56 protein-coding genes and 3 tRNA genes (2 of these 59 only partly in view) are annotated in these 56,821 nt (G+C 59.8%); 53 read left to right on the forward strand and 6 right to left on the reverse strand.

All coding sequences use genetic code 11. The features are described 5' to 3' along the window. The 3 genes from OZX73_RS04075 to OZX73_RS04085 all read left to right on the forward strand — a co-directional run. Positions 1-15, forward strand: partial view of a GntR family transcriptional regulator gene (locus OZX73_RS04075; protein WP_277147794.1) — the end only. 363 nt of this gene lie to the left of the window's left edge; only the last 15 of its 378 coding nucleotides appear in the window; the start codon falls outside the window, past its left edge; its stop codon occupies positions 13-15. Positions 16-219: 204 nt separating this feature from the next. Then, positions 220-1,113 (forward strand): ABC transporter ATP-binding protein, encoded by an 894-nt coding sequence (locus tag OZX73_RS04080; protein WP_277150923.1) that lies wholly within the window; start codon positions 220-222, stop codon positions 1,111-1,113. After that, positions 1,110-1,820 carry an ABC-2 transporter permease gene (locus OZX73_RS04085; protein WP_277147796.1) on the forward strand — a complete coding sequence of 237 codons (711 nt, stop codon included), beginning with the start codon at positions 1,110-1,112 and terminating at the stop codon, positions 1,818-1,820. The genes OZX73_RS04080 and OZX73_RS04085 overlap by 4 nt, the downstream gene beginning before the upstream one ends. A gap of 79 nt (positions 1,821-1,899) precedes the next feature. On the opposite strand, the gene thrC is transcribed toward OZX73_RS04085, so the two are convergent. Then, a complete protein-coding gene (gene thrC, locus OZX73_RS04090; RefSeq protein ID WP_277147798.1) occupies positions 1,900-3,390 on the reverse strand; it encodes a threonine synthase in 1,491 nt (496 codons plus the stop codon). A gap of 216 nt (positions 3,391-3,606) precedes the next feature. Here thrC and OZX73_RS04095 point away from each other — a divergent pair, with 216 nt between their 5' ends. The 11 genes from OZX73_RS04095 (at position 3,607) to OZX73_RS04145 (ending at position 12,867) form a co-directional block, all read left to right on the forward strand. Beyond that, positions 3,607-4,923 (forward strand): glutamate-5-semialdehyde dehydrogenase, encoded by a 1,317-nt coding sequence (locus OZX73_RS04095; protein WP_277147801.1) that lies wholly within the window; start codon positions 3,607-3,609, stop codon positions 4,921-4,923. A 213-nt stretch (positions 4,924-5,136) separates the two neighbouring features. Next, on the forward strand, positions 5,137-5,718 hold the full coding sequence (locus tag OZX73_RS04100; protein WP_277150924.1) for a phosphoribosylglycinamide synthetase: 582 nt from the start codon (positions 5,137-5,139) through the stop codon (positions 5,716-5,718). Continuing rightward, positions 5,715-6,524 carry a nicotinate-nucleotide adenylyltransferase gene (nadD, locus tag OZX73_RS04105; RefSeq protein WP_277147803.1) on the forward strand — a complete coding sequence of 270 codons (810 nt, stop codon included), beginning with the start codon at positions 5,715-5,717 and terminating at the stop codon, positions 6,522-6,524. Before OZX73_RS04100 ends, nadD begins: the two co-directional genes overlap by 4 nt. A gap of 69 nt (positions 6,525-6,593) precedes the next feature. Continuing rightward, positions 6,594-6,842 carry a hypothetical protein gene (locus OZX73_RS04110; RefSeq protein WP_277147806.1) on the forward strand — a complete coding sequence of 83 codons (249 nt, stop codon included), beginning with the start codon at positions 6,594-6,596 and terminating at the stop codon, positions 6,840-6,842. 46 nt (positions 6,843-6,888) lie between these two features. Beyond that, positions 6,889-7,911 (forward strand): ribose-phosphate diphosphokinase, encoded by a 1,023-nt coding sequence (locus OZX73_RS04115; RefSeq protein WP_277147808.1) that lies wholly within the window; start codon positions 6,889-6,891, stop codon positions 7,909-7,911. A 133-nt stretch (positions 7,912-8,044) separates the two neighbouring features. Continuing rightward, a tRNA-Gln gene (locus OZX73_RS04120) sits at positions 8,045-8,115 on the forward strand. Positions 8,116-8,211: 96 nt separating this feature from the next. Further along, on the forward strand, positions 8,212-9,594 hold the full coding sequence (gene glmU / locus OZX73_RS04125) for a bifunctional UDP-N-acetylglucosamine diphosphorylase/glucosamine-1-phosphate N-acetyltransferase GlmU (protein WP_277147810.1): 1,383 nt from the start codon (positions 8,212-8,214) through the stop codon (positions 9,592-9,594). 3 nt (positions 9,595-9,597) lie between these two features. Then, positions 9,598-10,014 carry a ribosome silencing factor gene (gene rsfS, locus OZX73_RS04130; protein ID WP_277147812.1) on the forward strand — a complete coding sequence of 139 codons (417 nt, stop codon included), beginning with the start codon at positions 9,598-9,600 and terminating at the stop codon, positions 10,012-10,014. A gap of 59 nt (positions 10,015-10,073) precedes the next feature. Beyond that, positions 10,074-10,799, forward strand: coding sequence for a histidine phosphatase family protein (locus OZX73_RS04135; protein ID WP_277147814.1), 726 nt, complete (start codon positions 10,074-10,076; stop codon positions 10,797-10,799). A 205-nt stretch (positions 10,800-11,004) separates the two neighbouring features. Beyond that, a complete protein-coding gene (locus tag OZX73_RS04140) occupies positions 11,005-11,265 on the forward strand; it encodes a hypothetical protein (RefSeq protein WP_277147816.1) in 261 nt (86 codons plus the stop codon). Between the two features lie 318 nt (positions 11,266-11,583). Beyond that, the gene (locus OZX73_RS04145; RefSeq protein ID WP_277147818.1) at positions 11,584-12,867 is read left to right on the forward strand and encodes an alpha-amylase family protein; all 1,284 of its coding nucleotides are present in this window, start codon (positions 11,584-11,586) and stop codon (positions 12,865-12,867) included. Positions 12,868-13,015: 148 nt separating this feature from the next. Here OZX73_RS04145 and OZX73_RS04150 read toward each other — a convergent pair whose 3' ends face one another. Together OZX73_RS04150 and OZX73_RS04155 are read right to left on the reverse strand one after the other, a co-directional pair. Continuing rightward, positions 13,016-13,708 (reverse strand): SOS response-associated peptidase family protein, encoded by a 693-nt coding sequence (locus OZX73_RS04150; RefSeq protein WP_277147820.1) that lies wholly within the window; start codon positions 13,706-13,708, stop codon positions 13,016-13,018. 221 nt (positions 13,709-13,929) lie between these two features. Continuing rightward, positions 13,930-14,334, reverse strand: coding sequence for a pyridoxamine 5'-phosphate oxidase family protein (locus OZX73_RS04155; RefSeq protein ID WP_277147822.1), 405 nt, complete (start codon positions 14,332-14,334; stop codon positions 13,930-13,932). A 432-nt stretch (positions 14,335-14,766) separates the two neighbouring features. On the opposite strand from OZX73_RS04155, the gene OZX73_RS04160 reads away from it, so the two are divergent. The 16 genes from OZX73_RS04160 (at position 14,767) to OZX73_RS04235 (ending at position 32,904) form a co-directional block, all read left to right on the forward strand. Then, the gene (locus OZX73_RS04160) at positions 14,767-15,828 is read left to right on the forward strand and encodes a DMT family transporter (RefSeq protein ID WP_277147824.1); all 1,062 of its coding nucleotides are present in this window, start codon (positions 14,767-14,769) and stop codon (positions 15,826-15,828) included. A gap of 155 nt (positions 15,829-15,983) precedes the next feature. After that, a complete protein-coding gene (locus OZX73_RS04165; protein WP_277147827.1) occupies positions 15,984-17,222 on the forward strand; it encodes a hypothetical protein in 1,239 nt (412 codons plus the stop codon). Positions 17,223-17,311: 89 nt separating this feature from the next. Continuing rightward, positions 17,312-17,384, forward strand: a tRNA-Ala gene (locus OZX73_RS04170). A gap of 127 nt (positions 17,385-17,511) precedes the next feature. Next, on the forward strand, positions 17,512-18,690 hold the full coding sequence (locus OZX73_RS04175; RefSeq protein ID WP_277147829.1) for a YdcF family protein: 1,179 nt from the start codon (positions 17,512-17,514) through the stop codon (positions 18,688-18,690). A gap of 113 nt (positions 18,691-18,803) precedes the next feature. Continuing rightward, positions 18,804-19,643 carry a histidine phosphatase family protein gene (locus tag OZX73_RS04180; RefSeq protein ID WP_277147831.1) on the forward strand — a complete coding sequence of 280 codons (840 nt, stop codon included), beginning with the start codon at positions 18,804-18,806 and terminating at the stop codon, positions 19,641-19,643. Positions 19,644-19,944: 301 nt separating this feature from the next. Next, positions 19,945-20,913, forward strand: a complete 969-nt coding sequence (locus OZX73_RS04185) for a magnesium transporter CorA family protein (protein ID WP_277147833.1) — start codon at positions 19,945-19,947, stop codon at positions 20,911-20,913. Between the two features lie 9 nt (positions 20,914-20,922). Next, positions 20,923-21,873: a transporter substrate-binding domain-containing protein gene (locus OZX73_RS04190; protein ID WP_277147835.1), complete on the forward strand. Its 951-nt coding sequence runs from the start codon at positions 20,923-20,925 to the stop codon at positions 21,871-21,873. A gap of 247 nt (positions 21,874-22,120) precedes the next feature. Next, positions 22,121-25,099, forward strand: a complete 2,979-nt coding sequence (gene leuS / locus OZX73_RS04195) for a leucine--tRNA ligase (protein WP_277147837.1) — start codon at positions 22,121-22,123, stop codon at positions 25,097-25,099. A gap of 344 nt (positions 25,100-25,443) precedes the next feature. Next, complete coding sequence (locus OZX73_RS04200; RefSeq protein ID WP_277147839.1) at positions 25,444-26,292, forward strand: helix-hairpin-helix domain-containing protein; 849 nt, start codon at positions 25,444-25,446, stop codon at positions 26,290-26,292. Then, positions 26,289-28,301, forward strand: a complete 2,013-nt coding sequence (locus OZX73_RS04205; protein ID WP_277147841.1) for a ComEC/Rec2 family competence protein — start codon at positions 26,289-26,291, stop codon at positions 28,299-28,301. Before OZX73_RS04200 ends, OZX73_RS04205 begins: the two co-directional genes overlap by 4 nt. An 86-nt stretch (positions 28,302-28,387) precedes the next feature. Continuing rightward, complete coding sequence (gene holA / locus OZX73_RS04210; protein ID WP_277147843.1) at positions 28,388-29,377, forward strand: DNA polymerase III subunit delta; 990 nt, start codon at positions 28,388-28,390, stop codon at positions 29,375-29,377. After that, the gene (tsaE, locus tag OZX73_RS04215) at positions 29,374-29,970 is read left to right on the forward strand and encodes a tRNA (adenosine(37)-N6)-threonylcarbamoyltransferase complex ATPase subunit type 1 TsaE (protein ID WP_277147845.1); all 597 of its coding nucleotides are present in this window, start codon (positions 29,374-29,376) and stop codon (positions 29,968-29,970) included. The genes holA and tsaE overlap by 4 nt, the downstream gene beginning before the upstream one ends. Before the next feature lie 181 nt (positions 29,971-30,151). Further along, complete coding sequence (tsaB, locus tag OZX73_RS04220) at positions 30,152-31,078, forward strand: tRNA (adenosine(37)-N6)-threonylcarbamoyltransferase complex dimerization subunit type 1 TsaB (RefSeq protein ID WP_277147847.1); 927 nt, start codon at positions 30,152-30,154, stop codon at positions 31,076-31,078. Positions 31,079-31,086: 8 nt separating this feature from the next. Further along, on the forward strand, positions 31,087-31,662 hold the full coding sequence (locus tag OZX73_RS04225; RefSeq protein ID WP_277147849.1) for a GNAT family N-acetyltransferase: 576 nt from the start codon (positions 31,087-31,089) through the stop codon (positions 31,660-31,662). Between the two features lie 5 nt (positions 31,663-31,667). Continuing rightward, positions 31,668-32,711, forward strand: a complete 1,044-nt coding sequence (gene tsaD, locus OZX73_RS04230) for a tRNA (adenosine(37)-N6)-threonylcarbamoyltransferase complex transferase subunit TsaD (RefSeq protein WP_277147851.1) — start codon at positions 31,668-31,670, stop codon at positions 32,709-32,711. Positions 32,712-32,831: 120 nt separating this feature from the next. Then, positions 32,832-32,904: transfer RNA gene (locus OZX73_RS04235), tRNA-Asn, on the forward strand. Positions 32,905-33,025: 121 nt separating this feature from the next. On the opposite strand, the gene OZX73_RS04240 is transcribed toward OZX73_RS04235, so the two are convergent. Continuing rightward, positions 33,026-33,664, reverse strand: coding sequence for a DNA-3-methyladenine glycosylase I (locus OZX73_RS04240; protein WP_277147853.1), 639 nt, complete (start codon positions 33,662-33,664; stop codon positions 33,026-33,028). Positions 33,665-33,954: 290 nt separating this feature from the next. Here OZX73_RS04240 and OZX73_RS04245 point away from each other — a divergent pair, with 290 nt between their 5' ends. After that, positions 33,955-34,623 (forward strand): peptidoglycan DD-metalloendopeptidase family protein, encoded by a 669-nt coding sequence (locus tag OZX73_RS04245; RefSeq protein WP_277147855.1) that lies wholly within the window; start codon positions 33,955-33,957, stop codon positions 34,621-34,623. A gap of 108 nt (positions 34,624-34,731) precedes the next feature. On the opposite strand, the gene OZX73_RS04250 is transcribed toward OZX73_RS04245, so the two are convergent. Then, the gene (locus OZX73_RS04250; protein WP_277147857.1) at positions 34,732-36,348 is read right to left on the reverse strand and encodes a hypothetical protein; all 1,617 of its coding nucleotides are present in this window, start codon (positions 36,346-36,348) and stop codon (positions 34,732-34,734) included. A gap of 122 nt (positions 36,349-36,470) precedes the next feature. Next, positions 36,471-37,694 carry an NADP-dependent isocitrate dehydrogenase gene (locus OZX73_RS04255; protein WP_277147859.1) on the reverse strand — a complete coding sequence of 408 codons (1,224 nt, stop codon included), beginning with the start codon at positions 37,692-37,694 and terminating at the stop codon, positions 36,471-36,473. A gap of 145 nt (positions 37,695-37,839) precedes the next feature. Here OZX73_RS04255 and OZX73_RS04260 point away from each other — a divergent pair, with 145 nt between their 5' ends. From OZX73_RS04260 to OZX73_RS04365, 22 genes are all read left to right on the forward strand, one after another. Next, positions 37,840-38,964 carry a GuaB3 family IMP dehydrogenase-related protein gene (locus OZX73_RS04260; protein WP_277147861.1) on the forward strand — a complete coding sequence of 375 codons (1,125 nt, stop codon included), beginning with the start codon at positions 37,840-37,842 and terminating at the stop codon, positions 38,962-38,964. A 218-nt stretch (positions 38,965-39,182) separates the two neighbouring features. Beyond that, positions 39,183-39,686 (forward strand): Rv3235 family protein, encoded by a 504-nt coding sequence (locus tag OZX73_RS04265; protein ID WP_277147863.1) that lies wholly within the window; start codon positions 39,183-39,185, stop codon positions 39,684-39,686. 74 nt (positions 39,687-39,760) lie between these two features. After that, on the forward strand, positions 39,761-41,806 hold the full coding sequence (locus tag OZX73_RS04270) for an AMP-dependent synthetase/ligase (RefSeq protein WP_277147865.1): 2,046 nt from the start codon (positions 39,761-39,763) through the stop codon (positions 41,804-41,806). Between the two features lie 31 nt (positions 41,807-41,837). Then, positions 41,838-42,320, forward strand: a complete 483-nt coding sequence (def, locus tag OZX73_RS04275; protein ID WP_277147867.1) for a peptide deformylase — start codon at positions 41,838-41,840, stop codon at positions 42,318-42,320. Between the two features lie 397 nt (positions 42,321-42,717). Beyond that, a complete protein-coding gene (gene rpsB, locus OZX73_RS04280; RefSeq protein WP_277147869.1) occupies positions 42,718-43,575 on the forward strand; it encodes a 30S ribosomal protein S2 in 858 nt (285 codons plus the stop codon). 96 nt (positions 43,576-43,671) lie between these two features. Further along, the gene (gene tsf / locus OZX73_RS04285; protein ID WP_277147871.1) at positions 43,672-44,523 is read left to right on the forward strand and encodes a translation elongation factor Ts; all 852 of its coding nucleotides are present in this window, start codon (positions 43,672-43,674) and stop codon (positions 44,521-44,523) included. A 281-nt stretch (positions 44,524-44,804) separates the two neighbouring features. Beyond that, positions 44,805-45,554: a UMP kinase gene (gene pyrH / locus OZX73_RS04290; protein ID WP_277147873.1), complete on the forward strand. Its 750-nt coding sequence runs from the start codon at positions 44,805-44,807 to the stop codon at positions 45,552-45,554. 106 nt (positions 45,555-45,660) lie between these two features. Continuing rightward, on the forward strand, positions 45,661-46,215 hold the full coding sequence (gene frr, locus OZX73_RS04295) for a ribosome recycling factor (protein ID WP_277147875.1): 555 nt from the start codon (positions 45,661-45,663) through the stop codon (positions 46,213-46,215). A gap of 81 nt (positions 46,216-46,296) precedes the next feature. Beyond that, complete coding sequence (locus tag OZX73_RS04300) at positions 46,297-47,283, forward strand: phosphatidate cytidylyltransferase (RefSeq protein ID WP_277147877.1); 987 nt, start codon at positions 46,297-46,299, stop codon at positions 47,281-47,283. Between the two features lie 107 nt (positions 47,284-47,390). Further along, the gene (gene rlmN / locus OZX73_RS04305; protein WP_277147879.1) at positions 47,391-48,617 is read left to right on the forward strand and encodes a 23S rRNA (adenine(2503)-C(2))-methyltransferase RlmN; all 1,227 of its coding nucleotides are present in this window, start codon (positions 47,391-47,393) and stop codon (positions 48,615-48,617) included. 181 nt (positions 48,618-48,798) lie between these two features. Beyond that, complete coding sequence (gene hisF, locus OZX73_RS04310; RefSeq protein WP_277147881.1) at positions 48,799-49,587, forward strand: imidazole glycerol phosphate synthase subunit HisF; 789 nt, start codon at positions 48,799-48,801, stop codon at positions 49,585-49,587. 132 nt (positions 49,588-49,719) lie between these two features. After that, positions 49,720-50,139 (forward strand): phosphoribosyl-AMP cyclohydrolase, encoded by a 420-nt coding sequence (gene hisI / locus OZX73_RS04315; protein ID WP_277147883.1) that lies wholly within the window; start codon positions 49,720-49,722, stop codon positions 50,137-50,139. 106 nt (positions 50,140-50,245) lie between these two features. Continuing rightward, the gene (gene lgt / locus OZX73_RS04320; RefSeq protein ID WP_277150925.1) at positions 50,246-51,214 is read left to right on the forward strand and encodes a prolipoprotein diacylglyceryl transferase; all 969 of its coding nucleotides are present in this window, start codon (positions 50,246-50,248) and stop codon (positions 51,212-51,214) included. A 145-nt stretch (positions 51,215-51,359) separates the two neighbouring features. Then, the gene (gene rpe / locus OZX73_RS04325; protein WP_277147885.1) at positions 51,360-52,025 is read left to right on the forward strand and encodes a ribulose-phosphate 3-epimerase; all 666 of its coding nucleotides are present in this window, start codon (positions 51,360-51,362) and stop codon (positions 52,023-52,025) included. Positions 52,026-52,072: 47 nt separating this feature from the next. Next, on the forward strand, positions 52,073-52,336 hold the full coding sequence (locus tag OZX73_RS04330; protein WP_277150926.1) for a phosphoribosyl-ATP diphosphatase: 264 nt from the start codon (positions 52,073-52,075) through the stop codon (positions 52,334-52,336). 72 nt (positions 52,337-52,408) lie between these two features. After that, positions 52,409-53,260: an ATP phosphoribosyltransferase gene (gene hisG, locus OZX73_RS04335; RefSeq protein WP_277147887.1), complete on the forward strand. Its 852-nt coding sequence runs from the start codon at positions 52,409-52,411 to the stop codon at positions 53,258-53,260. A gap of 9 nt (positions 53,261-53,269) precedes the next feature. Further along, the gene (locus OZX73_RS04340; RefSeq protein WP_277147889.1) at positions 53,270-53,878 is read left to right on the forward strand and encodes a CDP-alcohol phosphatidyltransferase family protein; all 609 of its coding nucleotides are present in this window, start codon (positions 53,270-53,272) and stop codon (positions 53,876-53,878) included. Positions 53,879-53,910: 32 nt separating this feature from the next. After that, positions 53,911-54,858: a DUF881 domain-containing protein gene (locus tag OZX73_RS04345; RefSeq protein ID WP_348519448.1), complete on the forward strand. Its 948-nt coding sequence runs from the start codon at positions 53,911-53,913 to the stop codon at positions 54,856-54,858. Next, the gene (locus OZX73_RS04350; RefSeq protein WP_277144945.1) at positions 54,858-55,190 is read left to right on the forward strand and encodes a small basic family protein; all 333 of its coding nucleotides are present in this window, start codon (positions 54,858-54,860) and stop codon (positions 55,188-55,190) included. The genes OZX73_RS04345 and OZX73_RS04350 overlap by 1 nt, the downstream gene beginning before the upstream one ends. A 6-nt stretch (positions 55,191-55,196) precedes the next feature. Then, complete coding sequence (locus OZX73_RS04355) at positions 55,197-56,012, forward strand: DUF881 domain-containing protein (RefSeq protein WP_277147893.1); 816 nt, start codon at positions 55,197-55,199, stop codon at positions 56,010-56,012. A gap of 4 nt (positions 56,013-56,016) precedes the next feature. Continuing rightward, the gene (locus OZX73_RS04360) at positions 56,017-56,457 is read left to right on the forward strand and encodes an FHA domain-containing protein (protein ID WP_277147895.1); all 441 of its coding nucleotides are present in this window, start codon (positions 56,017-56,019) and stop codon (positions 56,455-56,457) included. Between the two features lie 64 nt (positions 56,458-56,521). Further along, positions 56,522-56,821, forward strand: the 5' end (the start) of a protein-coding gene (locus tag OZX73_RS04365) for a MerR family transcriptional regulator (protein WP_277147897.1). The gene runs 384 nt beyond the window's last position; 300 of the gene's 684 nt are visible here — the first part of the coding sequence; it begins with the start codon at positions 56,522-56,524; the stop codon falls past the right edge of the window.

Below are 56,821 nucleotides of genomic sequence, written 5' to 3' on the forward strand. Positions count from 1 at the left end.
AAGAAAGCCAAGTGAGATTCGCTGGCAGGAATGAAATGTGTGGACGCACTGATACTGCAGGACGTTTGCCAATCATCTCTCATTCAATTGCCAATGAAGGTTTCTGAAACTGTATCGGTTCATCGGTGAACAGGAAAGGAAACGATGATGGCACAGTCATCACCTACAACAATCAGACGGGGCGACGAGAACGTCAGTGTCGGCGGTGACACCCAGCCCATGGCGTTGAGCGTCACTGACGTGGCGAAACGCTACGGTTCCGGTTTCGGCTTGGGTCCAGTGACGTTTGACCTGCCGATGGGCTACATCATGGGTCTCATCGGACCCAACGGCGCCGGCAAATCGACGCTCATCAAGCTCATCCTCAATATGATCCACTGCGATGACGGTTCGATCAGCGTGCTCGGCGTCGACAACATTACCGACGAGGTAAAGGTCAAGGAACAGCTCGGAGTTGTGTTCGATTCCAGCTACTTTTCGACGTACTGGACGGTCAAAATGGCCGAGGAATCCATGGCCGCGGCGTATCCGACATGGAATCACGCGTTGTTCGCGGACTATCTCGAGCAGTTCGGCATCGATACGAAAAAGAAGGTCAAGGATCTTTCCCATGGCATGCAGATGAAGCTCATGCTCGCTGCGGCCCTGAGCCATGACGCCAAATTGCTGATTTTGGACGAGCCGACCAGCGGTCTCGATGTATTGGCGCGCGATGACCTGATGGACATCCTGCAACGCTACATTGAGGACGGGCAGCACAGCGTGCTGTTCAGCACGCATATCACCAGTGATCTCGAGCATGCCGCCGACCTGATCACCTATATCACGCAGGGCAAGCTGTATTTCACCGGTTCCAAAGACGAGTTCGACGACGCCTTCAGGCTGGTCAAGGGAGGTCCGGACGAGCTTGATGCTGTCAGCTCCGTAGCCGTGGGCGTCCGCAGCTATCTCACAGGTTTCGACGCTTTGGTGCATGCGGAGCAAATCGCGGGTCTGGTGCAAGCCAATCCCGGTCTGCATGTCGAGCCGGTAAGCATCGATGACATCATCCGATTGACCAACGGCCGTGCCGCTGGTCCTCGGCGTCGCGGAGAAGGGAGCAGCGCGCGATGAAGAGCATGGATACCAAACAAATCAAACGATCGATGCGTCTCGATTACCTGCGCCTGGCGGCTTCCGGAGAAGGGTCGGTATGGATTCTGGCACTGGTTCCGTTGGCGTTTACTCTTATCGGTTTCATTGTCGATGATGAAGCCATAACCTTTGGAGCGGCTGGAGCAGTGACTGCTATTTGCGCCTTGTACGCCGCTTTCTCCTCCATGATGGTGTTCAGCAATGAGGAGACAACGGGCAATACCAGCATGAATGGCATTGTGCCCGTATCAAGGCTCAATCAGGTTTTTGCACGGTTTGCCCTGAGCTTTGTGGCTGATGCCATCACTGCCATTGAGGGCGTGCTCTGCCTGCTCATCTTGTTCCATCATGATGAGCCTTCTGTGTCGTTGTTCGCTGGATTGGGATTGGGCGTGTTCGGCGTTGCTCTATTCCTTGGCAGTGTGGTGATTCCGATTTTCTACAAGTTTGCGGTCACCAAGGCCATGGGCTGGAGTTTTGCGATACTGGGCTTGCTGTTCTTCGCGGTATTCCTCATTGGGAAAATCATGTCGGATGACATGCGCACTCGCATGCTGAAATGGATGATGACGGCGAAACTTGGTATTGTGCCCTGGGCCGCGATTATCGCCATTCTGGTCGCCATCGTGGTCTGCGTCTGCTCGTTCCTGCTTTCCGTTCGTGTCTACGAGCATAAGGAATTGTAAATCGTCGAACACCGAAGAAGGGGCTTACGATGACCGGATAAGTCATCTGCAAGCCCCTTCTCATTTCAATCCCAAAACCTCAGAGTTGTTGTGATGCGTTCCTGGCATAGCCGGGCATCTCGTCGATGGAGATGACATCGGTGAAACGTTCGGCGGCGTGCTCCAAGCCACGCAGGTTCTTGGGAGCAGTGGTGCCGGTGGCTTCAGAGAGCCGGTCCATGCAATCGAAGTCGGTGCCGGTGGTGTCGAGGCCAAGCGCCTTGCCGACCACGCGTGGGAACTTGTAGGGGCTGGCGGTGCTTAGCAGCACTCGGGGCGTCACGGTTTCGCGAGGCATCTGCGCCAGCGCATGGTAGCCGCAAGCGGTGTGCGGGTCGATGACGTAGTGGTTGGCGTTCCAGCAATCGGTGATGGCCTGGCTGACTTGGTCCTCATCAGCCCAGCCGCAGGAGAAGAGTCCGCGGATCCGTTTCAGAAGAGCTTCGGGAATTGTAAACGAGCCCTTGTCCTGCAAATCGTCCATCAGACCGCGAATAAGCTTGGTATCGCCGTCAGACATGTAATACAACATGCGTTCGAGATTCGAGGAAACGAGGATGTCCATGGACGGTGAGGTGGTCTCGTAGAAGGGGCGCTCGCGGTTGTAGGTGCCGGTGGTCAGGAAGTCGAAGAGCACGTTGTTGCGGTCGCTGGCCACGGTGAGCCCGCCGACCGGCAGCCCGAGCTTCTTGGCGTAGTAGCCGGCGAGGATGTCGCCGAAATTGCCGGTGGGAACGATGAACCCGACCTCGTCGCCGATCTTGATGACACCGCGTTCGACCAATTGCGTGTAAGCCGAGAAGTAATAGACGACCTGCGGCACGAGCCGTCCGACGTTGATGGAATTGGCGGAGGAGAGTGAGACGCTGTTGCCGGCTTCAAGTTTCGTGGCCAGATCCTTGTCGCCGAAGATGCGTTTGACGGCGGTTTGCGCGTCGTCGAAATTGCCCTTGACCGCGCAGACATTGACGTTCGAGCCGGTCTGGGTGGTCATCTGCAGGCGCTGGATCTCACTGACCTTGCCTTCGGGGTAGAATACGGTGATGCCGGTTCCGGGGGTGTCGGCGAACCCCGCGAGCGCCGCTTTGCCAGTGTCGCCGGAAGTGGCGGTGAGCACCATCACCTTTTCATTCGTTGAGGATTCGGCAGAGCTAGTACGTGCCATGAATTGCGGGAGGATCTGCAACGCCACGTCCTTGAAGGCGCTGGTCGGGCCGTTGAAGAGCTCGAGGATGTAATCGTCGCCCAACGGTTTCAGTGGGGTGATGGCGCTGTCGAGCCACTGGGAGCCATAAGCGGCGCTTACGCATTCGTCAAGTTCGGAAGCCGAAAAGTCTGGCAGCAGAGCGCCCAAGACCGTGCGTGCCATATCCTGATAGGATTTGCCGACCAAAGTGGCGACATCGACCTTTTGTTTGCCGAGGTCGTCGGTGACGAACAGCCCGCCATCGTCGGCAAGCCCCTGGCGGATGGCCTGACGGCTGGTCAATTGTTCGGAGGTGCCTCTGGTGCTGTGGAAAGTGGTATTCATCACAAATGCCTCGTTTGTCATGGCAGGTTACATAATTTCGCTGATACACCAGTCTAACGGAACGCAAGGCCCAACGCCGACGGTGTCCAAATCAATCAGATCGGATCCGTTTTGGACGAGGCAAGGCTTACAATCGTTGGCAACAGAACGGTGATTTCCGCTTGATAATCTCGGAAATATACCGGTTTTAAAAAAGATTTGAATGTAGGAGCACCCATGATCGCAAGCAACAGCCAGGATTCACCGGTTCTCGATCCCGATGTGTTCCGTCAGGTCTGCGCCATGGGTGATGCCGCGGCCAAGGCGCAAGGAGTGCTGGCGCTCGCCAACACCGAGCAGAAGAACACGTTGCTTGATGCCATCGCGGACGAGCTTGAATCAGGCGCTGCCGCCATCGCTGATGCCAACAGGCCTGACATGGATGCCGCCAGGCAGGCCGGTATGAGTGCCGGAAAGCTTGACCGTCTGCTTTTCGACGAGGCACGGGTAAGGGCCGCTGCAGACGGAGTCCGCCATGTCGCCACGCTTCCCGATCCGGTCGGTGAGATCGTGCGTGGCTCGACATTGCCGAATGGCTTGAGGCTCAACGAAGTACGTGTGCCGATCGGCGTGTTTGGCATGATCTATGAGGCCCGTCCCAATGTCACGGTAGATGTCGCCTCGCTGTGTCTCAAATCAGGCAATGCCGTCCTGTTGCGTGGTGGCCACGAGGCGCAGCATACCAACGAAGCGACGCTCGCCATCATCCAGAAAACGTTGCAGGAACAAGGTTTTGACGCCGCGTTGGTCGCTTCCGTCGACAGGTTCAGTCGTATGGGTGCCACGGCGATGATGGAGGCGCGAAGCCATATCGACGTGCTGGTGCCGCGTGGGGGAGCAGGACTCATCCAGGCCGTCGTGCGCAACTCCAAGGTGCCGGTCATCGAGACAGGTGCGGGCAACGTCCATATCTACGTCGACAGGGCGGCGGATTTCGCCAAGGCCATCCCGGTCATCCTGAACGCCAAAACGCAGCGGGTCGGGGTGTGCAACGCGGCGGAAAAGCTCATCGTCCACCGCGATGTGGCCAAGGACTTCCTGCCGCTTGCCGCCCGTGCGCTCGCGGAAGCCGGAGTGGAGCTCCATGCCGACGACGAGGCATACGGGATCATCGACCAAAGCGGTATTGAAAACCTCAATCTAGTGCACGCCACACGCGAGGATTGGGACACGGAATACCTTGCACTGAAAATGGGTGTCAAGGTCGTGAGCTCTTTGGACAAGGCGATCGAGCATATCAACGCCCATTCCACCGGACACACCGAATGCATCATCTCCGAGGACTACACCGCCATCGAACGCTTCACCAAACGTATCGATTCGGCGGTGGTCATGGCCAACGCCTCCTCAAGGTTCACGGATGGCGGTATGTTCGGATTTGGAGCTGAATTGGGCATCTCGACGCAGAAACTGCATGCCCGCGGACCGATGGGGCTCACGGAGATGACCACGACCAAATGGATTGGCTATGGCACCGGCCAGGTGCGGGCTTGACACGAGCGGAGGCATGATATGAACGACGCTGAACACAACGAGAGCGGCACCGCCGGCGGAGACGGCGAGAACAAAGGGCTGGAAGGCGGCATCTCAGCCAACCAGAATCCTCAAAACCATTCCATGAGCGTCATGACGGACGGCCAGAAGCCGCAAAATGACGGGGAAAACCAACAAGCCGAGGAACAGGTCGGCGTCAAGGCCGACTACAAGCTGGCCGAAGACCGTGGCATCGATGTGAACAACCCCCGCATCGGCCTCAAGATCGCCTCCGAGCGCCTCGCCATCGTCCGTTACGTCTTCCTGGTGCAGGTCGAGGACGGCATCGCCACCGCGGACCAGCGCGCCTCCCTCGAGTACGCGGACGCTGCGCTGATCGGTTGGCCTGAAATGGATGCAGACGACGTGGTCGACCTCGATGAGGACGGCAAGCAGACCGTGGCCGAGCGTCTCGCCGCGATGGAGCGCTACATCGCCGAGTTCAGCAGGCGGGAGGCGCAGGGCGATGTCGACGCGATGAACGATCTGCTCGTGCGCGCCACCGAGTGCGTCGCCTCGGTACGCAGGCTCTACCAGCCCGATTTCCCGATTCCCACATTCGCCGAGATCCGCCGCGTCGTGCAGGACGAATACGACGAGGACATGGGCAAGATCGATCCGGGCGAGCACGCCACCGTCGAGGCCATCGAGGAGCAGACCGAGCAAGCCGACGAGAAGCGTGAAGAGGCCGAGGCGGAAACGTCCCAGGATGGCGACAAAGCCAAGGCCAAGGGCAAAGGCGATGGCAAGGCATGAGTGACGGTTCTGTTCCCGTTTCCGTCGACGCGGCCGCGGGCGAAAAGATTCCGCCGACACGGCTGGGCAATGTCGTCAAAAGTCCATCATTGGACACCGCCAACGATCAGTCGCAGCCCCCGGAACAGACCCGCAAGATGTCCGGGCTGTCCTCCGTGCCTGACCCGAATTCCATAGAGGCTCCCGGTTCGCAACCAATCCACAAGCGCCTTCAAGGCGCGCGTCGCCGCATCGGCATCATGGGCGGCACCTTCGACCCCGTGCACAACGGCCATTTGGTTGCCGCCAGCGAAGTCGCCTGGGTCTACAACCTCGACGAGGTGATCTTCGTGCCGACGGGCCGTCCGGCCTTCAAGCTAGGCAAGCACGTCACTAACGCCGAGGACCGCTACCTGATGACCGTCATCGCCACGGCCTCGAATCCCAGATTCACCGTCTCACGCGTCGATATCGACCGGCCAGGCGTCACCTACACGATCGACACGTTGCGTGACATCCACGCGCTGAACCCCGACGCCGAGCTTTTCTTCATCACCGGCGCCGACGCCGTGGCCGAGATTCTCAAATGGAAAGAGGCGCGGAGCATGTTCGACCTCGCGCACTTCGTCGCCGTCACCCGGCCCGGCTACCAAAGCCCCGAGCACATGCGCACGCAAATCGAAGTCGACACCTTGGAAATCCCCGCGTTGGCCATCTCCTCAACCGACGTCCGCCACCGCGTCTCGTTGGGCGAACCGGTCTGGTACCTCGTTCCCGACGGCGTGGTGCAATACATTGCCAAGCACGGGCTATATACCCAGCCCTGATTTTTGTTCCGTCATGTTATTCTTGGTATCAGTGATGAATCTCACCGATAAACCAATGGAGGTAAGACAATGAAAAAGACGCGGCTCCGTATCGTTCAGGTATGCCTGTCGGTGATTATTCTTTTGCAGGCAGCATTGGTAACTAACGGGCAATGGTTGCTGAGCTACGGATATGTAGGCTCGGTGTTTATGGCGCTGAATATAACCTGTGCCTTTGTCGTGCTTCATGAGTTCTGGTCGGTTTTCAAGCATTCGGAGACCTCTGGCGATCGGGACGAATCCGATGTGAACGAACCGAGTGTGTCCCCGTCGCGTTGAGAAGCTAGTATGGCTGTGGTTCATACAGACGATAACGTTTGGAGATATGGTGAGCGCAATCCTAGAAGGAAAGCCCAGTAAGAATCTCATACTCGTCACCGGCAGGGCCCATCCCCAGCTGGCGGCGGACGTCGCCAACCAGCTTGGCATCGACATCCTCAAAACCACGGCATACGATTTCGCGAATGGCGAGATGTATGTGCGCTACACCGAATCGGTGCGTGGCGCGGACGTCTTTGTATTGCAAAGCCATGCCGGTGACGTCAACAAGGCCATCATGGAACAGCTCATCATGATTGACGCGTTGAAGCGCGCCTCGGCCCGTTCCATCACCGCCGTCTGCCCGCTTCTGGGCTATTCCCGCCAGGACAAGAAGCATCTCGGCCGCGAGCCCATTTCCTGCCGTCTCGTCTTTGATCTGCTGCGCACCGCAGGTGCCGACCGCGTGATGAGCGTGGATTTGCATGCCGCGCAGTCGCAGGGCTTCTTCGACGGACCGGTCGATCACCTGATCGCCATGCCGGTGCTGGTCGACTATATCCGCGACCGTTTCGAGGGCAATCTCGACAATGTCGCCGTGGTCTCCCCGGACGCCGGCCGTATCCGTGTGGCCGAACAATGGGCGCAGCGCCTGGGCGGAGGCCCGCTCGCCTTCGTCCACAAGACCCGCGACATCAACCGCCCGAACCATGCCACCTCCAACCGCGTGGTCGGCGACGTGGTCGGCAAGGATTGTGTCCTGGTCGACGACTTGATTGATACCGGCGGCACCATCGTCGGCGCCTGCGAAGTGCTGAAACAGGCCGGCGCCAAGTCCGTTACCGTCGTTGCCACGCACGGCGTGCTTTCCGATCCCGCCGTCGAGCGCCTCAAGAACAGCGGCGCCCGCGAGGTCGTGTTGACCGACACCGTGCCGATCGACGAATCCAAGCGTTGGGACGGGCTCACCGTCCTTTCCATCGCGCCGCTCTTGGCCAGCGCCATCAAGGCCGTCTTCGAGGATGGCTCGGTCGCCAAGCTCTTCGACACCTATCCAGAACATCACGGGCAGGGCTTCCTCTTCGCCTGATTCGATGTGAAAGGCCGGTGTCAAGTCGGCTGGCCACGTGGTCGTCACAGCCTGATGATTGCGTTCATGCGTGTCGGGTTGTCAGCGGTGGCCAGCATAATAGAAAATCGGTTCGGTCTTTGGATCGTCCCATTCCTCCATGGTGTAAAGGCAGCACACGGGTCTTTGGAACCCTTAGTCTTGGTTCGAATCCAGGTGGAGGAACTTCATTCAAGTCGGCTGACCATTCGGAGTTTCGGATGCCAGCCGATTTGCGTATTCGCAGTGCGTTTCGCCTTGAAGCGCGGAATTGGAGTAGATATGGCATTGAGTGCGGCAATCATACTGGCGGCCGGCGAGGGGACGCGCATGCGTTCATCCAAGCCGAAAGTGCTTCACGAGCTCGCGGGTAAGACCTTCCTTGAACGCGTGATGAGTTCCGTTTCCGCGCTTGACCCAGACACTTTGGCTGTGGTCGTGCACTATCAGGCCGAACGCGTGGCCAAGGCCGCGCAAAGCTACAACGACAAGGTCGAGATCGTCGAACAGGACGATATCCCCGGCACGGGACGCGCGGTCCAGTGCGCGATGCAGCAACTCGACGGGGACGGCAGCCTCACCGGTCCCGTCCTCATCGCCGCCAGCGACATGCCATTGCTTGACACCGCCACGCTCGACGCCTTGATCGATTTCCATAAGCAGAGCGGCAACGACGCCACCGTGCTCACCGCCAACCTCGATGACGCCACCGGCTATGGCCGCATCATCCGCGACAGCGACGGTAGCGTGCTGCGCATCGTCGAGCAGAAGGACGCCAACAGCAGCGAGCTGGCGGTCCATGAGATCAACACCTCCGTCTACGTCTTCGACGCGGCCGTGCTCGCGCGGGCCGTGCAGGGACTCGATTCGCAGAACGCGCAAGGCGAGTTCTACCTGACCGACGCTCTTGAAAGCGCTCGGAAGACGGGCAAGGTCGGCGCTTTCGCCGCGCCTGACGCCCTGAGTGTCGAAGGCGTCAACGACCGCGTGCAGCTGGCCAACCTTTCCCGCAAGCACAACCTGCGCATCTGTGAGCGTTGGATGCGTGCGGGCGTAACGATCCTCGACCCCGAGACCACTTGGATCGAGGACGACGTCGAGCTGGCGCAGGATGTCACCGTGCTGCCGGGCTCCTTTCTTCAGGGGCACAGCACCGTCGCCGAAAACGCCGTCATCGGACCTTACACCACGTTGATTGATGCTCATATCGAGGCTGGAGCCACAGTTGAGCGCAGCCGTGTGCAGGAATCGCATATCGGGCCTGATGCCAACATCGGGCCTTGGACCTATCTGCGTCCGGGCAACGTGCTGGAGGAAGGCACGAAGGCCGGCGCGTTCGTCGAGATGAAGAAGGCGCACATCGGCGCTGGCACCAAGGTGCCGCACCTGAGCTATATGGGCGACGCCGAGCTGGGGGAGCACACCAACATCGGTGGCGGCACCATTTCCGCCAATTACGACGGCGTGCACAAAAACCGCACGCACATCGGCTCCAACGTCCACGTAGGCGCGGGCAATCTTTTCGTCGCGCCCGTCGAGGTCGGCGACAACGTCACCACCGGGGCAGGTTCCGTCATCCGCCACGCGGTGCCGGACGATTCGATGATCTATTCTGAGAACACACAACACGTGGTAGAGGGCTGGAAGCCTGAATGGGAGCGTTAATATATGGCAGCATTGCAATCTACGATTGAGGCCCTGCGTCTGGCGGCGGTCGCGGCCGACCGGGTGAAGGCCACCGATATCGTCGCCTTCGACGTCACGGGGCCCATCGCCATCACCGACGCCATGCTCATCGCCACCGCCTCAAGCGAGCGGCAGGTCCTGGCCGTGGCCGAGGAGGTCGAAAAGGAGCTCTACACCAAGGGCGACAAGCTCGAGCCGCGCAGCCGTGAGGGCCTCGACGAGGCCCGCTGGGTGCTGCTCGACTACGGTGATTTCGTCATCCACATCATGCACGAGGAAGAACGCAGCTATTACGACCTCGAGCGCCTCTGGCAGGATTGCCCCGCCATCGACCTTGAGCTGCCGGATGCGCCCGCAGGCCTCTCCTCCGATACGGCTGCGGCTCAAACGCAAGACTGACCGCTTCACCTGTGGTTTTCAACACCGACCACATCACCTGTGGTTTTTAGGAGATAGTGATGGATTTCAGCACGTTATTCGATCCCAATGTCCATGTCCGTTCGCTGACGTTGGTGCGCCATGGACGCACCGCCTACAACGCCGCCGGCCGTGTCCAGGGCACCATCGACATCCCGCTTGACGCGGTCGGCAACTGGCAGGTCCATCAGACCGGGCGCGCCTTGAAAGAGCTTTATGTCGATGGCGAACACGACAAACAGCGCAAGCGCCTGATCGTGGCCTCGGACCTTGGCCGCGCCATGGCCACCGCCCATGCCTTCGCCGACCTCATCGGCGAGGAGGTCCATCCCGACGAACGTGTCCGCGAGCGCCATTACGGCGACTGGGAAGGCGAGGCGACACACGACATCATGAAGAAGTATCCCGAGGATTTCATCTCCTGGGTTCATGGCGAGGGCGGCGAGCTCAACCACCATGTCGAACCCGACAAGCATGTCGGCCAGCGTGCCACACAAGCCATCGCCGAATGGGCCGCAAAAGCCACGCAGGACACCGATCTTTACGTATTCTCCCACGGCGCATGCATCGCCGACACCGTTCGCACGCTGCTCAACGCCGATAACGACGCCGACGCGAACAGCGCGGTCTTCTCGATGCGAAACGCGCACTGGGCCAGGCTCATCCCCATCGCCGTCCCCGGCAAGCCGTTGCGTTGGGCGCTTTCGGATTACAACCATGGGCCGGCCCTCGCCGATACCCCGGAATGGGAGAACCCGAAGCTCTAAGGCCGCGAATTCAGCGGCTTGTCGCCCTTCTTCTGACAAGCGCGGAACACAACGCCAGTCATATCCTTTAAGGATGTTTAGTCTTGCATAATGATTTATAGGCTAAAATAATAATTATATGACGGCGCACTGTCGTCGTATTCCGGTCATGAATCGAACAGATGGTTGATGACGGCCGGCAACTGACGAATTAAAGGGGAATACCATGGGACTTTTCGATGACGCCAAGAGCGCAGCCGAAAAAGCGGGGAAGAAGATCGGTGACGTCGCTCAGGACGCCAAGAACAAGGCGACCGATGTGGTCGACGACACCATGAAGAAGGCCGACGACGCCAAGGACAAGCTGGGCGACAAGGTCGACGAGGCCAAGGCGAAGGGCAATGCCAACGCGGCTCAGGCCAGGGAACAGGCCACCGAGGTGAAGAACAACATCAAGGAGCACGTCCGCGCCAAGGACGAGGACTGATCGTTGAGCTTTGGCTCTATGCGAAACGTCTGGGCGTGTAGCGCCGGATGATTCCATGTGGACCGTCGATTTGCGTTGAGCATTTCGGCGGTCCATGCGTTTGGGCTTTTCCTCGATCCTCATTGTATCCAGAGGTGAAACGAGGTTCACGGACGAAGGTGGATGGTGGGCATCGAAAAACCGTCCCTTATGTCGTCGGGAATGTCTTTGAACATGCTCTGATAGGACGGCAAAACCGCATAACGCGTGGCTGGTAGGCTTGGATGGGGCACCGGACATGGTGTTAGAGGACACGAACTTGGAGGGGATATGAACTCGATGGCTCAACGGATCTGGTGGCAGGTCTATCCCTTGGGCTTCTGCGGGGCATCGGTGCGCCCGCAATCCGATGGCGAGCGCCGCATGGTCCCGCGGCTCGACAGGCTCGTCAATTGGCTTGACTACATGAAGGGGATGGGCTGCGACGGCCTGCTGCTCGCCCCCATTTTCGATTCCGACACGCACGGATACGACACCATCGATTTCTACCATATCGACCCGAGGCTCGGCGATGACGCCGCCTTCGACCGCCTGGTGTCGGCCTGCCACGAACGCGGCATCGCCGTCATGCTCGACGGGGTCTTCAACCATGTCGGCCGCGATTTCCCGGAGTTCCAGCGCGAGTTGGGGCGCGCCCAGGGCCAGTTGCGCGATGGCGAAACCATCAGCCACAGTGATGAGGACATGTTCAGCTTTTCCGAGGCCGGGGACGGCACGCTCGATTACAAGAAATTCGAGGGCCATGCCATCCTCCCGGCGTTCAATCACGAATCGCCGCGTGTTGCCAATCTGGTGGTCGATGTGATGGTCCATTGGATGCAGCGCGGCGTCGACGCCTGGCGGCTTGACGCGGCCACCACCGTTCCGGCTGGATTCTGGGCGAAAGTGTTGCCGTGCGTCCGCGCCCAGGTGCCAGGCGCCTGGTTCATGGGCGAGGCCATCCAGGGTGATTATCCGCAGATTGTCAAGGACTCCACCATGGACACCGTCACCCAGTACGAGCTGTGGAAGGCGATCTGGAGCAGCCTCAAGGACGGCAATTTCTACGAGCTGGATTGGTGTCTGAAGCGGCACGACGGCTTCCTTGAAACCTTCGTCCCGCAGACGTTCATCGGCAACCACGACGTCACACGCGTCGCCAGCACGATCGACGGGGGAAAGCTCGCCTTGGCCGCGACGATCCTCTTCACCGTGGGCGGCACGCCTTCGGTCTATTACGGCGATGAACGGGCCCAAAAGGGAATCAAAACCGAAGGCGTCGGCGGCGATGACGCCATCCGCCCCGAATATCCCGAGACTCCGGCCGGGCTTTCGCCAAGAGGGGAATGGATGTACCGACTCACCGGCGAGCTCACAGCGATCCGCAGGGCGCGCCCTTGGCTCACCGATGCCACCACGGCCCCCACGCTGCTCGACAACCGCCATTACGCCTACGATGTCAGCGCCCGTGACGGCGGCGCGAAACTGCATGTGGATTTGAATCTTGACGAGACCCCCCATGCGGACATCTTCGATGGGGCTGGCGGCGAGCTTCTGTTGCATGTGGAGCACGGCGCCGCGTAGCAGGGTCGCGTGATGCGGCCTGATGAGATGGCGATGGCGCGGAGTCATCCATCTCAAGTCTTATTGTAATACGATTCCGGATTCGTCCGGATTGAATGGCCTCGAACGTTCCGGAACCCGTCGTTTGAAATGCGATATGGATGGGGCCTTAAAACAGGCTTGCGGGTTTCTCCTTGTTCAGAGGTTCGATGATATGCGGGCCGTCACCGGATAAGGGTGCCACCTCGTGGAATTCGAGGCGCTGCGCCAGTTTATTGGCGGATTGGTGGACCGCGTCAAGGATGGAGACGCCGTCCTGGTGCGGGTCGAGCCAGCGGTCGCGCAGGTTGGCTGAGATCAGCAACGGCATGCGCTTGTGTATCTTCTCCGTTCCGCCGGTGGCCGCGCAGGTCATGATCGCCGCGGTCAGCTTCCACGGCGAGGACGGTGTCTGCCGCCACCAGGAATACAGGCCGGCCATCGCGAGGACGTGGTCGTCGGGCGCATGGAAATAGAACGGACGGCGTTGGTGCGGCTCGAAATAACCCGAAGCGGGAATGATGGCGCGCATGTGGTCCAGCGAATCGCAATACGCCGGACGCCATTTCGCCGATTCGATGCGGGAGTTGTAGGTCGGGTAATCCAGGTTGTCGGTGGCGCTCACGCGGGGGATAAGCGACCAACTCGCCCCCCGCAGGTGCCTGGTGCCGTCCCGGCCTTGGGCGATCAGGCCGATGTTCTGTTTGGGCTTGACCAGAAAGGTCCGGCTGGGAAGCGTGTCATTCGATATTTGGTCGTCGCCGACGCCAAAATCCTGGCCGATCGCGTCCCAATCAAGGTCGAGCGAGAATTTGCTGCACATCCTAAGGTTCCCCCATGCACACCCTTTGCGCGATATTGGCTTGCAGATGCCAACCAGGGAAACCCAGCTACAGTTCAACTACCGCAATTGTGTCAAACCAAACACTTTTATATAATTATTTATACACCATGGTGTCTAACAAATTGAGGGCCCCATGATCTGGGGCCCTCAATTTCTAATCCATTTCCTTTAAGGAAATATGCTTATTACCGCCTGTGCGCTCAGTCCTTGCTGATGGTGGTGCCGGCCTTGGGGCCAGCGGAGAGATCCTGGATTTCGGTGATCTCGAGCACCGGGATGGTGGCGGGCTTCTTCGTGCCGTTCTTCTCGGCGACCTTGACCTGCTCGTCGTAGATGGCGTCGTCGGAGTGCAGGGTCACGTTGCCGCGGAAACGGTAGCCCTTCTTCTGCTCGAGGTTGGCGAAGCAGATCACCAGCGGGCTGCCGTCCTCGAGGTTCTTATAGTGCTGGCCGGCGGTGCGCTCGTGATAGGCGAGGTGGTTGTCGTCGAGCACGAACATCGACATCTTCGGGCCGAGGCCGAGTTGACCTTCCTTGCTGACGGTGGCGATCCAGGCGAGGTTGTTGTTGATGAATTCCTTCATTTCCGGGGTAAGAGTAGCCATGATGCTGTCCTTTCGTTCGAACTGCTTTCCATACGCCTCCATCTTACGTCGTTACGGCCGTGTTCGCCGGGAAAAACGTGTGACGTTAGTCACCGCGCAAAAGGGAATAAATGGGAAAGGTGATTTGGCGCCGATGGTTTTCTATAGCTCTTGGTTGATCATTGCGGCAATGGTCGAATCAGCGGATGCGGTTTCCATGATTGCGAATCTCCCATGTTGTGACCAATGCGTGAAATGTTGCTCGACACCGGGAATATGGCCAGGTTTTAGGCGTGTCTCCATCATCCAATGGCCTAATTTAGATATCAGTGCATGCGTGTGATGGCCAGCGATGGCTGTTGGACACGGTGCGAGGCAAGGCGGCGTATCGGGTATGTGAGATGCCGCACAAGAGAGACACTGGCCGTCAAAAGCCGCAAGGAGAAGGCCCACATGCCTGTTGGAAGTGACACGAAGACGTCAGAGACGTTTGGCAAAAACTCCGCCGCTTCCGCCGCCGATGGAGGCGTTTTCCCGGACACCACCCGTCGCGCTGGCTTCCAAGGCCTGCGCAGCCGCCTTTCCCGTAATTTCCCGCCGAATCTGGCCCGGCTCCTGCTCTTGGGTTGCGCCGCGCTCTGGGGCGGCAGCTACCTGGTCTCCAAGATCGCCATGACGGCCATCCCGCCGCAATGGATGATGGGCATGCGCACCGGCGGCGCGTGCGTGGTGATGCTGATCCTGTTCCACAGAAGCATCATCCCGGCGCTCAACAAGTCGATGCTCCTGCCGGCGCTCATCGTCGGAGCCACCTACTGGGGCACGATGGCGTTGCAGACCAAGGGCCTGCTGACCATCGACCCGGGCCGCAGCGCCTTCCTCACCGCCGTCTATTGCGTCCTGACGCCGTTCACCTCGTGGTTCGTCAGCAAGAACCGGCCGCACAACATCAACATCATCGCCGGAGTGATCTGCCTGGTCGGCGTGGGCTTCGTAGCGTTGAAACCAGGCGGCCTGTCGCTTTCGCTCTCGTTCGGTGACATCCTCACCATCGCCTGCGCGGTCGTCTTCTCCTTCAACCTCACCTATCTCGGTGTCTATTCCAAGAAATACAACGCCATCGCCGTCACCTTCATGCAATTCGCCGTGGCCTCCGTCCTCTTCTTCATCGGCGCGCTCCTGACCGAGCCGGTGCCGAACGCCGCGTGGCTGCAGCCGAAGATCATCGTCAGCTTCCTCTATCTCTTCCTCGGCGCCACCACGCTGGCCCAGCTCATGCAGAACATCGGCCTGGCGCACGTCTCCGCCGCGTCGGCCTCCGTGGTGATGTGCACGGAAAGCCTGTTCTCGGAGTTCTTCTCCATCATTTTCTGGGGCACGAAGCTGCGGTTCACCACCCTGGTCGGCTTCGCGCTTATCTTCCTCGCCGTGCTGATGTCCATCCTGCACCGTTCCGTGATCGTCAATCTCTTCCGTCGCGTGGAGGATTGGATACACGACCATCGCAAGCATTGAAGTGGGATTATCGGTCCTGCTTTTTATTGTCGAATCGGAAATATCAAGAATGTAATGCAAGTTCAGTAGGCTCTGAGCCGAAATCTGTAAGCGTTCGGCAAGGTTTCGTCTACTTCTCAGCATTCTTCAACCAGCGTCCGTTACTCTTAGGTACCATGAAGAATTTTTTCAAGGGGATTTCGGTCTCGCAGATCATAGCCGGTGCGCTAGCTGCGGTCACTTCGTTCCTGTTGTCGGCGAAAATCGGCATCGCAGGCTCGGTCATCGGCGTGGCGGTCGGCTCCATCGTCTCCGCGGTGGCCTCGCAGATCTATCAGAACGTGCTCAAGGAATCAGGCAAGAAGCTGCAGGAAGGCACGCCCAACGGCGAACCGGAAGACGAGATCGCCGCTGGAGCCGGTCCGGACGACAGGACGCGGGTCATCGGCTCAGACGTTGGGCACCACGGCCGGTTGAACAACGCCCCCGCGGTCTCATCGCTCGTCCACGGCACCTCCACGCTGCGTTTGGACGGTACCTCCACGAGTCTTGCCGCATTGGCCAAGAATGGTGGAAACAAGCCTGGGAATGATAAGCCCGACGCGACCAAAGCCATGCCGGCCGTCGCCGGCGAGGGCAAGAACGACAAGGACAGCGCGAACCGCAAGGACGGCAAGGGCGCGTACCAAGGCGCCACGCAGGTCATGAGCCCGGCCGCTTCGGGCAAGACCGCGGTGATGCCTCCAGTGGGCGGCAAGCCGCGTGCCACCGCGGTCGTCGGGTCCAACAAACTCAAAGGAGGACCCGGGCAGGACGACGGGCATATCCACACCTTCGATTCCTCGCGCCAGAAGCGCTACAAGCGCATCGCCATCGTCGTGGCCGTGGTCAGCGCCTTGGTGGCCGTCGGCATCACTGCGGGCATCATCTCGCTGGTCACCAAGGGCCAGGGCACCGATGACGTGGTGCGCAACATCGTCACCAATTCGAGCACCAAAAACCCGAAGCGCCGTAGCGACGATTCCGGCGACACCTCGGACAAGGACAAGCAGGGCACCAACGGCACCAACCAGCAGAATGGCTCCACGACCCAGAACAACTCCGGCACCACCGGCGATTCGGGGACGTCGAACGGAACGGGCTCCACGTCGGGCGGCACGGGTTCCAGCTCAGGTACGTCGGGCAATGGCGGCTCGGGCACGACCAGTGGCGGCACCAGCGGCGATTCGAACGGTTCGGGAAGCGGCTCCACCGACACGTCCCACAACGGCACTGGCGGCACGGAATCCGGTTCCGGCGGCGATTCGAGCGGGACGGGAACAGGCGCAGGCGCCGGCGAAAGCGGCTCGACCTCGGGCGGCCAGACCGGCGGCTCATCGACCGGCACCAATTCCAGCGGCTCCACGGGGAACTGACGGCCAGCGACACGCCGGTTTGGCCATCGGCCCGGTTTGTTGTAAAGTATCTAAGGCTTCGTTAAGGAGCCGATAACTGAAACAAGACCGGGGCTATGGCGCAGCTGGTAGCGCATCTCCATGGCATGGAGGGGGTCGGGAGTTCGAATCTCCCTAGCTCCACAGATGTGGCCGAAAACCTTCAAGCAAGGTTTTCGGCCTTTTTCATACTCAATTTTCATGTAAATGCCATCCACGAGATATCGCTCGACCAGAGTTGCGTCGCAGCTTCCACGAACAAAGGAACCGTATGACCGACTGGTGGCAGATCGCGCTGCTCTATGGGCCGAGCGTGCTGTTCGGCCCGCTTTTGGTCGTTTCGGTGGTCCAGGAGCCTCGGCGTTTCCGCAACGCGATATGGCTCGCCTTGTTCGTGTTGAGCCTCTCCAGCGGGCTGTTGCTTGATTTCTGGCGGGATTGGGCGTTCATCCCCATCGTGCTGGTGGCGCTGTTCGCGCCGATCGCCGTCGTGGTTTTCCTGCTGGTCAACACCGTCATCGTCGTGCGCCACGAGGGCTTCTCGCTTTCCACCATCCTGCCGGCGCTGTTCGCGCTCCTGGTGATGTTCTGCGTGGCCGTCTACCCGCTGACATTCTATTTCGACGCGCCGCGATGGGGCAAAGGCGTCGGACTCCTGATCGCGCTGGAAGGCCTCTGGTTCTTCTTCACCTTCGCCGCGCTGCTGCTTTATTCTACCATCTACCGCATTCTCCCGCGGCGCAGGAGATACGATTACATCGTCGTTCTCGGAGCCGGTTTGCAAGGCACCAAGCCCACCCCGCTGCTGCGCGGAAGACTCGACAAGGCGGTCGACCTGTGGCGCCGGCAGGACGGCAAAGGCGTGTTCATCGTCTCCGGTGGCCAAGGCGCCGACGAGGAAATCAGCGAAGCTGAGGCCATGAAACGTTACCTGGTCGAGGAACGGGGAGTGCCTGCCAGGTGCATCATCGAGGAAGGCCGATCCACGACCACCTTCGAGAACCTCCGCAATTGCAAGGTGATCATGGACGGGCGCAGTGGCGTGGCGGAATCGTTCGAGTCTCAGGCGACGTCTTTGGGCTTCAAGCAGGCCGTAACCTCCGGTTCCAGTGATGGTGGTTTGACAATCGGCGATACTGTGGAGCCATCTTCTTCGTCTTCCGCAACCGAGACCCGCAGACCTGGACGTGTCAGACGGATGAGGAACCGCATGTCGTGCCCTTATCGGGTCGCCGTGGTCACCAGCGACTACCACGTCTTCCGCGCCAGCGAATACGCGCGTGACCTGGGCCTTAAGTCCGACGGCGTCGGCAGCCATACCAAAGGCTATTACTGGCCGGCCGCCTTCATCCGCGAGTTCATCGCCATCAGCAAGGCGCATTTCTGGCCGTACGTGGTCATCCTTGCACTGTGGGCCATCGGCATGCTGATCATGGTTGTCGGCAAATAAGCGTGTTTCCTGTACGGCGTTCCTTTCATCGGTGGGGTGCGGCACAATGAAAGCGGTGTGGCTCGCACATCGTGCGCGTCGGGTTAGGAAAACCGAGCTGGAATGGAGTGGAAATGATCGACGAAGTCATCTTGGTACGGCATGGACGCACGGCCTTCAATGTCGTCCATCGTCTGCAGGGGCAGATCGACGTCCCGCTGGACATCATCGGCCAATGGCAGGTCGACGAGACTGGCCTGGAGCTGGCGAAGCGCTATTACTGGGCCAAGGTGGGCAATATCGCGCGCCACCCCGATCTGCTCGCGCAGCCCGGTCCTGAAGCCGTCAGGCGGAGCGATATCAAGGAATACCAAAGCGTGCCGTCGGGCAAGCGCAAGATGGAGGTGGTCTCCAGCGACCTCTTCCGGGCCGTGCAGACCGCACACGCCTTCGCGGACCTCCTCGGACTGACGGTGACGCTGGACAAGCGCCTGCGCGAGCGCAGCTTCGGGCAATGGGAGGGCATGACCCGCCCGGAGATCAAGGAGCTTGACGCCGAGGCCTTCCGCTCTTGGCGCGCGCATGAGGGCGGCGAGAGCAAGTATGGGGTCGAGACCCGCACCGAGGTCGGCAGGCGTGGCGCCAAAGCCGTCGTCGAGTTGCTTGATGAGCACGCCGATGACGAGATTCCGACCACGCTGATGCTGGTCAGCCACGGCTCTTATATCGCCGCGACCGTCGAGACGCTGCTGAACATGGATCCCGAGGTCGACGAGCTTGGCAACATCCCCAACGCGTTCTGGTCCACGTTGAAGCCGCAGCATAAGGCCGATGGCGGCTATGCCTGGACGCTGGCGGAGTTCAATTGCGGGCCGGCCATCGCCTACGAGCAGGATTGGTCGAACGGCCCCCAGGAGTTGCGCTATCCCGGAATGGAATTGATGAAGCCGTTCCCCGTCACCGAAACAGTGTGAGGGCGAGGGTGATATCTCGTTTCCGGCATAGGTGAAGTGGTAGGCGCGCTCCATGCCGGCGCATCCATGCGCTGGATTTTGCGTCGGCCTTGACGGTGCGTGCTACGCCCGCGGCGAGGTGTCGGCTAAAAGTTCCGGCGGGGGATTATCCTTGAAATTTGGGTTAACGGCAGGAATCCGGAAGATGTTCGTGTCTCTTTGGAATGGAGGCAGACGTTCCGGTGGCCAGGACGAACGGCGTGTGAGCCGTCGTCTCCTGCGGGAACCGTACAGCGAATGACGCGAAAGGCGGGTGGCAGACATGTTGAGGATGTTCAATACGATCAACGGGCAGGTCGAACAGATCAACAAGCTGGAGAACGGCTCGTGGATCTGTCTGTCGAACCCCACCGACGTCGAGCTCGCCACCGTTTCCTCGCAGACCGGCGTCGATTTGGCCGATTTGCGCGCGCCTCTGGATGACGAGGAACGTTCGCGCGTCGATTCCGAAGACGATTACACCATGATCATCGTCGACATCCCCACCGTCGAGCAGCGTGATGGTCGCGACCATTACGAGACCATCCCCCTGGCCATCATCGTCGCCTCGCACGTCATCATCACCGTGTGCATGCAGGACACGCCGGTGCTCCACCCCTTCATGGAGGGCACCATCCGTGGGTTCAACACCTACATGAAAACCCGTTTTGTATTACAGATTCTTTATCGGAATGCCACGATGTACCTGCGCTACCTGCGTATCATCGACCGCAGCTCCGATAATCTCGAGCTGAAGCTCCAGCACTCGATGCAGAATCGCGAGATCCTGCAGCTGCTTGAGCTCTCGAAGACCTTGGTCTATTTCACCACCAGCCTCAAGTCCAACGAGATCGTGATGGAGAAGCTGAGGGTTACCGAAAAGCTCAACTCGCTGACCCACATCAAGCAGTACCCCGAGGACGAGGACCTGCTCGACGACGTCATCACCGAGAACAAGCAGGCCATCGAGATGGCGAACATCTACAGCGGCGTCCTCGCGAACATGACCGACGCCTCCGCCTCGATCGTCTCCAACAACCTCAACAACGTGATGAGGATCTTCACCATCATCTCCATCGTGCTCTCCATCCCCACTCTGATCTTCTCCATGTACGGCATGAACTTCCAGGACGGCATGTTCGGCATGCCGTTCACCGATTCGCGTTGGGGCTTCATCATCGTCATCGCCATCTCCATGGTCATCACCGGGATCGTGGCCTGGTGGCTCACCCGTTCCAAGCTTTTCAAATAGGACGCTTGCATGGGTTTGTCGAGATTGAAAAGTGTTGCGGTGTCGCTGTTGGCCAAAGGAAGCGTACGCAGGCGTTTCAGGGCGTTGCTCGCGTCGCTGTGCGGCGCTGGTCTGCTGTGCGTGGCTTCGGCTTGCGGCCCGACCCAGACCCCGCCTTCGGCCAATGTCCCCGAAGGGCCGACCATAGCGATCGCCGTGCCGAACGACGAACCAGGGCTCAGCCTCGACCATGAGGGCAAATACTCAGGTTTCGACGTCGAAGTGGCCCATTATGTGGCGCAGAAACTTGGCTACGCGCAAAAACAGATCGTCTTCAAGCCGGTGACCGTCTCGTCGGCGGTGGCGACGCTGGAGCAGTCCAAGGCCGATATGTTCGTCTCCGCCCTGCCCGCCGCCACCGCCTCGAGCGCCGGCCGGCAGTTCGGCACGTCGAAGCCCTATCTCACCAATCCGTTGGGATTGATGGTACCGACACGCCTGCAACGTGAGTTCACCGATATCTCGTCATTGCAGGACCGAAGCATCTGCACGGTCAAGGGAACGGTCGATGGGAGCGAACTGACTTCCGCGGTTCCTTTCATCAAGATTCAGGAGCGTGAAACCTACCCGCAATGCCTCACCGCGCTGCTTTCCGGCGAGGCGAACGCGGTGGCGGCCGATGTGGCGATTCTTCACGGACTTGCCTCCAGCGTCGTCGAGCGAGATGTCACCGTCCTAGGGGATGGGGATTCGGCATCGTCGGCGTCGTCCGCTTCGCTGGCCAACGCGGTCGCGCGGATCTCCCAGGTCCCTCACGCCATCATGATTCGTCCGTCGGATGGGGAACTGACCAAAAAGATCGACGCCATCCTGTCCGGCATGGCCAAGGATGGCACATGGTGCAAGGCCGCCGATACCATGCGCAAGGACATCGGCTACAGCCCGGAGGAATCGCTTAACGCTGCGATGATGCGCCGTTGACGCGCGGTGCCGCGCTTCGGACTGTACACGCATGAAAATCGGCCGTTAAGAACCCTTATCCTGATTTTGCCGCATCTTCGTTGATGGGCAGGGAACTTGTTTTTCCTCACTTTTCCGTGATTTTGCCTGCTACTCATCAATATACAGACGAAATCATCTTTGCGTAGATTTGACTTTCACAAGCGTTCATGACCATTTTGCGGAAATGTGGCGGCCTGTGTCCAGTTGAGCCACGATAATCCTATTTATGAGCGACAATGAGCAGGGCGCGGATTCGAGCGCCGATATTTCCAGTGTTCCGGCATACCGTTACAACGCCAAGATGGCGCAGGGCATCGAGGAAAAATGGCAGAAAACATGGGATGAGAAGGGCACCTTCTGGGCCGCGAACGTCAAAGGTGATCTGACAGACGGCAAAGGCAGGCACGCCGACGGACGCACGCCGTACTTCGCGATGGACATGTTCCCGTATCCTTCCGGCAAAGGCCTGCATGTAGGCCATCCGCTTGGCTATCTGGCCACCGACGTGGTGAGCCGCTACCACCGCATGAAAGGCGAGAACGTGCTGCACGCCATGGGCTATGACGCCTTCGGCCTTCCCGCCGAGCAGTACGCCGTGCAGACGGGCCAGCACCCGCGCGTGACCACCGAGGCCAACATCGCCAACATGCGCCGCCAGCTGCACCGCATGGGCCTGAGCTTCGACAACCGCCGCACCTTCGCCACCATCGACCCCGGCTATATGCGATGGACGCAGTGGATCTTCTCGCGCATCTACGACGCTTGGTACGACCCTGATTTCGTGCGTCCCGACGGCGGCAAGGGTTCCGCCCGCCATATCGACACGTTGATCGACCAGTTCAAAAGCGGCAAGCGCGCCATCCCCGGTTTCGAGGATTCAGGCAAGAAATGGGACGAGCTCACCGAAGCCGAACAGGCCGACGTCTTGAACGATTTCCGTTTGGCCTACATCTCCAAGTCGCCGGTCAACTGGTGCCCCGGTCTCGGCACGGTGCTCGCCAACGAGGAGGTCACCGCCGAAGGCAAGTCCGAACGTGGCAATTTCCCCGTCTTTCAACGCGAGCTTCGTCAGTGGTCCATGCGCATCACCGCCTACGGCCATCGCCTGATCGAGGACCTCGACATCATCGACTGGCCACAGAAAGTCAAGCTGATGCAGCGCAACTGGATCGGCGAGTCCCACGGCGCCTCGGTTCACTTCAAGGTAGCCACTCCCAACGGCGAACGGGACATGGAGGTCTACACGACCCGTCCCGACACGCTGTTCGGCACCACGTTCGCCGTTGTCTCGCCCGAGCATGACCTGCTTGCCGACGCTCCGGCGCAGTGGCCGGAGAACACGCCGGAAAGCTGGAAGGGTGGCTATGCCACGCCAGCCGAAGGCATCAAGGCCTATCGCATTGCGGCCGAATCCAAGACCGCGCAGGACCGCGTCGACGAGGGCGGCGAGAAAACTGGCCTCTTCACCGGCCTTTACGCCACCAACCCCATCACCGGCGATAAACTGCCGCTGTTCACCGCAGACTACGTGCTGATGGACTACGGCACCGGCGCCATTATGGCGGTGCCTGGTGGCGACCAGCGTGATTACGACTTCGCCAAGAAGTTCGGCCTGCCGGTCATCTATACTGTGAAGCCTCTGCCCGATTCCGGTGAGGATCTGAGCGATTACGAAGGCAAGGCGCCGTTCGTCTCGCATGACGGCATTGTCATCAATTCCTCGACCGAGCACACTTCAGCCTTAGGCGATGCGCTGGATTTGAATGGCTTGCGCGTCAACGACGTCATCGAGAAGGTCAACAAATGGCTCGAATCCGCCGGCGTCGGCGAGGGCACCGTCAGCTACCGTCTGCGTGACTGGCTCTTCTCCCGTCAGCGCTATTGGGGCGAGCCGTTCCCGATCGTCTACGGCGAGGACGGCGTGCCGCACCTGCTGCCGGACTCCATGCTGCCGATCAACCTGCCCGACGTGCCGGACTACAGCCCCAAGACCTTCGACCCCGAGGACGCCGAAAGCAACCCCGAGGCGCCGTTGAGCCGCAATCCCGAATGGGTCAAGGTCACGCTCGACCTGGGCGACGGGCCCAAGACCTACTACCGCGACACCAACACCATGCCCAACTGGGCCGGTTCCTGCTGGTATTACATGCGCTACCTCGACCCGAACGACACTGAGCACATGGTCGATCCGGACGAATACGAATACTGGATGGGCCCGAACCACAACAAGGAATCGGGCAAGACCGGTGGTGTCGATCTCTATGTCGGCGGCGTCGAGCACGCGGTGCTGCACCTGCTTTACTCGCGTTTCTGGCACAAGATCCTCTTCGATCTGGGCTACGTCGATACGCCAGAACCGTTCTACAAGCTCTTCAACCAAGGCATGATCCAGGCCTACGCCTACACCGACGACCGCGGACAGTACGTGCCCGCCGCCGAAGTCAAGGAGGGCCCGGCCGACAAGTCCGGTGAGCCCACCTTCACATGGAACGGCCAACACGCCAACCGCGAGTTCGGCAAGATGGGCAAAAGCCTCAAGAACATCATCACCCCGGACGACATGTACGCGCGCTATGGAGCCGACACGTTCCGCCTCTACGAGATGAGCATGGGCCCGCTCGACGAGTCGCGTCCGTGGAACGACCGCAACGTCGTGGGCGGCATGCGCTTCCTGCAACGCCTCTGGCGCAACGTCGTCGACGAAAACACCGGCGAGGTCACTGTCTCCGATGATGCCCCTGATGCCAAGACGCTGAAGTTGCTCAACAACACCATCGCCGCGGTCACCGAGGAGATGGAGCACATGCGCCCCAACACCTCCATCGCCAAGCTCATCGTGCTGAACAACCACCTGACCGGCCTTAAGGCCGTGCCGCGCGCCGCCGTTGAGCCGCTGATCCTCATGCTTTCACCGATCGCCCCGCATATCTGCGAGGAGCTTTGGTCCAAGCTCGGCCACGCTGATTCCTTGGCGCATGAGCCTTGGCCGAAGGCCGACGAGCGTTACGTCGGCGAGGACACCGTCACCGCCGTGGTGCAGATCAAGGGCAAGGTCCGCGCCAAGCTCGAGGTCAGCCCCTCGATCGACCCTGAGGAGCTCAAGGACATGGCGTTGAAGGCTGTCGCCGACCGCCTGGGTGGCAAGGAGCCACGCAAGGTCATTGTCAAGGCCCCGAAGATCGTTTCGATTGTTCCGGCGGAATAGGTCTGTATAGCTGGTAGCGGTTTCGAGACTTAGATTTGAGCCGTTATCGGTAAATAACAAAAAGGCATCGGGTTACGTCCGATGCCTTTTTGTTATCTGATTTTGTGTTTTCGTAATAAATGATTACGCCATTTGAGTGTCCGATAAGGTGAACTGATGTTGTAAAACAGGAACCTTGATATATCTTTTTGCGGTGGCTCTTAGCTCAATGGGTCAATGTTGACGAATGTGGATGATTTGGCTTGCGGGAGCACGACACGCCTCAAATGTGGATAACCCCGAGCGTTCGACCACAGTGGCCCGTTTGGCTCGACTTTCCATGGTGGGTGGACCATGCTTGAAGTATGGGCATACGGATTGATGACAGGGACAGCACACGGCGTTTGACGGGGCTGCTGGGTGCGTCTCCGCCGACGCGCGGTCTTTCGGAGGGACTCGATGACGCTGGGACGACGCCGATGCCACCGAACGGCGGAGGTGTCGTCTTGGATGACGCCCTGCTGCGTGTCGGACTCCCGCCATTGCCGTCCATCGACCGTTGGCTTGTCGGGCCTGCCGCAGGCGATGCCACGGATCCCAAAGAAGGCGAAGATTCGGCCACCCATGATTTCGATGATGTCGTATCGGGGTCTTTGCACATCGAACCGAAAGCCCAGCAACGGGACATTCCTCGTCTGTTCTTCCGCCCCACACAGGCGGTGGTGGTCATTCTGCTGCTCATGGTGGCGTTGTGTGCGAGCTTGACGATGCTGGTGACGCAAGCCGTCAACTACAACCGACAACAAGCCGAAGCCTCATCATCGGTCAGTCGGAATCGCCCGGCTGCAAAAGCACAAAAAGGCTCCGGAGACGCTCAAAACGTTGAGTCGAAAAGTGGGAATGCGGCGGGGGAGGCGAATGGCGCCACTGGCACGGGCAGTGGAAACACGCAACCGGGTAGCGCCACCGGGTCAGTCCCCGCAGCCGGTCAACCGGGAACGCAACAGAGTGGTAATAGCAACCTCGTCAACCTCAACACGGCCGATAGTACGCAACTCCAGCAGATCAAAGGCGTGGGGCCGGTGATGGCCCAGAAGATCATCGACTACCGGTCTTCGATCGGGCGCTTCACCAGCGTGGACCAGCTGTTGCAGGTCTCCGGCATCGGACAGAAAACGTTGGAGAAGATGCGCGGGCAGGTGACCGTCTCATGAGCGGGGACGATGGACAAAATCACGTGGAGCAGGGCAGCCGTGACTACAGGATGCTGCCGGTGGCGATTTGCGTCTGGGCAGCCATGCTCGCCGCACATGCGGTGTTCGCCTCACTGATCGGTCAACAGTTCGATGTCGCGTCTTCGGCAGGGAAAAGCGGAAAACCTGATAATCTCCCATCCTTGTTTTCAGGTTTCGCGTTTCATCGAGATTCGGCGGCCACCAACGTAGGTGTTGAGACGTTGTTCAGTGCGGTGGTGCTATTGGCTTTGGTGCTCGGCCTCGTTGTATTGCTTCTGGTTTCATTTCGATGGTTCGGTGGCGAGCATACGACTCGGCGAGCCCGAAGCCGTGATGTGGCCAGTTCGTTGCAAGGTCCGCATGCCCGGGATTCGCAGTGGCAGGTTTCGGCTATTGGTACCAGTGACAATCAGGATGATCGATTCAAGGTTCCTGGGGTATTGGCGATATGGCGAGCCTCACGTGGGCGCAGGACGCTGTGGATCACCGTGCTGGCATGTTCCGCTTTGGCGGGGCTTATCGCATCGTTTGGCGCCGATGTCATGGAATATCGTGATCCGGCCATGGCGTTGGCGCGACAAAGCGGCGGTCATGTCGAGGCAGACGTCAGGCTCGATTCACCGATTACGGCCGCAAGCTCGTTCCAAGCCGATTGCCAGGCCAACGCCCACCTGCTTGGTCTCGGCCGTGACGGTGTCCGGCAGACAAGCCATTCGCGTATCGTCTTATATGCCAACAAGCCGTGGTGCGCGCGGCTTTCCGACGGACAGACCGTTTCCATGTCTGGAACGCTTCAGACCGCCAGATATGGCATGCGGCCCGTCTGGCTCACGATGGACGACGACACGACGGTGCGGGTGCTTGAGCGGGCGCCACCGGGCAAGCGATTGGTCGACGCCATGCAACACAGGTTTTTCGATGTCATCTCAGGTCTTTCCGACCAGGGACGGGTGCTGGTTCCTGGGCTGACCATCGGCCTCTTGGGCCAGGATTTCATGGGCGCCACCCATGGAGAGCCCGTCAACGCCACGTTCGCAACGTTGCTCGAGATGCATTTCAAGGATTCCGGCATCATGCATCTGATGGCGGTCTCCGGTGGCCATTTCGCGCTTATCGGCAGTTTGGTGCGTGCGGTTTGCGCGAGGTTCCTCTTGCCTCGCCAACTGGTCGCCATATTGACGGTGCTGGCCTATATGGGGCTCGCGGGCGCCATGTATCCCTCGGATTCCGTGATGCGCGCCCTTGTCATGGGAGTGTTCGCTTCGGCATCCATGTTCGTTGGCAGGCGGCCACAGGCGCTGAGCGCGTTGGGTTGGACGGTCGTCCTGACATTGCTGGTCAATCCCGCGATGTCCAGGAGCTTCGGCTTCGCGCTGTCCTGTGCATCGGTGCTTGGCATCGTGTTGTGTGCCGGGCCCATCGCGGAAGGGCTCGCCAAACTCCTACCCAGATACTTGGCTGAGGGGATGTCGGTGACCATCGCCGCGCAACTGTTCACCCTGCCCATACAGGTCTTGATGAACCCCGAATTGCCGGTGCTTTCCGTGCCGGCGAACCTGATTGTCGCGCCGTTCGTGGATTTGTTGACCCTGACCGGGCTGGCGGCGTTGTTGCTCGCCCCGTTCGCTTCTCATCTCTCCTTCGTTTTCGCTTGGCTGTCCAGTTGCGGCACCGCGGTGATGCAGTGGTGCGCCGATACCATCGGCGGCTCGACTTCCGCGACCATGCCGTGGGCCGGAGGAATCGCCGGGGCGATGCTGGTGGTGCAGTGTGAGTTGGTGGCTTTTGGCGTCGCCAAAGTATTGGCGGCAGTGTCGGCCCGACGTGTCGTGAATGAAGCGGGGGCTGGGAACAATGGACGTCTGGCGGCATGGCGTGCCAAGGGTTCGATATGGTGGAAGGAAACCGAACAAATGTTCGAACAGCTTTGGTGTCAGGGTGACGACGGTGTTGGAAACCAAAGGAACACGACCGATGTTCACCTTTGACAGCACATTGAATATCATGGAATAACCAACCGGTCTGCTACGGTGGTGACGCGGATGGTCCGCAAGCATACGAAGCGAGGGATGTGATGGCGGCGAGACAAACCAAGCAAGGGCCACGATTCGTGCTGGTCGTAGGCGGTGACGCGTTCCTCAACGCTCGACAAGTTCATGATTGCTGTGACCAGGCGAGGAAGAGCGACCCCGATGCCGAAGTCATCGAGCTGGACGCTGGCGAGGCCAGCCAATACGATTTCGACGAGGCCGTCAGCCCGTCCCTTTTGAGTTCCAGTTCCATCGTCGTCATCAGCCACATCCAGAACGCCGACGACGAGTTGGTCGAGACCATGACCGCCTACTGCAAGTCGATGGCCAAAGACCCGGCGAACGCTTGCGCCACGGTGATCGCCCAGCATGACGGGGGACCCAAGGGGCGCAAGACCATCGAGCGGCTCGTCAAGGCGGGGGCCGAGAAGAAGGACATTCCCGACCTCAAACGCGCCGACGCCAAACTCAACTTCGTCATCCAATGCTTCGAACGCGAGCACCGCCGCGTCGATCCCGCGGCGGCCCAGCAATTGGTGGCCGTCTTGGGTGAGCGGACCGGTGAGCTCGCGGCGATGTGTTCCCAGCTGTGCTTCGACTTCGACGATGAGACCATCGGCCTCGACTTGGTCAACCGCTACTTGACAGGCAATCCCGAGGTCACCGGCTACGCCGTGGGCGACGAGGCGCTCGCAGGCCATGACGCGAAGGCCATCATCGACATGCGCGCGGCCGTGGCGCAAGGCACGGAACCCATCGCATTGGTGGGGTCGCTGGCGATGAAGCTCCGGACGCTCGCCAAAGCCTCGGCGGTGCGTTCCGGCGAGATTTCGCAGGCGGAAGCCAAATCCAACCCGTGGGTGCTCAAAATCGCGATGCGCCAGCTTAGCGGCTGGACCTCGGAGGGGCTTTCGCGCTGCATCCAGACGTTGGCTTGGGCCGACGAGCAGAACAAAACCAGCGGCGGCGACGCGATGTATGCGCTGGAGCGCTCCATCGAGCTGATCAGCCGCAAAGGACGAATGAACGTATGAGCGACGAATCCCCGTATATGGTTGAGGTGCCGACCGGTCCGGATATGCAGGACTTGGGAGCCCATGTAGCCTCTATGGTGCGAGGCGGCGATGTCCTACTGCTTTCTGGCCCACTGGGAGCGGGCAAGACCACGTTCGCCCAGGGATTTGGCTCCGGTCTGCATATCGAAGAGCCCATCGTCTCCCCAACCTTCACCATCGCTCGCGAACTGGATGGCAGCTTCGCCGACGGTTCGCCCGCCCACCTGATACACGTCGATGCTTACAGACTTGGTGGCAATGATTTCGCGCCGGGGCAGGACACGGTCGACCGTTTGCTTGACGAACTGGAATCGCTGGGCTTGGATGAGGAACTCGAGGATCCTGGCGAGCAGACGGTGATCCTGATGGAATGGGGCGAGCAGATGGCCTCGGCCTTCGCTTCTGAGCGTCTTGAGGTGCATATCGACCGGCCGATGGACAAGGCCGCAATTGCCGAAGAGGCTGACGATTCGGAAGCGGAGTTGACGGGTGATGGCATGCGCACGGTGACGTTCGTTCCCGTCGGTGAGCGCTGGAAGGATTTCGAACAGCAATTGCATTCAGCGAAATAGGCAAAACCGGCGGATTCGTTGCTCAGATTCCATGAGGAATGTGTTGCATCGCGCACGTTCCTTACGGATGCGCTGAGTCTTATGGTTATGTCGGCGATGTACAGTAACAACGCATGGATCTTGGCGCCTGGCAATCGGACAATTGCTGGCCGGGTGGCGTGGAGTGGTAGGAGTAGCAATCATGACGAACACGTTGGTCATCGACACCTCGTTCGGTTCGACGGTCGGGGTCTTGGGCCACGAGCCCATCGTGGAGACCGATTCGCGCACCCACGTCGAACGGCTCCAGGTCAATGTCGGCAAGGCTGTGGAACAGGCCGGGCTCGAGCCAAAAGATCTTGACCGCATCGTCGTCGGCGTTGGGCCGGCCCCGTTCACCGGGCTTCGCGCCGGTGTCGTGGCGGCCAAGGCCATGGCGTATGCCACTGACGCGCAACTGATCGGAGTGGATGTCCTTGAGCCGCAGGCGTGGATGATGCGACTGAAGCGACATGGCGACACCCGCCTGGCCGGTTGCGGCTTCCTCAGACAAGTCGTGCCGGATGCCAAAGACGACAACGTCCGCCATCTCACCCTTGCCGTCAACGATGCCCGGCGGCGGCAACTGTATTTCGCGCTTTATGCCGATGAGCCGATGGACGTGAAGGCTGGCGTCAGCCGCACGCAAAGCTCAGATGATGAACATCGTGAGTCCAAGATTTCGACGGTGGTCGGGATGGACATTGACTATCCCCAGCATATCGTCGAACGGATCAGCCAGGCCATCGAGGGCTTCTCAACCTCGGAGCGTCGGTACCTCATCGATGTCGTCGGCCATGGTACGGCCAAGTATGCCGAGGCTTGGCAAGCGTTCGGCGAGGCGTTGGGTTGTGTCATTGACGCTTCCGTCCTGGATGCCGGTGCCGCTGGGCTGGATATTTTCGCCGATTGCGCCTTATCCTCCAATGGGTTGGATGCGCATTCGGCTGCTTCAGACAAGACCAATGGTGACGAAGACCGGATCGGTTCGATCAAACCTGTCGAACCGCTGTATCTGCGTCGTCCGGACGTCTCCGTTCCCAACCCGCTGAAGCATGTCCTGAACCATGCCGGCGCGACCAAGGCCTGAGCCGCGCGATGATTGTCGCATTCGACGAACTTGAGCCGCGATGGTCGCTGGACCAAGCCACAGCGCTCGACGCCCGCCTCTTCGGCTCTGAGGCTTGGAGCCGGGAGACGATGCGCCATGAGCTGGAGGATTCTTCGAGGCTATACGTCGCCGATGTCATACATGAAGATGAAACCGCTGATTTGGCGGACCGCATTGGTGGGGAAGACATCGGCGTCCAGCCGGGCGCGAAACCTTCTTCTCCACTCCTGATTATGCGGGGATATGCCGGTATGTGGCATGCCGACGCCGAGGCGGAGATTCTGACCGTAGGCGTTGACCGTCCATACCAGCGTCAAGGCATCGCCGGAAACCTGCTCGACAGACTGATCAGCGAGGCACGTTCCCTTCATGTGCGGCGCGTCAGGCTTGAGGTGCGGGCCGACAGCGAGGCGGCCCAGGGCCTCTACCATTCCAAGGGTTTCCGGGACATTGGAACGTTGCGGCATTATTATCAGCCGGAAGACATCGATGCCGTGAGCATGGCCTTGGACTTTGAGAGGCATATCATGGGACTCAGCAGCGAGAAAAGGAATATGGAGTAAGAGCGATGAGCGAACCGACAGTACTGGGCATCGAATCGACGTGCGATGAGACCGCGGCGGCCGTCGTGCGCGGGCGCACGCTGGTCTCCAATGTGGTCGCCTCCTCTATGGAGGAACATGCGCGATATGGCGGTGTCATCCCAGAGATCGCCTCTCGCGCACATGCCGAGGCCTTCGTGCCCGTGGTTTCCAAGGCTCTGGCCGATGCCGATATGGATCTGTCCGACGTTGATGCCATCGCCGTCTCTGCGGGCCCAGGTCTGGCCGGTTGCCTTGCCGTCGGAGTATCCGGGGCCAAGGCGTTGGCTTGGGCTGCCAACAAACCGATTTACGGCATCAACCATGTCATCGGCCATATCGCCGTCACACAACTGCAATTCGGTCCGTTCCCGAAGGACACGCTGGCGTTGATCGTCTCCGGCGGGCACACCTCGTTGTTACACGTCGAGGATGTGGCGCGGCACGTCGATGTGGTCGGCACGACGCTCGACGACGCGGCGGGGGAGTGCTTCGACAAAGTCGCCCGTCTGCTCGGCTTCCCGTATCCCGGTGGCCCGCATATCGACAAGCACGGTCAGTTGGGCGACCCCCATGCCATCAAAGTGCCCCAAGGACTCACCAAAGGCAAGGCCGGCAAGGAGCATCCTTACGATTTCAGCTTCTCCGGCGTCAAGACCGCGGTGGCCCGCTGGGTCGAGGCGCAACAGGCCGCGGGCAGGGAAATCCCCGTGGATGACGTCTGCGCCTCGTTGGCTGATTCCGTGGCCACGGTGCTGGCGAACAAGGCCATGCACGGCTGCGAGGAATACGGTTCCAAGACGCTTATCGTCGGCGGCGGGTTCTCCGCCAATTCCCAGTTGCGCGCCAAACTGCTCGAGGTCGGCGAGGAGCATGGAGTCGAGGTGCGCATCCCGAAGATCAAGCTGTGCACCGACAACGGCGCGATGGTCGCCATGCTGGGTGTCAACCTGGTCGAGGCCGGCGTGCGTCCGTCAGCACCCGATTTCCCCATCGATTCCGCCATGCCCATGAACGTCATCAGCGTGTGAATTTGACACAGGAATCATGACACTCCGCAAATGCCAAGCGACACGCCATCGGGGTTGCGTGATGACGATTCTTGTATAAGATATATTTCTTGTGCGGTGCTTCAAGCCCGTACGGGACATTCCCGCATAGCTCAGTTGGCAGAGCGTCTGACTGTTAATCAGAATGTCGCTGGTTCAAGCCCAGCTGCGGGAGCGGATGAATTCTCAGAATCTCAAAGATTCTGAGAATTTTTCATATCCGGGCAACATCCGCGGCGCCTGTTCATGCATCCCAAAGCGCACGGGATAAGCCAGCGGATTCGCCGCGGCTGCGATTAATCTTCTTCTGGACATCTGAAACAGCCCTGCAAATGGTCGTTGACCATGCCCATCGACTGCATGTAGGCGTAGATGGTGGTCGGGCCGACGAATTTGAAGCCATCCTTTTTCAGCGCGTTGCTTATGGCTACCGATTCGGAGGTCACGGCCGGCACTTCGTCGCGGGTCTTCGGCCGGTTGATGCGGGGTCCCTCTGGCGTAAAATGCCAGATGTAGTCGGCGAACGGCATGCCCAGATCCAGCGCGACTTGGGCGTTGTGGATGATGGCCTCGATCTTGCGGCGGTTGCGGATGATGTCCTCATTTTCCATGAGTTCCGGGATTTCGGAAGTCATCTGCGCGACCCGTTCGATGTCGAAACCATGGAAGGCGGCGTCGATGGCCTTGCGCTTGTTGATGATGGTGTTCCAGGAAAGCCCGGCCTGCATGGCTTCCAGGGCCAGGCGCTCGAACAAGGCCCGGGAATCATAGCAAGGCACGCCCCATTCCGTGTCGTGGTAGACGAGCATGTCGTGGCTCAGGCCCAGATACGATTGCGGCCAGCAGCGTTGGAGGCCGTCGGCATTCGTCGTTCCATCTTTTTGGATTTCGGTATCCGTTGCATCCGTTTGAGCGGCTTGCCTTTGCTTCGTCATGACCTAGGATTCCTTCCTGCTTTGGTATCCACGTTATACCTGACGCCACGAAAACTGTGGATATCACCGTGGATAATTTTTGCGACACGCCCGGGCGTTGTGGATAACCCCGACCGTTCGACCACAGTACCTGTTTTTTCGCTCGCTTTTCGCGGAAAGTGCGCCATAGTGGCAATAGGAACGAAAGAGGAGCACACATTGCAAGGAGGTCGGTCGTGGTGGATGACGTACAGAGACAAAGAATCAAACGGGAGCGGATACGGCGCGAAAAGGAAAAACGCCGACAACGTATGGTCAGTGCCGTATGGAGCCTTGTCACCATACTCGCCGTGTTCGCGGTGGTGTTCGTCGGTTTCGTTATCGACCAGCATGAGGCGTTGGCGGCGGGTGTCGATGAGCCTGATATCGTCGCCGATGAAGTGGCGTCGGTTGGCGTTGGTGCCGCCGGTAGCCTAGGAAAAGTGGACGCTATGGAACCTTACCGGGGTTCGTTGGGCGTCATCGAGCCCATCGCTTCGCAGGATCCACCGGTGCAGGACACCAAAGGTTGCAAGGCGGACATGCGTTGGCCGGTCCTGCCACACGTAGTGACGCGTCGGTTCAAGGCGCCGAAACAGGTATGGGGCCCGGGCCATCGTGGCGTGGACATCGCTGCGGTCGAGGACACTCCGCTTTTGGCTCCGGCAAATGGATTCATCAGTTTCGCCGGCATCGTCGCGGGAAAATCCGTGGTGAGCATCCGGCACAAGAGCCTGACCTTGACATTGGAACCGGCCCAGACCTTGCTGCCGATAGGGACCCCGGTGATCAAAGGCCTGCCGATCGGCACGGTGACGGGCCTGTCCGACCATTGCACCGGAGTCTGCGTGCATTGGGGTGTCAGGAAAAGCAGAAAGGAGTATCGTGACCCGCAGCAGTTGGCCTCACGGCGCAAAATCGTCCTCAAGCCGGTTCGCTGAGAGGCCGGATGCATGTGCTCAGTGACTTCCGGAGATTGAATACAAGAACGAGTAAAGATCGATGGTTTTGGTTTCTGCATCAACGAATTGAAGAGGGCAGAATTCTTCCTACAATCCCGCGTCGGCCAGCGAGATGTAGCCAGGCTCGATCAGCGTTTTCTTAAGGTTGCCGGCGCTGATGGCCATGGGCTTCTCATGGATCACGTTGGTCTGCTTGCCGCCGATGGTCAGGGATTTGACGTAGGAGGGGCCTGCTGCCGGTTTGCCGGCCTCGATCGCGCCAGCGACGGAGGCGATGTCGCGGGAGAGCTTCTGGATGTCCTCCATGCCGGTCATCCACTGCTTGCCGTTGACGACGTGGGGGATCATGTCCACGTAAGAGCCATACCCCGTCACGATCGGCCAGGCCATGTTGCCGTCGTTGTCCGTCTCGGGCTCCGTGTCCTCCTGCGTGCTTCCTGTCTTGTCGTCCTTGGGTTTGGGCACGGCCTGCCGGTTCAGGTTGTGCTTGCCGGTGAGTGTGCCGACGATGCCTGACACCTCGATTTCAGGATTGATGTCGGCCGCGCTGCCTGTGTATTTCAGGCTGGTCAGCCCGTCGACGACGGCTGAGGAGACGAAATCGTTCATCGCGATGATGCCATCGACATGATGGGGCTGGGCGCTCTTTGACGTGCCGTTGAGCCTGGTGTCGAGCTCGTCCCTGACCTCCGTGGTCTTGGAGGCCTTGAACGAGACGGCCTGCCAGTCCTTCTCGGTGCTGACGCCATTCAGCGTCTTGGAGGGGCTTATCGCGCGGCCGTCCTTGAAGTATGGGCCGAGCACATTCCATATCCCTTTGAACGCCTCGGTGGCGAAGTCCTTCGAGGTGTCGCTGTCGGTCTGATCCTCACTCAACGGAATCATGACCTCGATGGACTTGGGGTGGTTCGCCGTGGTTTTCTCCAACGCGAGTTTCGAGACGAGTTGGCGCGCCTGCAGCGTGCCGATCTGGCGTGGTGTGGACATGCTGACGAAGAAATCTGGGGTGAATCCGGCGATCGGGTTGGCAAGGACGGCGGTGTGGGCACCCGCCTTCCGCGCCAGCTTCAGCGATTCCGTGAGCCGTTTTTTCGCCGCGGCCGTTTCCGTGTCTTTTTCTTCGTTCTGTGTGCCTGGTTGTTGATCGTCATTCGTCTGGGTCGAAGACGTGTCTCCGCTGCTTTCCGTAGCTGATTTCCCGTCGCTGGGATTATCGGTGTCTGAGTCCGGGGCGTCGAGGGGATTGGTGACGTAATCGCCGTATTGCGCGTTGCCGGCGTTCTCGTCGGTCGCGGGGGCGACGATCAGCATGGTGTGGCGGTCGGTGTCCGAGGATGAGGAGGAGAGCTGGTTGACCACATAGTCTTGGATGTCATCGCTCTGCTTGACCAGGTTGGCGTCGGTTTTGGTGGTGATGTTCTTGGACGCGAACCCCGCCGAGGTCAACGCCTTGGTCAGCGCTGGCACGAATTTGGCCCATTTGTTGAGCGGGGTGTGCGAGGAGATGGAGATTCCGTCAGAGGGGGTGAAGATCACAACATCGCTTTTCGCCACCACCGAGCTTTCCGGCACTTTGGAGGTGTCGATGGAGGTGGTCTCACTGTCTTGTTGCCCGGATCCGCAAGCGGCCGCCGTCATGGTCAGCGCCGCTGCAAGGGCCAAAGCCATCAAACGTGCCCATGCTCGCCCGTTCCGCTTGGTCATATCCCATCCTTTGCGTGCATGAAACAATTCATAACGATAATAGCTTTAGGCCGATATGAAAGCGCCGCCGCACCGCGATTATGGAATCGTAATGCGGCGGCATCCAAAAAACCTGCGAAGTCTCAGGCTTGCTGGCCTAGCTCTTTCTTCAATCCTTCATCCAGCGCGTCCATGAAGCCCTCGGTGTCGAGCCAAGGCTGGTCCGGGCCGATCAGCATCGCCAGGTCCTTGGTCATCTTGCCGCTTTCCACGGTCTTGATGATGACTTGCTCAAGCGTTTCCGCGAAATGTCCGACTTCCGGTGTTCCGTCGAGCTTGGCGCGCTGCTTGAGCCCACCGGTCCACGCGTAGATTGAGGCGATGGGGTTGGTCGAGGTCTTCTCACCTTTGAGCCAACGGCGGTAGTGGCGGGTCACGGTGCCGTGCGCGGCCTCGGCCTCGACGGTCTTGCCGTCAGGGGTCATCAGCACGGAGGTCATCAGCCCCAGCGAGCCGAAGCCCTGCGCCACGGAGTCGGATTGCACGTCGCCGTCGTAGTTCTTGCACGCCCAGATGTAGCCGCCGTGCCATTTCATCGTGCTGGCCACCATGTCGTCGATGAGGCGGTGCTCGTAGGTGAGTCCCTCGGCCTCGAAGCGGTCCTTGTATTCCGTCTCGTAGACTTGCGCGAAAATATCCTTGAACTCGCCGTCATAGGCCTTGAGGATGGTGTTCTTGGTGGAAAGATAGACCGGATAGTGCCGCATGAGCCCGTAGTTGAAGCAGGCGCGCGCGAAGCCGCGGATGGAATCGTCAAGATTATATTGCACTTGCGCCACGCCGGCTCCGGGATAGTCGTACACGACATGCTCAATGGGCTCGCTGCCGTCGGCGGGTGTGAAGGTGACGGTCAGCCGTCCGGGCTTGCCAACCTTGAAATCGGTGGCCTTGTACTGGTCGCCGAAGGCGTGCCTCGCCACGACGATGGGCTTCTTCCAGCCGGGGACGAGCCGCGGGATGTTGGAGATGACGATGGGTTCGCGGAAGATCGTCCCGCCGAGGATGTTGCGGATGGTGCCGTTGGGGGACTTCCACATCTTCTTAAGGTTGAATTCCTTGACACGCGCCTCATCCGGGGTGATGGTCGCGCATTTGACGCCGACATGGTGCTTCTTGATGGCGTTGGCCGCGTCGATGGTCACCTGGTCGTCGGTCGCGTCGCGGTTTTCGATGCCGAGGTCGTGATAATCAAGATTGACGTCGAGATACGGCAGAATCAGGCGGTTTTTGATATCTTTCCAGATCACCCTGGTCATTTCGTCGCCGTCGAGTTCGGCGATGGTGCCTTCGACCTTGATTTTTTCCATGCTTTCCCTTTCTTCAGTTTCACGAGATGAGGCCATTATCGCGCGTCAATATGTCATTGGTGTTGCGGTGGTTGATTGGCGAGACGGCGTTTCGCCGCCATTGGGCACCCACGCACTCGTCACAGAGAGGAAGTAGTCTAAAGGCATGACTCAGGAAATTGAAATCGGTTTAGGCAAGAAGGGCCGTTTGGCCTATTCACTGGACGATGTCGCCATCGTCCCCTCGCGCAGGACTCGCGATCCGCAGGACGTCTCCACGGCCTGGCAGATCGATGCCTACCAGTTCGATGTGCCCGTGATCGCGGCGCCGATGGACTCGGTGACCAGTCCGGCCACGGCCATCGCCATGGGCAAGCTCGGGGCGCTCGGCGTGCTCGACCTTGAGGGGTTGTGGACCAGATATGACAACCCGCAGCCGTTGCTTGACGAAATCGCCGGCTTGGACGAGGCCGCGGCGACGACCCGTATGCAGGAGATCTACGCCGAGCCGATCAAGCCGGAACTGATCACCAAGCGCTTGCACGAGATCCGCGACGCCGGTGTCACGGTCGCCGGCGCGCTTTCCCCGCAACGCACGCAGGAATTCTATTCGACCGTCGTCGACGCCGGCGTCGACCTCTTCGTCATCCGTGGCACGGCGGTTTCCGCAGAGCACGTCTCCGAAAGCCATGAGCCGTTGAACTTGAAGAAATTCATTTACGACCTTGACGTCCCGGTCATCGTCGGTGGAGCGGCCAGCTACACCGCGGCGCTTCACCTGATGCGCACCGGGGCGGCGGGCGTGCTGGTCGGCTTTGGTGGTGGGGCGGTCTCCGCCACACGCACCTCCATCGGCATCCACGCCCCTATGGCCACGGCGATTGCCGATGTGGCCGAGGCACGCCGCGATTATATGGACGAGTCCGGCGGCCGCTATGTGCAGATCATCGCCGACGGTGGCATGGGCACCTCGGGCTCGTTCGTCAAGGCGCTGGCGATGGGCGCGGACGCCGTCATGCTTGGCACGCCGCTTGCCCGTGCGACGGAAGCTCCCGGCCAGGGCAAGCACTGGGGTGCTGAGGCCCGCCATCCTTCCCTTCCCCGTGGCAGGCGCACTGACGTCGGCACGGTGGCGCCGCTTGAGCAGATCCTGTTCGGACCCAGCCACAACGCCGACGGCACGGTCAATTTCATCGGTGCGCTGCGTCGCGCCATGGCCTCCACCGGCTATGTCGACCTTAAGAATTTCCAGCATTGCGATGTGGCGGTCACGCTTTCGCATCTGGGCTGATAACACAACGCTGTCTTACAGGTCATCCGCTGTTCAACGCGGATGGCCTTTTTGTTTTTGCGGACTTTGCGGAACTTCTCCAGGACATGATTTTCAAGATTGAATCGGGAAATCTTGAAAAATCTTGAATTTTCTTTCTTTTAATCGTCAGAAGTTGACTTCGGTGCCGTGGTCTGTTGCCCTAGGGATACCAAACCATGGATCCAAGGAGGTTCGATATGAACAGGCAAACGATGACCAGCAAGCAAACGGCGGCGATGGGCGCCACTTCGGGACTTCCCAGTTACGACGGATCGATCCGTGTGGAACTGTCCAACCGCCCCATCCCCTATCACATCTCGTGCTGTTATCCGGCGACGATGAGCGAGGCGGAATGCCGTCGATTCGCCCTCGCTTCCTGCAGGATCGCGTGCATGTGCCTGGATGTGGTGCGTGGCAGGACGCCTCCGCAAAAACTCCAGCGCGCATTGAGCGGACCATGTGTCCAGCGGTTGGAGACGATGTCATATCTCTTGGAAAACCATTTGCGCACGCACAAGGAGTTGAAGGCGAAACTCTGCTATCTGCCTGCGGTGCCGATGCTTGTCTACGGCACCTTGGTCAGCCCTGAAACCACCGAGATTGTCATCAGCCTGGGCGTGGGCAAGACCAGCTATTGGGTGACCCTGGTGTTGCGGCGAACCGGTTCACGCTGGATCTGCACGACCGCAGATTTGGGATAAGGCAAAAACTATCGGAACAGGTCAAAAGTTACGCTAACGTAGGATTGGGGCAACGAGCGCGTATAGTTAGAGTCATGTTGCGAGAATTCTATCTGGATCCTGTCACGAAGACCACGGATAAGGACACCATCTACTCATTGCTCTCCAAACGCGCCGAAAAAGACCCTGACGGCGCCATCGCCGAATGGCTTGACGAGCAGACCCAGCAGTGGTACACCGTCACAGCCGGCCAGATGCTCGACCGCGTCCGCAAAGTGGCCAAAGGCCTGATGGGATTGGGTGCCAAGGCCGGAAGCATGGTCGTCATCTACGCTGCCACGAGCTATGAGTGGGGGGTCGTGGACTTCGCCTGCGCCGCCATCGGCGCGGTGAGCGTGCCGATTTATGAGACGGATTCGCCCAAGCAGGCCAAAGGCATCGTCGACGATGTCGACCCGATCGTCGCTTTCGGCGGCGACGCCGAGCACACGCAGACGCTTGAGGAGTTCCGTCGTGAGCGCGATGGCCTCAAGTACGTGTTCAACCTGCAAGAGGACGGCTTGGAAGCCGTCGCCGATTTCGGCACTTCCGTCACCGATGATGAGCTCGATGAGGCCATCTCCCGTGTGCGTGCCGACGACATGCTGACCATCGTCTACACCTCCGGCTCCACCGGGGCCCCCAAGGGCGTCATGCTTTCGCACCGCAATTTCGTCTCGACCGTGTTCATCGGCTGGGCCGTGCTCGACGACATGCTGTACCAGCCAAGCCGGTTGCTGCTCTTCCTGCCGTTGGCGCACTGCTTCGCCCGCTATATCCAGTATGTCGCCATCGGGGCCAAGGGTGTTGTCGGCTATACGCCGAGCGCCAAGCACTTGCTGACCGATCTGCGCACGTTCAAGCCGACCTATCTGCTCGGTGTCCCGCGCGTGTTCGAGAAGGTCTACAACGCTGCCTCGCAGAAGGCCGGTGCAGGTCTGCAGGGTCGTATCTTCAATATGGCGTTCGATCATTTCGTGCGTTGGTCGAAGGATCAGCAGGAAGGCCGTGGCCATACCCTTTCCGAGCAGCTCAAGCACAAGTTCTATATGAAGACCGTCGGAGCCTCGGTGCGCAGCGCCTTGGGGCCGAACCTTAAGTACGTCGCCTGCGGCGGCGCGCCGATGAACGCCGATCTGGCGCACTTCTTCAATGGCATGGACGGCATCACCTTCATTCAGGGCTATGGCATGACCGAAACGGCCGCCCCCTGCATCGTGGCTTTCCAGGACTTCAACAAGGTCGGCGCCGTCGGACGTCCGGGCACCGGCATCGCCGTCAAACTTGCGGACGACGACGAGCTGCTGATCAACGGCGAGGACGTCTTCCTCGGCTATTACAAGCAGCCTGAGTTGACCGCCGAGGCCACCGAGCCTGGTGGCTGGGTGCATTCCGGCGACATCGCGCAGATCGACGACGACGGCTTCGTCTACATCACCGGCCGCAAGAAGGACATCATCATCACCGCCGGCGGCAAGAACGTCAGCCCCGCCCCGATGGAGGACACCATCGGCACCTGCCCGATCGTCTCCCACGCCGTCGTGATCGGTGATGGCCGTCCTTTCATCGCCGCGCTCATCGAGCTCGACCCCGAGATGGTGCGTTCGTGGCTGGCTAACAACGGCATGGACGAGAACATGCCCATGGCCGAGATCTGCAGGAATGACGCCGTACGCGCCTACGTCCAGCAATACATCGACCAAGCCAACAGCTCGGTCTCACGCGCGGAATCGGTGCGCAAGTTCGTCATCGTCGAAGACCAGTTCACCCAGGAGAACGGCATGTTGACCCCGAGCATGAAGGTCGTGCGCGGTGAGGTTCTGAAGCACTACGCCGATCTCATCAATGCGAAGGTCTATACTCCGAAAACGCGGGTCAAGCCGGCCCCGTCGGCCGCCGCCGGTTTCATCGACAAGACCGCGGAATCCGTGCGCCAGGCCACCGATGCGGTGACGCCCAAGGTCCGCGAGGCCTACGAGCAGGCCAAGCAGAACGTCGGGGTGCGTATCGCCGAGCATGAGGCGGAGCACGGGGACGACGATCCCTGGAAGGAAACCCCGAAGTCCGAAGAGCGGGAAGACGGCTCGCCGGTCGAAAAGTAAACGCCATCAATCTGTCAAGAGGAGCGCTGCGTTGTCGTTACGAGAAATAAGGGTTGTGCCCGATCCGGTGTTGAGGACCCCGTGTGAACCGATTCGGGAGATCACCCCGGCCGTGCGCAACATGGTGCAGGATCTGTTGGATACGGTCGACGATCCCGGTCGTGCCGGGCTTTCGGCCAACCAAATCGGCATCAGCCTGCGGGCCTTCTCCTACAACATCGACGGCAAGCTCGGCTACGTCCTGAACCCGGTCATCGAGGAGACCAGGGGAGAGCAGTACGGCGACGAGGGGTGCCTTTCGGTGCCCAAGCTCTGGTACAAGACCCGTCGCGCCGATTACGCCCGCGTGCGCGGCATCAACCTCGAAGGCAAGACCATCGTCGTGGAAGGCACCGGCATCATGGGCCGCATGCTCCAGCACGAGACCGATCATCTCGACGGGCATATCTATCTCGACCGTCTCGAGAAGGAAGAGCGTCGCGAGGCCATGCGCCGCATGCGCGAGGCTCGCTAGGCGTATTACATTCGGCATTTGGCCATTTAAGGAATCGTTCGGACACCATGAATCACTGGCATCCGAACGATTTTTCCATATACGTACCAAAGACTGCCAAACCCTGTGTGGTTTCTTCTTTTCTGACGGCTTGTCTTGAACTGACCATGCCGCTGCATTACGCGGATACCGAAGCGCCGCCTTTTATACCGCGTTTGTGCTATTTTAAAGGACAGTGTGTTTCACGGATTCCGGAGCGGTCACGTTGCCGAGGAATCCAACGAATATTGTCAATCAAGCACACGAATTCGCGCTATGCACGTGACGGACTGTGTCGGTCGATGGATTCGCTTTCGGGCGAGGCGTCGCACGCAGACCCGCATGGCCAGGCAATAACCGACTGAAAGGTAGCATTATCATGGCTCAGATTACTATGAGCGAAATGCTGAAGGCAGGACTGCACTTCGGCCATCAGACCCGTCGCTGGAACCCCAAGATGAAGCAGTACATCCTGATGGAGCGCAACGGCATCCACATCATCAATCTCTTCAAGTCGCTCGACCTGATCGACAAGGCCTACGATTTCATCAAGCAGACCGTGGCCCACAACGGCACCGTCCTCTTCGTCGGCACGAAGAAGCAGGCCCAGGAAGCCATCGCCACCCAGGCCACCCGCGTCAACATGCCCTATGTCTCTGAGCGTTGGCTCGGCGGCATGCTCACCAACTTCCAGACCGTCTCCAAGCGCGTCGCACGCCTGAAGGAACTGGAAGAGATGGACTTCACCGACGTCCACGGCTCCGGCCTGACGAAGAAGGAGCTCCTGCTCCTGCAGCGCGAGAAGAACAAGCTCGCCAAGCAGCTTGGCGGCATCCGCAACATGACCCGTACGCCTTCGGCCATGTTCGTCGTCGACATCAACAAGGAAGCGCTGGCCGTTGAGGAAGCTCACAAGCTGAGCATCCCGGTCGTCGCTATTGTCGACACCAACACCGATCCCGACCTCGTGGACTATCCGATTCCGGCCAACGATGACGCCATCCGCGGCATCGAGCTGCTGACTTCGCTTATGGCCGACGCCGTCGCCGACGGCCTGCTTGAGCGCAGCGGCAAGGCCGAGAAGACCGAGGACAAGTCCGAGCAGCCGATGGCCGCTTGGGAGAAGGACTTGCTCAAGGACAACGAGAAGCCTGCCGAGGATGCAACGGCCACCGCCGAGACCAGCCCCGCTGAGGCCAAGGTTGAGGAAACCAAGGTCGAAGAGGCCAAGGCCTGATTACACATTACGTGCAAAAGGCGGTGTCGGAAACTTCTGGCTTCCGCGCCGCCTTTGGTGCATTGATTCGCAATTAACATTTTCAAGGAGATATACATGGCAGCAATTACAGCAGCTTTGATCAAGCAGGTTCGCGAAGACACCGGCGCCGGCATGATGGACGTCAAGAAGGCGCTCACCGAGGCTGAAGGCGACGTGGCTCGCGCCAAGGAAATCATCCGCGCCAAGGGCATCCAGGCCGCAGGCAAGCGCGAGGGCCGCACCGCCCAAGAGGGCACCATCGCCTCCCGCGTGGTCGACACCGCCAATGGCCAGGCCGGCTATGCCGTCGAGCTCAATTCCGAGACCGACTTCGTGGCCAAGACCCCGAAGTTCGTCGCATTCGCCGACGGTGTGCTCGATGACGCCATCAAGGCCGGCGCATCGAACGCCGACGAGGTGCTCGCGGCCAAGTCCGACGACGGCACCGTCAAGGAGACCGTCGAAGAGGCGGCGGCCCTGTTCGGTGAGCACGTCAAGGTCGGCCAGGTCGCCAAGGTCGAAGGCCCCAAGGTCGAGATCTACGCGCACAAGAAGTCCGCGGAGATGCCGCCGAGCATCGTCGCCATCGTCGCCACCGACGAGAAGGGCGCGGCCGTCGCTCACGAAGCGGCCCTGCAGATTTCCGCGATGGGAGCCAAGTGGCTCAAGCGCGAGGATGTTCCGGCCGATGTGGTCGAATCCGAGCGTCGCGTGGCCACCGAGAAGTCCCAGGCCGAGGGCAAGCCCGAGAAGATCATCCCCAAGATCGTGGAAGGCCGTATGAACGCCTTCTATAAGGAGAATGTGCTTCTTGAGCAGGAATATGTCAAGGACACCTCCAAGTCCGTCGGCGACCTCTTCAAGCAGGCTGGCGGCGAGCTGCTCGCCTTCGCTCGCGTTGAGGTCGGCAAGGGCGACGAGAAGTGAGTTTCTCTTTTCGATAGTTACTATCGTTGAATGAATGTTGGCCGGCACCCGTAAAAGGTGCCGGCCAACATTTTTTGTTTGGATTCCTTAGGCGCCGTTCGATTCCTGGGGATTGAACGAACTCTTATGACCTTTGAATCCCCGAAACCGGCTTGCTAAAGACACAAGCGCAAAGTTTGGATCACAGGTTTCAATGGGTGCTTCGGACGGGTTGCTGTCGTTGTGAACAGATAACCTGTAACTCAGTAATATGCCGCCAATGAACGATAGAGAGGCCGCTGATGACTAAAGATGGCAAGGACGATACAGCCCGACGGGTGCTGCTGAAACTTTCAGGTGAGGCTTTCGGCGGAGGCCATATCGGCATCGACACGGCGGTGATTCGCCGCATCGCGCAGGAAATCCACAAAGCCGTCGAACAAGGTGTCGAGGTCGCCATCGTCGTCGGTGGCGGCAACTTCTTCCGTGGCGCCGAACTCCAGCAGGCCGGCATCGAACGCAGCCGTGGCGACTACATGGGCATGCTCGGCACCGTCATGAACTGCCTCGCCTTGCAGGACTTCCTCGAGCAGGAGGGCCAGGCCACGCGCGTGCAGACTGCCATCACGATGGGCCAGGTTGCTGAGCCATACATCCCGTTGAAGGCCATCCGTCATCTTGAAAAAGGTCGCGTCGTCATCTTCGGCGCCGGCGCGGGCATGCCGTATTTCTCCACCGACACCGTCTCCATCCAGCGTTCGCTGGAGATTCACTGCGAGGCCGTGCTGATGGGCAAGAACGGCGTGGACGGCATCTACACCGCCGATCCCCGCAAGGATGAAACCGCCAAGCGTTTCAAGACCCTGAGCTACCAGCGTGCGTTGGTCGACAACCTCGCCGTCATGGACGCGGCGGCGCTTTCCATGGCCCGCGAGAACGACCAGCATATCCGCGTGTTTGGTTTGGAAGAACCCGGCAATGTCACCAAGGCCTTGGTCGGCGAGCCCATCGGCACCCTTGTTTCCAATCTGGAGTCGGAAATCATCGAATAACCCATCGATCATCCCGTACGGAATGCATTGAACGAATACACAAATCGGCTGAGACCGATGCAACGTAACAACAGATTCGCACCACGAATCGTAAAAGGAGAAAACAATGGCAAACCCCGTAGAACAAGCCAAGGAACAGATGAAGAAGTCCGTTGAGGCCACCAAGGAGAACTTCTCCGGCATCCGCACCGGCCGCGCCAACCCGGCGTTGCTGAACGGCCTGCTCGTCGACTATTACGGCGCCCCGACGCCGATCAAGAACGTCGCCTCCATCGGCGTTCCCGAGCCGCGCACGCTTTCCATCACCCCGTTCGATGGCTCGCAGGCCAACGCGGTTGAGAAAGCCATCCGTGATTCCGACCTCGGTGGCAGCACCCGCCGTGACGGCAACGTCATCCACCTGACCATGCCGGAACTGACCGAGGACCGCCGCAAGGAATACGTCAAGCTCGCCAAGGGCAAAGCCGAGGACGGCAAGGTCGCGGTGCGCAACATCCGCCGCAAGGCCAAGGAAGCCATCGACAAGTCCGTTAAGGACGGCGACATGGGCGAAGACCAGGGCGACCGCCTGCAGAAGGACCTTGAGAAGGTCACCAAGGAGACCAGCGAGACCATTGACCAGCTTCTTGAAGCCAAGGAGAAGGAGATCATGGAGGTCTGATTCGGGGTTTCGCGCGTCTTTGCATGTGGACTGCTTGCAAAGCGCGTTGGGAATACCGGAATGGACGCGAAAGAGAAGGCAATGGGCAAGGAACAACGGCACGAGGCGGGCGACGAGGTGAGCGCGGCGCTCAACGACATCAACAAGAAGACCGGGCGCAACATGCCCCAGGCCGTCGCCACCGCCGTGTTCCTGATCGCCCTCATCGTCGCGTGTCTGCTCTTGAGAATCGATCTGTATATCTGGCTGATCGCCGTTTTCCTTGTTCTGGCGCTTCGCGAGCTGCATGTCTCGTTTGCCACGGTCCATCTCTATATCCCGTTGGTGGTGCTGTGGCTGTGTTGCGCCGGAACATTGCTTTCCGTGTATTACGTTCCCAACCATGTACTGGCTGCAGGAGTCGGCATCACAATCTCCGCGGTGGCCGTGGCCATAGCGGCCAATGTGCGCCACAATGTGGGCAAGCGGCTGGCCGGCGCCATCGAAGGCAAGCTCGCCGCGGCGCAGAATGTCGAGAAATCCTCCGTGTCTTCCGCGGCCAATAGCAAGACCGGCGAAAGCAGCATCGACAACGTGTCCGTGTCGGTGTTTCTGGTTCTTTACATTCTGGTGCTGGCCTCATGCATCATTCTCCCGGAGACCTTCAACGGTCATCCTGTCGCCCATGCCATCATGGTGGTCTTCCTGCCCGCTCTTTCGGACACCGGTGGGCTTTTCTTCGGCGCGTTCCTAGGCAAGCACAAACTCTCACCACGCATCTCGCCCAAGAAATCCGTCGAGGGGCTTTGCGGGTCCATCCTCTTCGCCATGGCCGGCGCCTTCGTGATCTTTGCCATCACCTATCCGGACCTTTGGTCGACGCGCTGGTGGGTTCCGATCCTCACCGGTGTGATGGTCGGCGTCATCGGCACGTTCGGAGACCTGTGCGCCTCTATGCTCAAACGTGACATGGGGTTGAAGGACATGGGCCATTTGCTTAAAGGGCACGGCGGGGTCATCGACCGTGTGGATTCCATTTTGCTCTGCGCGCCGTTCTTCACCGTGCTGCTCTGGGTGACTGGCATGTAATCGACCGCAAGTCTTTGTGGCTGAGAATTGAAATCTCATTTGCTATATAAGATTGCAGTGTGCTGGATATAGATAAGTAAACGTATCCGGACTATTGAATGATGATAATGATGAATGATGTTGCAAGAGATAATCCAGCGCTTCCCGAATCGGCAAGCGCTTCTTCCGTTCCCGCTCAAACCGTCGAATCCGGAGTGACCAGTGGGGGAGACTCGGGGGCGTTCCGGGACGTCCTGGCCAAGAACCATGCGCGCCGTGGCAAACCACCGTTGCATTTTGCCGACATGGGCGACGAAGAGCGCATCGAGACCGCCAAACGCCTCGGCATGCCGAAATTCAGGGTCAAACAGCTCGGCAACCACTATTTCGAGCATTTCAACAACGACGTCTCCACCTTCACGGATTTTCCGGCGGCGAAACGCGAAGATGCGCAGCGGGTGTTCTTCCCGACCTTGATCACCGAGGTGACCCACCAGGTCGCCGACAACGGCACCACCATCAAGACGCTGTGGGAGCTCTTCGACGGCTCACACATCGAATCGGTGCTCATGCGTTATCCGAACAGAGCGACGCTCTGTATCTCGAGCCAGGTGGGTTGCGGCATGGGCTGCCCGTTCTGCGCCACCGGCCAGCTCGGGCTCACACGCAACCTTTCGACCGCCGAGATCCTTGAGCAGGTGCGTGTCGCCGCCAAAACGATGGCGGAGGGTGGGGTCGCCGGAGGACCCGGGCGCCTGAGCAACGTCGTCTTCATGGGGGAGGGCGAGCCCATGGGCAACTACAAGTCCGTGCTCTCAGCGGTCCGGCAGATCAGCGCCATGCCGCCAGAGGGCTTCGGCATCTCCGCGCGAAACATCACGGTTTCCACCGTAGGTGTGGTTCCTGGTATCAAAAAGCTGACCCAGGAAGGCATCCCCGTTCGCCTCGCCGTCTCCTTGCACGCGCCGAACGACAAGCTGCGCGACGAGCTGGTGCCCATGAACCGACGCTTCAACTCCGAGCAGGTGCTCGATGCGGCGCATGATTACTACCTGGCCAGCCACCGTCGCGTGAGCATCGAATACGCGCTCATGCGCGGCATCAACGACCAGGCCGAGCACGCCCGCCAACTGGCCCACCGCCTGAACCATTACGGCGACAATTGGGTGCATGTCAACCCGATTCCGCTGAACCCGATTGAGGGCTCGAAATGGACCGCCTCGAAACCCGAGGATGAAGAGCGTTTCCTCGACATCCTCCACAGTGCCGGCATCACGGCGACGTTGAGAGACACGCGTGGCTCGGATATCGACGGTGCCTGTGGCCAATTGGCCGCCAAGAACATCCGGGCGTAGGCGCCAACAGGTATTCGAGTCCGCCAAAACTTATGGTGTTCAAACGGATATCGAAGAGTGGTTGATTGCGGCGGAAACCTGATTTGATTCCGTTATGCGGTGTTTTGAGACGCCGTGTTCCCAGTTCCCGGCGATGAATTAGTCTTTATGAAGATATCTACTGTTGAGTGGGAGTTGCCTTATGTCATTGGCGGTACGAGTCATTCCATGTCTGGATGTGGACGATGGACGCGTGGTCAAAGGCGTGCATTTCGAGAACCTGCGCGACGCCGGCGACCCGGTGGAGCTTGCGGGACGTTATTACGATGAGGGCGCCGACGAGCTGACGTTCCTCGACGTCACGGCTTCCAGCAGCCATCGGCAGACCATGATGGATGTGGTCACCCGCACGGCCGGCCAGATTTTCATCCCCTTGACGGTTGGCGGTGGAGTCCGCACGGTCGGCGATGTGGACGCCTTGCTGCGCAGTGGCGCCGACAAGGTCAGCGTCAACACCGCCGCCATCAACAACCCCGAGCTCATCAGCCAGGTCGCCGAGCGTTTCGGCAACCAGGTGCTGGTGCTTTCCGTCGACGCCCGGCGTGAAAAAGGGGAGCAGCACACCAAATCCGGTTATGAGGTCACCACCATGGGCGGCCGTCATTCCACCGGCATCGATGCCCTTTGGTGGGCGCAACGTGCGCAGGAACTCGGCGTAGGTGAGATCCTCCTTAACTCCATGGATGCGGACGGCACCGGAGACGGTTTTGACATCGAGATGCTCAAGGCCATGCGCAAGGTGGTCAACATCCCGCTGATCGCCAGCGGCGGGGCAGGCAAGCTCGAGGACTTTCCACCGGCCGTCGAGGCCGGGGCCGACGCGGTGCTCGCCGCCTCGGTGTTCCATTACGGCAAGATGACCATCGCCCAAGTCAAGCAGACGATGAAGGAGCACGGCATCACGGTTCGGGAACCGGCACCGGCCAGATAGATGGCAATCGGCGAAAATATGCGGTCGGACTGCCGCATAGCGCTTGAATTGCATTACGAGTTTATGCAATGACTGCATGCCGAGATATACGAAACGCAACGTTTGAGATGAACGGACACTAAGGACATTGACATGGAACAGCGGATTGAATACGACAACAGCACCACTTTGGACCCACGGCTCGCCAAGCGCCTGAAGCGTGACGACAAGGGGCTGGTGGCGGCGGTCATCCAGCAATATGATTCCAAGCAGGTGCTGATGGTCGGCTATATGAACGACGAGGCGCTGCGCCGAACACTCACCACCGGTCGCGTCACCTTCTGGTCGCGCTCCCGTCAGGAATATTGGCGCAAAGGGGACACCTCAGGGCATGTGCAATATGTCAAGGCCCTTTCGCTGGATTGCGACGGTGACGCGTTGCTGGTCGAAGTCGACCAGGTCGGCGCCGCCTGCCACACCGGGGCGCGTTCCTGCTTCGACGAGGGCGGCCATGTCCCCGTGGTAATCGGCGAGCGCAAACCCGAAGACGCCAAATACGACGTGTGCCGATAAAAGATAAAAGCAGAACCCACAGTTGTGACGCCGCGCTAAGATGACGGCGGATACATAATCATCGACACGTTGTTGAGGAGCCATGACACCAGGATCTATTTTGAACATGCAGCAAGCGCGAGTGTTGGCCTACATTCCTTCCCCGACCATTTCCAAGATCGTCATCCCGCGCCTGTCCATCGGCAACTGGGGCATCGGCCCGATCCAGATACGCTTCTACGCCTTGTGCATCCTCCTGGGCATCGTGCTGGCCGTGTGGATCACCAACAAGCGCTGGAAGAAGCTGGGCGGCAATTTCGACCAGATCCTCGACATCACCCTGTGCGCGGTGCCAGCCGGCATCATCGGCGCGCGGCTCTACCATGTGGTGACCACCCCCGAACGGTTCTTCGGCCCGAACGGCGACCCGATGGAGATACTGCGGATCTGGAACGGCGGCCTCGGCATCTGGGGCGGCGTCCTGTTCGGCGCGCTGGCCGCATGGGCATGGTGCCGCCACAAGCATTACCCGATGGCGCTGCTGGCGGACTCGGTGGCTCCGGCGCTTCTTGTGGCCCAAGCCGTGGGCAGACTCGGCAATTGGTTCAACCAGGAGCTTTACGGCGCCCCCACCAACCTGCCTTGGGGCTTGAAACTCAACATGACCGGCTCGGCCATCGGCCACGGCGAACAGTGCTACGACGGCGAGACCTGCCCGACCGGCACGCTTTTCCAGCCCACGTTCCTTTACGAGATGATCTGGAACCTCATCGGCGCCGCGCTCATCATCTGGATCGGCCACAAGGCCATGGACCGCCTCAAGGCCGGCAGCCTTTTCGCCATGTATGTGATGTGGTACACGGCCGGCCGCACCTGGATCGAGGCGTTGCGCATCGACTTCGCGCACGAGATTCTCGGCGTGCGCGTCAACGTGTGGGTCTCGATGGTCGTCTTCGTCCTGGGCGCTGTGGCGTTCGTGGTCATCCAACGGTTGGGAAGCCCCACCATCGCTTTGTCCGAGCGGTTGCGCACCTTGACCGAGGTCGAGGAACGCGCCGCCGCCGACGAGGAGAAAAAGGCCAAGGACGACAAGTGACACGCATCATTCCTTGACTGATGCGTGTCGGGCTGTTCGTGTGATGAGTCATTTGATTTATTTTTGTCTAGATTCACCGAAATCGCCGCATATCCGTTGGTATCCGTCGCTTTCAAGTCTTTCGCCCCGCATAGGATAGAACACTATGAGCATTCAAATCGCACCAAGCATTCTTTCAGCTGATTTCTGCAATCTCGAACGTGACCTCAAGGCCATCGACCATGCGGACCTGGTCCACGTCGATGTGATGGACCACCATTTCGTTCCCAACCTCACCCTCGGCGAGCCTGTCGTCAAGCGCATCTGCGAGGTGACGAATCTGCCGGTCGACGTCCATCTGATGATCGAGGACCCGGACCGTTGGGCCCCGGAATACGCCAAGCTCGGCGCCGCTTCCGTGAGCTTCCACATGGGCGCCGTCCATGCCCCGGTGCGCCTGGCGCGCCAGCTGCACGACATGGGCTGCAAGGCCTGCTTCGCCGTGCGCCCCGCGGAGCCGGTCGAGCCGATCTTCGACATCCTCGACGAGTTCGACATGATCCTGATCATGACCGTGGAGCCCGGTTTCGGCGGCCAGAAGTTCCTCGACAACCAGATGGCCAAGGTGCGCCGTCTGCGTGATGAAATCACCCGCCGCGGGCTCAATACCCACATCCAGGTCGATGGCGGCGTCAGCCCTACGACCGCGCACATCGTCGCGGAGGCCGGGGCGGACGTTTTGGTCGCCGGTTCGGCCGTGTACGGCGCCGATGACCGTGCCAAGGCAATCGACGACATCCGTGCCAAGGCCGAAGCCGCATACCGGGCGTAAGCGCAATATGCCGCGACTGAAGCGCGGCAGGACAACGGAGCATGAAGATGAAGACATTCGAATCACTGTTCAAGGAACTGAGCGAAAAGGCCGAGACCAGGCCTGCCGGATCGAAGACGGTCGATGAGCTCGACAAGGGCACCCATTTCATCGGCAAGAAGATCAACGAGGAAGCGGGGGAGACCTGGATCGCCGCCGAATACGAGGGCGCGGACCGCACCGCCGAGGAGATGAGCCAGCTCATCTACCATATCCAGGTGATGATGATCAAGCATGGCATCAGCCTCGAGGACATCTACAAGAACCTGTGACCCTGAGCCATTGAGAAGCGCTTGCCTGTGAAATGGCAGATGCGAGAAGCCAGAAGCGAAGGAGGAAAGAGAATGTTGAGAATTGCCGTGCCCAACAAGGGCATGCTTTCCGAACCTGCATGGAGCCTGTTGAAGGAAGCCGGGTACCAGCTGCGCACCCAGCCACGCCAATTGGTGGTCGAGGACCACGAAAACGACGTCGAGCTGTTCTATCTGCGTCCATTGGACATCGCCATCTACGTGGGCCAAGGCGCCATCGACGTCGGCATCACCGGCCGTGACATGCTGCTCAACACCGACACCACCGCCACCGAGGACCTCCCGCTCGGTTTCGGCGCCTCGACGTTCCGTTTCGCCGCCCCCAAGGACTCGGCGATCACCAAGCTCGAGGACGTCGACGGCAAACGCATCGCCAGCTCCTTCGACAAGCTTGTCCGCGATTACCTGGCCGCGCACGGCCTTCACGCCGACATCACCCACTTGGATGGCGCCGTCGAATCCTCGGTCCAGCTCGGAGTCGCCGACCTCATCGCCGATGTCGTCTCCACCGGAACCACGTTGCGTAACGCTGGCCTGCGAATCTTCGGTGACCCCATCCTCCATTCCGAAGCCATCCTCATCCGCTCGCAGCACGTTTCCAAGGACGACAAACAACTCGTCATCTTCAAGCGACGGCTGGAAGGCGTGCTCACCGCACGACGCTATGTCATGATGGACTACGATGTGCCGGTCAGCAAAGTTGGTGCCGCCGCGGCCCTGACGCCAGGGCTGGAAAGCCCGACCATCTCGCCCTTGCACGACCAGCAGTGGTGCGCGGTGCGCGCGATGGTGGAACGCGAGAAGGTGAATCAGACGATGGACAGGCTCTACGATGTGGGTGCCCGCGCCATCATCGTCACGGCCCTGCAGGCTTCGAGAATCTGAAACGCGGTCATGAAACTTCCACTGAATGCCTCCCGTTACAGCCCGGACGCCCGGGACATCTATCTGACGGTCCCGAACCTCATCAGTCTGTTGCGCATCATCTCCATCCCCTTCATCTCGTGGTTGACGGCTCAGCACAAGATGGTCGCGGCGTTGATTGTCCTAGCGATTTCGGCGGCCAGCGACGGTCTGGATGGCATCATCGCCAGGAAGTGGAACCAAGTCAGCAAGCTCGGCCAGATCCTCGACCCGATCGCCGACCGGCTGCTCATTTTCTGCAGCATCCTCGCGCTGGGCTGGGCGGGCATCATTCCTTGGTGGATGCTCTTCATCGTGGGGTTGCGCGACCTGATCCTGCTCATATTGATCTTCGTCCTCGCCCAGCATGATTACGGCCCGTTGCCGGTCCATTTCGTGGGCAAAGCGGGAACTGCGTTATTGATGATCTCCATCACTGCGCTCATCTTCGCCGATTTGTGGAACAACACCTTCACTCAGATCCTTCACCTGGCCGCGCTGGCTGCGGGCATCTGGGGCATCGTTCTTTACTGGCTGGCTGGTTACATCTACATTCGCCAAGGCGTCACATTGATACGCCATGACACGGGCAAGCGATGACGAACTTCGAGCGGGAGCCACTGTCCTTTGCCGTGGGAGTCGATGAACTGCCCAGCAAGCGCCGCGCGGTCTTTTCCAAGGCCGTGGCCGGTCTGGGCCCGTGGCATGCCGACGTCGAGGAAGATGAGCAGGTCCTGGCGCGTCGCCGGCATCGTAAGGTCGATGACGATAGTCTCCGGTTGATCGACGACCTGACCAACCGCCCGCTCGACCCGCTGTTCTCCGATGCGTTGCTCACCCAGCAGAAACCACGTTCCACATTCTCGGTGTGGTTCACACGCGTCATCGTGTTCATCATCTGCGTGGCCGTGGGCTCGATCGGCAGCGTCTTCGTCCGCCAGCTCAATACGGACCCGCGCAAACAGGTGCGCGCGAGCCTCGTCTCCGAATTGCAGCAACAGAACACGAGCCTCAACAAGCTCACCACGCAAGTGACGGATTTGCACAGTCAAGTGGTGAAAAAAGCCGATTCCATGCCGGACACCACCGATGACCCGGTGCTTCAACAAGACGAAATGGCCAACGGTGCGCTCAAGGTCAAAGGCCCCGGCATCGTCATGACCGTGGCCGACCCTATCGCCTCAGCAGGCAAGAACGGTGGCCTTGGTCCACGGGATGGCAATGCCAGCAGCCATATCCGTGTGGTCACCGACTCCGACCTGCAGGACATCGTGCTGTTGCTCTGGAAAGCCGGCGCCGAGGCGATCTCAATTAACGGATACCGCATCGGCGTGTCGACCTCCGTGCGCACCGCCGGCCAGACCATCCTCATCGGGGTGAACCAGGTGGCCAGTCCCTATAAGATAGAGGCGATAGGGAATCCGAAGGACCTGGCGGACCAGATGGGCAGCGGCTCGCAACCCGAACTGTACCGTTCGCTCAACGCGGCGGGCATCAACCCGCAGATCTCGAAATCCCATTCGTTGAAATTGGACGCTGCGGAGGCCGCGAACGTGACCTATGCGAAAAGGAGCAAATGATGGCGGCAGTGCTTGGTTTGATCATCGGGGTCATCATCGGCATCTTCGTGAAGCCGGACATTCCCATCGTCCTGCAACCCTATTTGCCCATCATGGTGGTGGCTGCCTTGGACGCCTTGTTGGGTGCGGCGAGGGCGTATTTTGAGCGCTCGTTCTCCGACAAGGTCTTCGTCATCTCCTTCATCTCCAACGTCCTGACGGCGACCCTGCTCGTCTTGCTCGGCAACCAGCTCGGCGTCGGCTCCCAGCTGCAAACCGCCGTCATCGTCGTGCTCGGCATACGAATCTTCTCCAACGTTTCCGCTATACGCCGGTTCATTTTCAAGGGCTGATGGACCATGGAACACAACAAGACGCATGACATCCTGAACCGCATGCACATCCAGCATGCGCAGGATAAGGAGAACGACCGGACCGACACCGGTTCCTTCCCCGTGGTCAGGAAAAAACCGCCACGCCAAATCGGGGGAGGCATCGCCTCGCGGCTCATGACCAGCCTGCTCATCGTGTTTCTGTGCGCGTTTCTCGGCTTTGGTTATGCCATCCAGCTCAACAACAAGACCTCGAGCTATGAGACGATGAGCGAGGAGGAACTCACCCGGCTCATCAGCGAGACGAGTACACAGGTCCAGAACCTCCAGCAGCGCAAGACCGAGCTCACCGGCCAGCTCAACTCGCTCAAGGCCGCCGCGGACAAGCAGCAGGAGGCCCAGCGCATCGCCAAGGAGAACGAGGACACCAGCGGCATTCTCTCCGGCAGGTTGCCGGCCGAAGGTAAGGGCGTCATCATCACCATCTCGCAGGGCTCCAAGGAGAACATCGACGCCGCGACCATGTTCCAGTTGCTGGAGGAGCTGCGCAACGCCGGCGTCGAAGTCATGGCCTTGGACAACGTGCGCGTGGTCACCTCCACCTACGTCACCGACACGAAAAAGGGCCTGGAATGCGACGGGCAGAAGCTCAAGACCCCGTATACCGTCAAGGCCATCGGCGACCCGCAGAACCTGCAGAACGCCGTCAACATCGCGGGCGGCGTCGGCTCGCGGTTCAAGGTGAAATTCGGCGCCGACGTCACCGTGACACCCTCGGATAGTGTAGATATCAGCGAGACTCGCGACGTTGGACAATATCAGTACGCGAAAACGGTAGAATAGAACCATGACTAATCCGATTCCAAGCGCGGGAGAGACGACCATTATCGGCCTGCCCGCTGTCAATATCCCTGTCACCTCCGCTGGAGACCGTCCGCTGACGCAGGAGGACCTCGACACCATCACCAAGCTTTCGCCGGGTTCGGCGTTGCTGATTTCCACCAGGGGAGCGGTGTCCGGCTCGCGTTACCTGCTCGATGAGGACGAGGTCAGCGTCGGCCGCGACCCTCATGCGGACATCCTGCTGGACGATTCCACGGTCTCCCGTGCCCACGCGGTGTTTCGTCGTGTTGGCGACACTTTCGAGGTGGTCGATGCCGGCAGCCTTAACGGCACGTATGTCAACCGCCAGCGCGTCGATCGCGCGACGCTCCACAACGGTGACGAGATCATGATAGGGAAGTTCCGTCTCGTGTTCTTCGCACCGAACGCCGCGCCCGTGAAGTGAAGTTCGCGCTGAGGTACTTGAGAACTCGATAATCGAACTCACGTTGATGATGGATGGGAGGAACATGGCAACGAACGTCAATCACATGGCGTCATCCGCCGCTGGTTCCTTGCCTGATTCCGTTGCTCAGACGCATAATTCGTCGCGCGGATCCGTTCAGTCGGTCGATCTGGTGCAGGGGGAGTTGTTCTCCGAAACCGGTGACGAGGATGTGACGAGAGGCTATCGTGGGACTGTTGCCTCGAAGGTGGCCGGCATCACCTACCGCCAGCTCGATTACTGGGCGCGCAAGCAGATCGTCGTCCCCTCCATCACGCCCTCGCATGGGTCTGGCTCGCGTAGGCTTTACTCCTTCAAGGACGTC

The sequence above is a fragment of the Bifidobacterium sp. ESL0775 genome (assembly GCF_029395475.1).
GTDB lineage: Bacteria > Actinomycetota > Actinomycetes > Actinomycetales > Bifidobacteriaceae > Bifidobacterium.

Bases quoted from the DNA above. Each gene is read 5' to 3' on its own strand.
- OZX73_RS04080 (WP_277150923.1), top strand. From the start codon at position 220: ATGGCGTTGAGCGTCACTGACGTGGCGAAACGCTACGGTTCCGGTTTC.
- OZX73_RS04085 (WP_277147796.1), top strand. From the start codon at position 1,110: ATGAAGAGCATGGATACCAAACAAATCAAACGATCGATGCGTCTCGAT.
- thrC (WP_277147798.1), bottom strand. From the start codon at position 3,390: ATGAATACCACTTTCCACAGCACCAGAGGCACCTCCGAACAATTGACC.
- OZX73_RS04095 (WP_277147801.1), top strand. From the start codon at position 3,607: ATGATCGCAAGCAACAGCCAGGATTCACCGGTTCTCGATCCCGATGTG.
- nadD (WP_277147803.1), top strand. From the start codon at position 5,715: ATGAGTGACGGTTCTGTTCCCGTTTCCGTCGACGCGGCCGCGGGCGAA.
- OZX73_RS04110 (WP_277147806.1), top strand. From the start codon at position 6,594: ATGAAAAAGACGCGGCTCCGTATCGTTCAGGTATGCCTGTCGGTGATT.
- OZX73_RS04115 (WP_277147808.1), top strand. From the start codon at position 6,889: ATGGTGAGCGCAATCCTAGAAGGAAAGCCCAGTAAGAATCTCATACTC.
- glmU (WP_277147810.1), top strand. From the start codon at position 8,212: ATGGCATTGAGTGCGGCAATCATACTGGCGGCCGGCGAGGGGACGCGC.
- rsfS (WP_277147812.1), top strand. From the start codon at position 9,598: ATGGCAGCATTGCAATCTACGATTGAGGCCCTGCGTCTGGCGGCGGTC.
- OZX73_RS04135 (WP_277147814.1), top strand. From the start codon at position 10,074: ATGGATTTCAGCACGTTATTCGATCCCAATGTCCATGTCCGTTCGCTG.
- OZX73_RS04140 (WP_277147816.1), top strand. From the start codon at position 11,005: ATGGGACTTTTCGATGACGCCAAGAGCGCAGCCGAAAAAGCGGGGAAG.
- OZX73_RS04145 (WP_277147818.1), top strand. From the start codon at position 11,584: ATGGCTCAACGGATCTGGTGGCAGGTCTATCCCTTGGGCTTCTGCGGG.
- OZX73_RS04150 (WP_277147820.1), bottom strand. From the start codon at position 13,708: ATGTGCAGCAAATTCTCGCTCGACCTTGATTGGGACGCGATCGGCCAG.
- OZX73_RS04155 (WP_277147822.1), bottom strand. From the start codon at position 14,334: ATGGCTACTCTTACCCCGGAAATGAAGGAATTCATCAACAACAACCTC.
- OZX73_RS04160 (WP_277147824.1), top strand. From the start codon at position 14,767: ATGCCTGTTGGAAGTGACACGAAGACGTCAGAGACGTTTGGCAAAAAC.
- OZX73_RS04165 (WP_277147827.1), top strand. From the start codon at position 15,984: ATGAAGAATTTTTTCAAGGGGATTTCGGTCTCGCAGATCATAGCCGGT.
- OZX73_RS04175 (WP_277147829.1), top strand. From the start codon at position 17,512: ATGACCGACTGGTGGCAGATCGCGCTGCTCTATGGGCCGAGCGTGCTG.
- OZX73_RS04180 (WP_277147831.1), top strand. From the start codon at position 18,804: ATGATCGACGAAGTCATCTTGGTACGGCATGGACGCACGGCCTTCAAT.
- OZX73_RS04185 (WP_277147833.1), top strand. From the start codon at position 19,945: ATGTTGAGGATGTTCAATACGATCAACGGGCAGGTCGAACAGATCAAC.
- OZX73_RS04190 (WP_277147835.1), top strand. From the start codon at position 20,923: ATGGGTTTGTCGAGATTGAAAAGTGTTGCGGTGTCGCTGTTGGCCAAA.
- leuS (WP_277147837.1), top strand. From the start codon at position 22,121: ATGAGCGACAATGAGCAGGGCGCGGATTCGAGCGCCGATATTTCCAGT.
- OZX73_RS04200 (WP_277147839.1), top strand. From the start codon at position 25,444: ATGGGCATACGGATTGATGACAGGGACAGCACACGGCGTTTGACGGGG.
- OZX73_RS04205 (WP_277147841.1), top strand. From the start codon at position 26,289: ATGAGCGGGGACGATGGACAAAATCACGTGGAGCAGGGCAGCCGTGAC.
- holA (WP_277147843.1), top strand. From the start codon at position 28,388: ATGGCGGCGAGACAAACCAAGCAAGGGCCACGATTCGTGCTGGTCGTA.
- tsaE (WP_277147845.1), top strand. From the start codon at position 29,374: ATGAGCGACGAATCCCCGTATATGGTTGAGGTGCCGACCGGTCCGGAT.
- tsaB (WP_277147847.1), top strand. From the start codon at position 30,152: ATGACGAACACGTTGGTCATCGACACCTCGTTCGGTTCGACGGTCGGG.
- OZX73_RS04225 (WP_277147849.1), top strand. From the start codon at position 31,087: ATGATTGTCGCATTCGACGAACTTGAGCCGCGATGGTCGCTGGACCAA.
- tsaD (WP_277147851.1), top strand. From the start codon at position 31,668: ATGAGCGAACCGACAGTACTGGGCATCGAATCGACGTGCGATGAGACC.
- OZX73_RS04240 (WP_277147853.1), bottom strand. From the start codon at position 33,664: ATGACGAAGCAAAGGCAAGCCGCTCAAACGGATGCAACGGATACCGAA.
- OZX73_RS04245 (WP_277147855.1), top strand. From the start codon at position 33,955: ATGGTCAGTGCCGTATGGAGCCTTGTCACCATACTCGCCGTGTTCGCG.
- OZX73_RS04250 (WP_277147857.1), bottom strand. From the start codon at position 36,348: ATGACCAAGCGGAACGGGCGAGCATGGGCACGTTTGATGGCTTTGGCC.
- OZX73_RS04255 (WP_277147859.1), bottom strand. From the start codon at position 37,694: ATGGAAAAAATCAAGGTCGAAGGCACCATCGCCGAACTCGACGGCGAC.
- OZX73_RS04260 (WP_277147861.1), top strand. From the start codon at position 37,840: ATGACTCAGGAAATTGAAATCGGTTTAGGCAAGAAGGGCCGTTTGGCC.
- OZX73_RS04265 (WP_277147863.1), top strand. From the start codon at position 39,183: ATGAACAGGCAAACGATGACCAGCAAGCAAACGGCGGCGATGGGCGCC.
- OZX73_RS04270 (WP_277147865.1), top strand. From the start codon at position 39,761: ATGTTGCGAGAATTCTATCTGGATCCTGTCACGAAGACCACGGATAAG.
- rpsB (WP_277147869.1), top strand. From the start codon at position 42,718: ATGGCTCAGATTACTATGAGCGAAATGCTGAAGGCAGGACTGCACTTC.
- tsf (WP_277147871.1), top strand. From the start codon at position 43,672: ATGGCAGCAATTACAGCAGCTTTGATCAAGCAGGTTCGCGAAGACACC.
- pyrH (WP_277147873.1), top strand. From the start codon at position 44,805: ATGACTAAAGATGGCAAGGACGATACAGCCCGACGGGTGCTGCTGAAA.
- frr (WP_277147875.1), top strand. From the start codon at position 45,661: ATGGCAAACCCCGTAGAACAAGCCAAGGAACAGATGAAGAAGTCCGTT.
- OZX73_RS04300 (WP_277147877.1), top strand. From the start codon at position 46,297: ATGGGCAAGGAACAACGGCACGAGGCGGGCGACGAGGTGAGCGCGGCG.
- rlmN (WP_277147879.1), top strand. From the start codon at position 47,391: ATGATGAATGATGTTGCAAGAGATAATCCAGCGCTTCCCGAATCGGCA.
- hisF (WP_277147881.1), top strand. From the start codon at position 48,799: ATGTCATTGGCGGTACGAGTCATTCCATGTCTGGATGTGGACGATGGA.
- hisI (WP_277147883.1), top strand. From the start codon at position 49,720: ATGGAACAGCGGATTGAATACGACAACAGCACCACTTTGGACCCACGG.
- lgt (WP_277150925.1), top strand. From the start codon at position 50,246: ATGCAGCAAGCGCGAGTGTTGGCCTACATTCCTTCCCCGACCATTTCC.
- rpe (WP_277147885.1), top strand. From the start codon at position 51,360: ATGAGCATTCAAATCGCACCAAGCATTCTTTCAGCTGATTTCTGCAAT.
- OZX73_RS04330 (WP_277150926.1), top strand. From the start codon at position 52,073: ATGAAGACATTCGAATCACTGTTCAAGGAACTGAGCGAAAAGGCCGAG.
- hisG (WP_277147887.1), top strand. From the start codon at position 52,409: ATGTTGAGAATTGCCGTGCCCAACAAGGGCATGCTTTCCGAACCTGCA.
- OZX73_RS04340 (WP_277147889.1), top strand. From the start codon at position 53,270: ATGAAACTTCCACTGAATGCCTCCCGTTACAGCCCGGACGCCCGGGAC.
- OZX73_RS04350 (WP_277144945.1), top strand. From the start codon at position 54,858: ATGGCGGCAGTGCTTGGTTTGATCATCGGGGTCATCATCGGCATCTTC.
- OZX73_RS04355 (WP_277147893.1), top strand. From the start codon at position 55,197: ATGGAACACAACAAGACGCATGACATCCTGAACCGCATGCACATCCAG.
- OZX73_RS04360 (WP_277147895.1), top strand. From the start codon at position 56,017: ATGACTAATCCGATTCCAAGCGCGGGAGAGACGACCATTATCGGCCTG.